The sequence below is a fragment of the Microbacterium aureliae genome (assembly GCF_054780155.1).
The window spans coordinates 543,294-599,240 of the sequence record NZ_BAAGWW010000002.1 but is presented as its reverse complement, the minus strand read 5'-3'; the positions used below and the strand labels follow the sequence as shown (position 1 = coordinate 599,240).

Genomic DNA, 55,947 nt, shown 5'->3' with positions numbered 1-55,947 from the left:
CGACGACCACGACTCGATCGTCGACATCGCGATCGCCGCATCGGGGGGCGGTGCGCCCGACACGAACCCGAACGACTACGACCTGCTCGTTCAGGCGGTCCTCTACGCCGGCCTCGACGGCGCCCTCGACGACCCGTCGGCATCCCTCACGGTCTTCGCTCCCACCGACGCGGCGTTCCTGCGCCTGGTCACCGATCTCACCGGCACCGCGCCCGCGAGCGAGGCAGACGCTCTCGCGACGATCGCCACCGCGTACACGCCCGCAGAGGTCGGGAACATCCTGCTGTACCACGCCGTCGCCGGCGAGGTCACGTTCCCCGGCGCCGTGCGCGCGGGCGCCGTGACGATGGCCAACGGCGGCACCGTCACCGTGCGGGGCGTCAATCTGCGGGACGAGACCCCCGCGCTCGCCGACCCGAAGATCGTGGTCAAGGCCTCGAACATCTTCGCCTCGAACGGCGTCATCCACACCATCGACCGGGTCCTCGTCCCCGGGAGCTGATCGGCCTCGCCGCGGCGCGGGCGGGTGCGTGCAAGGACCCGTCCGCCTCGCGGGGCCGTCTCAGACGCCTCTGTCAGACGTCTCGGGCGACGGTGCGGGCCAGCCGTTCCCCGGCCTCTCGCAGCCAACGCGCCGCGTCCGCGACCGCGGCGTCCGCGGATCCCGCGATCTCGGTGAGCGAGACGGATGCCGTGAACGCCGACGTGTCGGCATCCGCCGCGATACGACCCGCCACGAGGGCGACCGGCACGCCGGATCGGGCCGCGAGCGCCGCGACGTGGGCGGGGGCCTTGCCGGCTGCGGACTGACCGTCGAAGGATCCCTCGCCCGTCACCACCACCGCCGCGCCGGCGACGGCGCCGGCCAGCCCGACGAGGTCGGCGACGGCGTCCGCACCGGGGAGCAGCCGCGCGCCCCACGCGAGGAGCCCGAATCCTGCGCCGCCGGCCGCACCGGCGCCCGGGGCGGACGGGTCGGCCGGCATCAGCGCCGCGGCGCGTCCCAGTGCCGTGTCGACAGCGTCGATCTCGTCGGGCAGCAGGCCCTTCTGCGGCCCGAACACGGCCGCCGCCCCGCGCGGGCCGAGGAGCGGGTTCGTCACGTCGGTGAGGACGTCGACCCCGCCCGCGGGAAGGGGCGCCAGCCCGCCCAGGTCGACGGCGGCGACATCGGCGAGACCCCGCGCGCCCGAGGCCACGTCGTCCCCGGCGGCGTCGGTGACGCGGGCGCCGAGCGCGCGCAGCATCCCGATGCCGGCATCCGTCGAGGCGCTCGAACCGATGCCGACGACCAGCCGGTCCACGCCGTGCGCGAGCGCCGCGGCGATCGCCTGGCCGAATCCACGGGTGTCGGCGTCCCAGGGCCGCGGGAGCGGCGGCTCGCCGAGCAGCTCGATGCCGCTCGTGGAGGCCAGCTCGACCACGCCGGTGCCGCCCGGCGCACCGGGGGACGCCGGCAGCAGGAGCCAGGACGCCGCGACCGGCGTCCCCTCGGGGCCCGTCACCGTCACCGGCATCCGCCGCGCCGCCGGGATCGCCGCCGCGAAGGCGTCGAGGGTCCCCTCGCCGCCGTCTGCCATGGGGAGCAGGAGCAGGCGGGCGGCCGGGTCCACCGTGCGCCAGCCGTCGGCGAGGGCGCGCGCGGCGGCGGCCGCGCCGATCGTGCCCTTGAAGCTGTCGGGCGCGAGGACGACGGTGCGCGGCATCCCCTCATCTTGGTCGACATCCACCGCGCACCGGGGAACCGGCACAATGGATGCCGACCCCCACCCCCGAGGAGACCCATGTCCTGGCTCGTCACCGGAGGCGCCGGCTACATCGGCGCCCACGTCGTCCGCGCGCTCGCTGCCGCGGGCCTGCCGCCCGTCGTCCTCGACGACCTCTCGAGCGGCCACGACGGCTTCGTACCCGAGGGCGTCCCGCTCGTGCGGGGATCGATCCTCGACCGCGACCTCGTCGAGCGGACGCTGCGCGACCACGACGTCGTGGGAGTCATCCACGTCGCCGGCTACAAGTACGCGGGGGTCTCGGTGCAGCGGCCGCTGCACACCTACGCGCAGAACGTCGAGGGCACGCGCGTCGTGCTCGAGGCCATGGCCGCCGCCGGGGTGGCGAACATCGTGTTCTCGTCCAGCGCCGCGGTGTACGGCACGCCCGACGTGCCGCTGGTCACCGAGGACCTGCCCAAGCGTCCCGCCTCGCCGTACGGCGAGTCCAAGCTGATCGGCGAGTGGCTGATCCGCGACCAGGCGGTCGCCACCGCCGACTCGGACGCGCCGCTTCGCCACACGTCGCTGCGGTACTTCAACGTCGTCGGCTCGGGCGACCCGTCGGTGTACGACACCAGCCCCCACAACCTGTTCCCGCTCGTGTTCGAGGCGCTGCTGGCCGGCCGCACGCCGCGCATCAACGGCGACGACTACGACACCCCCGACGGCACGAACGTCCGCGACTACGTCCACGTCGCCGACATCGCCGCCGCCCACGTCGTCGCCGCGCAGCGCCTGACCGCCGGGCAGGGCGTCGAGGCCGCGTACAACCTGGGCTCGCAGAACGGGCTGTCCGTCCGCGAGATCATGGACGCGATGGCACGGGTCACCGGCATCGACTTCACCCCCGAGATCGGGCCGCGCCGGGCCGGAGACCCCGACCGGATCGTCGCCACCGGCGAGCTCGCCGCGCGGGACCTGGACTGGGCGAACCGCTACACCGTCGACGAGATGGTCGCCTCGGGCTGGGAGGCGCGGCGCGCCGCAGGCTGAGGCCGGGGGCGCGTCTACGGCGCGGGCGGGGCCGTGCTCGCACGCACGACCAGCGACGTCGGCACGGTGTCCACGCCCGGGGCGCCGGCCGGCGCCTCGGACTCGATGCCGCGCACCAGCGCGGCCACCGCGTGCTCCCCGAGCACATCGAAGTCCTGCCGCACCGTCGTCAGCGGCGGACGGAACTGGCCGGCATCGGCGATGTCGTCGAACCCGACGACGCTGACGTCCTCGGGGACGCGCCGGCCGGCATCCGCCAGCGCACGAAGCAGGCCCAGCGCCATCTGGTCGTTGGCCGCGAAGACCGCCGTCGCGTCGGCGGGCACACGGCGTCCGGCGTCGTAGCCCGACTCCGACGACCAGTCGCCGCGGAGCGGCTCGGATGCCGGCGCGCCGGCCGCGGCGAGCGCGGCGCGCCAGCCCCGCTCGCGCTCGGCGGCCGCGAACGACGACGACGGCCCGGCCAGGTGCACGACGCTGCGGTGCCCGAGTCCGAGCAGATGACGGGTGGCGATGGCGGCTCCGGCGGCGTGGTCGGCCTGCACGATGGCGAGGCGGCCGCGCGGTTCGGCGTCGACGACGACGAGGCGCAGCCCGGCGGGGGGCTCCGCATCGGCGGCGAGCGCGGAGGCCTCGTTCAGGACGATCGCCCCATCCGCCCCCTGCTCGCGCAGCCGCTCGAAGGCCTCGTCGAGGGATGCCGAGCCGCCGGCCGTGACGACCGTGACGGCGTAGCCGCGTGCGGTCGCGGCGTCGGCGACGGCCTGCAGCATACGGAAGTTGCCGACCGTGGCGAGGGTCGACACCACCAGCCCGATCGTCTGGGAGCGCCCGGTGCGCAAGGCGCGCGCCGCCCGGTGCGGGCGGTAGCCGAGCTCGGCCATGGCAGCCTCGACGCGGGCGCGGGTGGCGGGATCCACGCGCGGGCTGCCGTTCACCACGCGCGACACGGTCTGGCCCGAGACCCCCGCGCGCGCGGCCACGTCCGCCATCGCCACCCGCCGCTGCGTCATCCGCTCTCCCTCTCCGCAGCCCGGTGTCCGCCGCCGCCGCTCCTCGCCGTCGCGCCTCGTTCAGAACTCCACGCGAAATCTGATGTTGACGTTACCATGCCCCCCGCGCTACCGTGTTGACGTGAACATGCAGGAGTTCGAAACGGCCGGCCCCGCCGCCACCGCCCCGCAGACCGCCCCCCAGACCGCCGAGATCCTGACGGGCGGCGTCATCAAGCGCGCGACGCTGCTCGCCGACGGGCGCGAGCTGATCTACTACGACGACCCCGGCACGACGCTGCCCGCCCAGCGCCGCATCGACGCCCGCACCCTGGACGCCCGCCCCGCGACGGCGACCATGCGCCGCGACGTGCTCACCGGCGACTGGGTCTCGGTCGCCGCGGCCCGCCAGAACCGCGCGTTCCTGCCGCCGGCGCACCTGGACCCGCTGTCCCCGCAGACCGCGACGAACCCTTCCGAGATCCCCTCGGATTACGACGTCGCCGTGTTCGAGAACAAGTCCCCGTCCTTCGGCCCCGCCCTTCGCGAGGTCGTCGGAGACCGGCATCCGGCCGCTGATGACGCCCCGCGAGGCCTCGACGATCTGGACGCTCCCGGCCTCGGCCGCACGCGCACGAGCGTCGGGCGGTGCGAGGTCGTGTGCTTCAGCCCCGAGCACGCCGGGTCCTTCGGCACGCAGTCGCGCACCCGGGCCCGCACCGTCATCGAAGCGTGGGCCGACCGCACCGCCGCCCTCTCGGCGCTGCCGGGAGTCGAGCAGGTCTTCCCGTTCGAGAACCGCGGCGAGGCGATCGGGGTGACCCTCCCCCACCCCCACGGCCAGATCTACGCCTACCCGTTCATCACGCCGCGCACGCAGGGGCTGCTCCGCTCGATCGAGCGCGAGGGCGCCGACCTGTTCGCGCGCATCCTCGACTTCGAGCGGGCGTCCGAGCGGGTGATCCTCGCGGGCGAGCACTGGACCGCGTTCGTGCCCTTCGCCGCGCGCTGGCCGCTCGAGGTCCACGTGCTCCCGCACCGGCACGTGGCCGATCTCACCGAGACGACGGATGCCGAACGCGACGAGCTCGCGCCGCTGTATCTGCGTCTGCTGCGCGGGGTCGACGCCCTGTACGACAGCCCCACGCCGTACATCGCGGCGTGGCACCAGGCGCCGGTCCGGCGTGGACGGGACTCCGCCCGCCTGCACCTGCAGCTGACCAGCCCGCGCCGCGCCGCCGACAAGCTCAAGTTCCTCGCCGGATCCGAAGCCGCCATGGGCGCGTGGATCGGCGACATCCCGCCCGAGACGTCCGCCGCGCGCCTGCGCGAGGCCGTCGCGTCCATCCCCGAGGTGACCGAATGACGACCATCGCCGCCGCCCGCGCCCTGTTCGCCGACCTCACCGGCGCCGAGCCGCAGGGGACGTGGTCGGCTCCCGGCCGCGTCAACCTCATCGGCGAGCACACCGACTACAACGACGGCTTCGTGCTGCCCTTCGCGATCCAGCACCGCACGCACGTGGCCGCGGGCACCCGCTCCGACGGCGTGCTGCGGGTGGTGTCGACCTTCGACCCCGTGCCCGTCGAGGTGCCGATCGCCGACCTCGAGGTCGTCTTCCCCGCCCAGCGCGACGACGTGCCGGAGTGGGCGCGGTACCCCCTGGGTGTCGCGTGGGCGGCGCTCAGCCAGGCCGGGCGGGACGCGGCATCCGTCACCGGATTGGACCTGGCGTTCGCCTCCGACGTCCCCGTGGGCGCCGGCCTTTCGTCCTCGGCCGCGATCGAAGGGGCGACCGCGGCGGCGCTGGACGAGCTGTGGGGACTCGGGCTCGACGCCGTCGCGCGCGCCCGTGTGGGCCGCACCGCCGAGAACGACGCGGTCGGCGCCCCGACGGGGATCATGGACCAGATGGCGTCCAACCTCGGCCGGGCCGACGCGGCGATCTTCCTCGACTGCCGCTCGCTCGAGGCGCAGGTCGTCGACCTGGGCTTCGCCGCCGCCGGGCTGGAGTTGCTCGTCATCGACACCGGCGTCAAGCACTCCCACGCCACCGGCGGGTACGGCGAGCGCCGCGCGGCGTGCGAGCGCGGCGCCGCGGCCATGGGCGTGCCGTCGCTGCGAGACCTCGCCCCCGGCGATCTGGCGCGCGCGGAGCAGGTGCTCGACGACGTGACCTTCCGCCGCGTGCGCCACGTGGTGACCGAGAACCAGCGGGTGCTCGACACGGTGCGGGTGCTCGGGGAATCGGGCGCCGCCGCGATCGGCGGCCTGCTCGTGGCATCGCACGCGTCGATGCGCGACGACTTCGAGATCTCGGTCCCCGAGCTCGACACCGCGGTCGAGGCGGCCCTGGCGGCCGGCGCCGTCGGCGCGCGCATGACCGGCGGCGGCTTCGGCGGGGCGGCGATCGCGCTGGTCGCGGGCGACCGGGTCGCGCACGTGACGGATGCCGTCGCCTCGGCCTTCGCGGCCGCCGGCTTCGCCGCGCCCACCCAGTTCACCGTCCGCCCGTCCGCCGGCGCCGGTCGCGACTGACCCCTCTGGTTCGCTTGGGGGGCGGCGGCCCGATGGCAGACGGCGGCGGTCAGCGCAAGCCCTGGCCCGGCCCGCCCGCGCGGCCTAGCGTCGTAGCGGGACCGGGCAGCCGACGCCCGGCCGGAAGGAAGACGCCGTGGCCTACATCACCGTGGGGACCGAGAACTCCGCCGACATCGAGCTCTACTACACCGACCAGGGCGCGGGGCAGCCCGTGGTGCTGATCCACGGGTTCCCGCTGAACGGGGAGTCGTGGGGGCGTCAGCAGGCGGCCCTGCTGGATGCCGGGTTCCGGGTGATCGCGTACGACCGCCGGGGCTTCGGCGCGTCCAGCAAGGCCGGCAGCGGGTACGACTACGACACGTTCGCCGCGGACCTGCACGCCCTCATGGAGGACCTGGATCTGAAGGATGCCATCCTGGTGGGCTTCTCGATGGGCACCGGCGAGATCGCCCGCTACCTCAGCCGCTACGGCAGCAGCCGGGTGGCCAAGGCCGCCTTCCTCGGCTCGCTCGAGCCGTACCTGCTGATCACCGAGGACAACCCCGACGGCGCCGGCCCCCAGGACTTCTTCGACGGCATCGCCCAGCAGGTGCGTCAGGACCGCTACGGGTTCGTCGCCGAGTTCTTCGGGAACTTCTACAACCTGGACGACAATCTCGGATCGCGGATCTCGCAGCAGGCGCTGGATGCCAGCATCCAGACCGCGAATCACGCCGGGAACACCGCCATCGCCGCCGCGCCGCTGACCTGGCCGACCGACTTCCGCCAGGACATCCCGGCGATCGACGTGCCGGCCCTCATCGTCCACGGCACGGCCGACAACATCCTGCCGATCGAGGCGACCGCGCACCGGTTCAAGGAGCTGCTGCCCGACGCGACCTACGTCGAGATCGAAGGCGCGCCGCACGGCATGCTGCTCACGCACGCCGACGAGGTCAACGAGGCGCTGCTGGCCTTCCTGCGCGCCTGACCGGCAGGGCGGGCGCGCGCCGAGGTCAGGCGCCGGGCGTCCTCAGCGCGGGGATGACGTCCCGCTCGAACAGGTCGACCCCCGAGCGGTCGTAGGCGTGCTCGGGGAAGTAGGCGATGGCGTAGTCCATGCCGCGGGCGCGCATGGCGTCCAGCCGCTCGCACACCTGCTCGACGGTGCCGACGAGCGCCGCCCCCGAACGGTAGTCGTGCATGTACTGCTCGGTCTTGGCGCCGAGGAACGGCTCCACGCGGTCCTGGATCCGGTCCAGGCGCTCCTGCACCTCGCCGTCGGTCTCGCCGACGACCACGTTGAAGTTCGTGCTGCGCACCACCTCGCCCGGGTCGCGGCCGACGTCGGCGCAGTGCCCCTCGAAGATCTCGCGCTTGTGGGTGAAGGTCTCGGGGTCCGAGGACCAGTTGACGTAGTCGGCGTACTCCGCCGCGATGCGCAGCGTGACCTTCTCGCCGCCTCCGGCGATCCACAGCGGGATGCCGTCGTCCTGCAGCGGCCGCGGCTGCACGATCGCGCCGTCGACCTGGTAGTGCTCGCCGTCGAGGGTGGCACGCCCGGTGCGCCACGCCTGTCGCATGATGTCGACGCCTTCGCGCAGCATCCCGAGCCGCTCGCCGATGCGCGGGAAGCCGTAGCCGTACGCGCGCCACTCGTGCTCGTACCAGCCACCGCCGATGCCCATCTCGACCCGGCCGCCCGAGATGATGTCGCACGTCGCGGCGACCTTCGCCAGGTAGGCGGGGTTGCGGTAGCCCATGCACGTGCACATCTGGCCGAGGCGGACTCGGTCGGTCGCGGCCGCGAAGGCAGCCATGAGCGTCCAGGCCTCGTGCGTGGCCTCGTCGCTCGGGACCGGCACGGTGTGGAAGTGGTCGTACACCCACAGCGACTCCCACGGGCCGTGGTCGGCCTGCTGCGCGAGAGTGGCCATCACGCGCCAGTGGTCCGCGGGATCGATTCCGACGAGGTCGTGACGCCAGCCCTGGGGGATGAAGGTTCCGAAACGCATGGGCTTCAGCCTAGGAGAGGTGGGCGCCCGGAGGCACAGTCAATTCACGACGCGGGCATGGGGCATCCGTGTGGTCATGACGGCGATCGCGTCGGGATTGGAGTCCACGAGCACCGCGCGGCGCCCGAGCGCCGAGGCGACCGCGCCGGTCGTGCCACTGCCGGCGAAGAAGTCCAGCACGCGGTCGCCCGGGCGGCTCGACGCCTGCACGATGCGGCGCAGCACGCCCTCGGGCTTCTGCGTCGGGTACCCGGTCTTCTCGCGCCCCGTCGTCGGGACGATGGTGTGCCACCACACGTCGGTGGGGAGCTTGCCGCGCGCGGCTTTCTCGGGCGTGACCAGGCCCGGAGCCATGTAGGGCTCCCGGTCGACGGCGTCGGAATCGAAGAAATAGGATGCCGGATCCTTGACGTAGACCAGGATCGTGTCGTGCTTCGTCGGCCACCGCTTGCGGGTCTTGGCGCCGTAGTCGTAGGCCCAGATGAGCTCGTTGAGGAAGCGGTCGCGACCGAAGAGGGCGTCCATCAGGACTTTGGCGTAGTGGGCCTCTCGGTAGTCGAGGTGGACGTAGAGGGTGCCGTCGGCGGCGAGCAGCCGCCACGCCTCGACCAGCCGCGGCTCGAGGAAGCCCCAGTAGTCGTCGAACCGGTCGTCGTAGGCGCGCAGGTCGCCGCGCAGCCGCTCGTACTCCCGGCCGTGGAAGCCGCGGCGGACGACCCCGGCGCGGGTGTGGGGGGTGGGGGTGGCGGAGTCCGGGGCAGGGGTGGCGGGGTCCGGGGCAGGGGTGGCGGGGGCCGCCGGTTCAGAACTCCACGGATCCGGTGCGTCTGCGCCCGCGGCAGCGGCCGCAGCGCCCTCGGCGCCCCGATCCCGTGGAGTCCTGAACGGCGAGCGCGCCGTTTCGAGCGCCTTGCTCTGCGGGCGGCCGGTGTTGAACGGCGGGTCGAGGTAGATGAGGGTGAACGAGGCGTCGGCGAACCGCCGCACGACTTCGAGGTTGTCGCCGTAGTGGATCTCGACGTCGCCGTCCGCGACCCCGCCGACCCCGGAGTCCCCGCTCACGGGACGCGGTGCAGCCACGCCTCGGTCGCGAACTTGGACTCGACCAGCCGCTCCGCCTCGGCGTACTCGTCGGCGGTGATGGTGCCGGGGACGGCGCCGTACAGGTGCGCGAAGGTCTCGGTGAAGCGGGCGATGAGGTCCGCGCGCGAGAGCCCGGTCTGCCGCCGCAGCGGATCCACGCGCTTGGCAGCCGACACGGTGCCCTTGTCGCTCAGCTTCTCGCGGCCGATCCGCAGCACCTCGGTCATCGTCTGGCCGTCCATGTCGTAGCTCAGGGTCGCGTGGTGCAGCACTCCGCCGTTGGCGAGGCGCTTCTGCGCGGCACCGCCGATCTTGCCCTGCGGAGAGGCGATGTCGTTGAGCGGCTGGTACACCGCGTCCACCCCGACCGAGCGCAGCGCCTGCAGCACCCAGTCATCGAGGAAGGCGTACGAGTCGACGAACGTCATCCCCGACACGAGGGATGCCGGCACGTACAGCGAGTAGGTGACGATCGAGTTCGCGCCCATCATCATCGCGCCGCCGCCCGAGATGCGTCGCACGACGTCGAAGCCGTGCCGGGCCGCGCCTTCGGGGTCGACCTCGTTGCGGTACGACTGGAAGGAGCCGATGACGACGGCGGACTGGTCCCACTCCCACATGCGCAGCGTGGGGCGCCGGCGTCCGTCGCCGACGCGGCCGGTCAGCACCTCGTCGAGTGCGAGGTTCATGCGGGGCGACACCGGGGGCTCGTGCACGATCTCCCAGTCGAAGTCCCGCCAGCCCGGGGCCGTGATGAGAGCCCGCCGGACGGCCGTGCCGACCGCCTCGGGCGTGAAGCCCAGCAGCTGCGCGCCGTCGGGCAGCTCGGCGCGGATGGCGGCGGCGATCGCGGCGACGTCGGATTCGACGGCCAGGCCGTTGACGGCGCGGTCGATGTCCTCGAGGGCGCTGTCGGGCTCGAGGAAGAAGTCCCCCGCGAGCTGGAAGTCGGCGATGCGCCCGTCCCGCTCCTCGAGGTCGACGACGACCAGCTTCCCCCCGGGCACCTTGTACTCGCCGTGCATGGTTTCAGCCTATTCGGCGCGGGTGGGTTCGCCCTGCTCGCTCGCTTCGGGCGCCGCTCGCGGCACACGCTGGTCGAGCCACGCCAGCAGGTCGGCGCGGACGTCGGCCTGGTCCGGCTCGTTGAAGATCTCGTGACGGTCCTCGGGGTACACCAGCACCGTCACGTCGTTCAGGCCCGCCCGCGAGCGGTACGCCTCGGCGAGGCGGTGCACGCTGACGGGTCCGCCGACGGGGTCGTCGCGGCCGACCATGAGCAGTAGCGGCAGGTCGTCGGGCAGCTCGCGGCTGGGCAGCCCCAGCATCCGCAGCTGCTGCAGCAGGCCGAAGTTCCGGCCCATCGGCACGGTGGTGCACAGCGGGTCGTCGATGAAGTCGCGCACGACGCCGGGGTCGCGGCTGAGCCACTCCATCCCGGTGGCGCCGGGCCCGGCGAACCGGGCGTTCAGGTCGCCCAGGTTGCCCGACCCCAGCTGACGCAGCACCGTGCCGGACAGCACGACGGCGTCGTACCGGTGCGGATGCCGGTTGACCAGCATCTGCGCCATGAACGACCCCCATGAGTGCCCGATGAGGATGAAGGGCAGGTCGGGCTCGGCCGCGCGGACGATCTCGCCGAACTGGTCGAGGGCGTCGACGGCGGCCGTGACGCCGCCGGGGCCGAGGCGGCCGAGCTTGACAGGATCCTCGTGCTGGCGGATGCCGGTGCGGCCGTGCCCCCGGTGATCGTCGGCGTACACGGAGTAGCCGTGGGCGGTGAGCGCCTCGAACAGGGCGCCGTAGCGTCCGGCGTGCTCGCCGTAGCCGTGCGCGAACTGGACGACGCCGCGGCGCGGGCCGGTGGCAGGATGCACGTCGTAGACGATGGGGATGCCGTGCGCGTCGCTGAACTCGGGCATGCCCCGAGTCTAGGCGGGCGGGCGCGGCATCCGCCTTCTTTAGCATGACTAATGAGCTATGCTAAACAATCGCATGAACGACGACTCCCGCTCCCCCGCCGCCGTGGCGGACGACCACGCCCACCTCGCCCCCGACGCGTCCGCGCTGCGCATGGCCGTCTTCCGGTTCGCCCGGCGCCTGCGGGCCGAGCGCGCGGTCGACGGCATGAGCGACGGGCAGTTCGCGGTGCTCGCGGCGATCCGGCTCAACGGCCCCCACACCCTGGGCGAGCTCGCCGAGCGCGAGCGGGTGACCGCGCCGTCGATGAACCGCACCGTGAACTGCCTCGAGGAATCCGGCTACGTCTCGCGCACCCCCGACGAGAACGACCGGCGCAAGGTCAACATCGACCTGACGCCCGAGGGGCTCGGGGTCGTCGAAGAGACCGTGCGCCGCCGCGACGCGTGGGTGGAGGGACTGCTGGCCTCGCTCACCGAGGACGAGCGCGTGACGCTTTCCGCGGCCGCCGACATCCTGCAGCGGGCGGTGGCGAAATGAGCGCCATGTTCCGGTCGTTCTCGGCCTTCAACTACCGCGTGTGGTTCATCGGCGCGCTGGTGTCCAACATCGGCGCCTGGATGCAGGCGACGGCGATCAGCTGGGTGGTGCTGACCGAGCTCACCGACAACGACGCCGCCGCGATGGGCGTGACGATGGCGCTGCAGTTCGCGCCGCCGCTGCTGCTCGTGGGCGTCACCGGCTGGTTCGCGGACCGTTTCGACCGGCGCCGGATGCTGCTGGTCACCCAGGGCCTGCTGCTGCTGCTGGGCGTCGCCATCGGCGCGCTGATCTTCGCCGGCGTCATGACGCTGCCGATCATGTACGCCTTCGCGCTCGCCCTCGGCGTCGTCGCCGCGTTCGACAACCCCGCCCGGCAGGCGTTCGTGTCCGACCTGGTGGCGCGCGAGTTCGCCTCGAACGCGGTCGCGCTCAACGCGGCATCCTTCAACGGCGCCCGCATGATCGGTCCGGCCGTCGGCGGCATCGTCATCGTCGCCGTCGGCACCGGCTGGGTGTTCATGCTCAACGCGGTGACGTTCCTGGCGATGCTGGCCGCGCTCGTGCTGATCCGCCCCCACGAGCTCATCCCGCGCGTCAAGGCGCCGGGGTCCGCGCGCCTCGCCGACGGATTCCGCTACGTCGCGCGGCGGCCCGACCTGATCGTGATCTTCGCGATGGTGTTCCTGCTCGGCGCGTTCGGCATGAACTTCCCGATCTTCGCCTCGACCATGGCGCTGGAGTTCGGGCAGGAGGCCGACGGATTCGGGCTGCTGAGCTCGATCCTCGCGGTCGGGTCGCTCGCCGGCGCGCTGATGGCCGCGCGCCGCGACCGGGCACGGCTGCGCGTCGTGGTCGGCGGCACCCTGCTGTTCGCCGCCGCCGCTACGGTGTCGGCCTTCATGCCGTCGTACTGGGCATATGCCGCGACGCTGATGTTCACCGGCTTCGCGGTGGTGACGATGCTGACCACCGCGAACGGGTACGTCCAGACCACGACCGACCCGGCGCTGCGCGGCCGCGTCCTCGCGCTGTACATGGCGATCCTCATGGGCGGCACACCCATCGGCGCCCCCATCGTCGGATGGGTCGCCGACGCGTTCGGCCCGCGCGTGGCGATCCTGCTCGGCGCCGCGGCGGCGCTCGTGGCCTTCGCCGTGGGCGCGACGTGGCTCGTCCTCTCGGGCCGGCTCCACCGCCACGAGCGCAGGCGGTTCCGCCTGACCCTCGACGAGACGCGGCCACTCGCCGTCATCCCGCCCGAGGAGTTCAGCGACCAGCTCGCCCAGACCACGCCGCTGCGCCAGGCTCCGGCATCGGGGACCGCCCGCGCCTCGTGATCTCGGCGGCGCCGTCACGCCCCGGCGGCGGCGGTCAGTCCGCGGCTTCGGTGGCGAGACGGGCGGATGCCGTGGCCATATGCGCCGCCATGGCCGAGGCCGCGGCATCCGGGTCGCCTGCCTCGATGGCCTCGAAGACGGCTTCGTGCTCCGCGACGGCGACCCGCGCGGCGCCTTCGTCGTGGACGGCGCGATCGGCGTAGACCTGCAGCAGCGAGCGCACGACGTGCAGCAGGTCGACGAGGGTGTCGTTGCCGGCCGCCGCGGCGAGGGCGTTGTGGAAGTCCAGGTCGGCGCGCGCGAAGGCCCGCAGGTTGTCGATGCCGCTGCGCATCCTCGCCAGTGAGCCGCCGAGCGAGCGCCGGTCGGGGTCGCTCGCGCGCGCGGCGGCGAGGCGGGCGACGTAGATCTCGAGGCCCGAGCGCAGTTCGAGCAGCTCAGCGGTGCTCTTGCGGCCGATGAGCAGTCCCCACCGCAGGGTCTGGGGCAGCAGGTCGCTGGCCGTGCCGCGCAGGTAGGTGCCCGACCCCGGGCGGACGTCGACGATGCCGATGATCTCGAGGGCGGCGAGCGCCTCGCGGACCGCGGACCGGCCGACCCCGAGCGAGACGGCGAGCTGCCGCTCGGGGGGCAGGCGGGTGCCGGGGGCGATCGACCCGCCGGTGAACAGGTCCATGAGGCGCCGGGCGACCTCCGACACGGGCGTCCCCGCGGGGAGCGACCCCAGCGAGGCGGCGATCTTCGCCGCGTCGTCGGCGTAGGCGGGCATGCCCCCAACGCTACACGTGCCGCGGCTTGCCGACCGGACGGATCGCCCAACCGGTTCACTTGCAATTGGTCAACCGGTTTGTCATACTCGTGGTCGTGCGCACCTGCGCCCACCCCCGACCGACGATGCCCCGGAGCCCTGCATGCCCACGCCACCTCCCCTCGGACCCCTGGCCCGTCGATGATCGGGCTCGGGACGTACGCGTTCTTCTGGCAGCACGCCGGCCGGGGCACCGAGCCGCTGACGCTCGAGGACGCCTTCGCGGCGACCCGCGACCTGGACTTGGACCTCTTCCAGATCTGCGACTACGCCCCCCTCGACGAGATGACGGATGCCGAGCTGCGCCGCGCCGCGGACGCCGCGCGCGACCTGGGGCTGACGATCGAGCTGGGCACCAAGGGCGTCGAGCCCGCTCATCTCGAGCGCTGGCTGCGGCTCGCCGGGGTCTTCGACGCGGCGCTCGTGCGCAGCATGGTCCACGGGCCGCACTCGCGGCCCCCGCTCGACCAGGCCGAGGCGTGGCTGCGGGACGCCCTGCCCGCCTACGAGGCGGCCGGGGTGACGCTCGCCCTCGAGACCTACGAGCAGGTCGCCACCTCCGACCTCGTCGCGCTCGTCGACCGCGTCGGCAGCGACCGCCTCGGCGTCTGCCTCGACCCCGCCAACGTCGTGGCGCGGCTGGAGAACCCCCGCGAGTGCGTCGAGCGGGCGGCATCCGTCGTGACCGACGTGCACGTGAAGGACTTCGCCTTCGACCGCCAGCGCGGCTGGGTCGGGTTCACGTATTCCGGCGCACGCATGGGCGAGGGCCTGCACGACTACCGCCACCTGCTCCACACCGTCCGACCGCGCGAGCGCGGCATCAACGAGATCGTCGAGCACTGGCTGCCCTGGCAGGGCGACCCCGACACCACCGTCCGAACCGAGCGGGAGTGGACCCGCACCACCGTCGACTACCTGAGGAGCCTGACATGACCCCCACCACCGAGACCTACACGATCGCCGTCGTCGGCGCGGGCGGCAAGATGGGCATGCGCGTGTCCGACAACCTCGTCAAGACCGGTCACACCGTGCGCTACGTCGAGAACTCGCCCGCTGGACAGCAGCGCACGATCGACGCCGGTCGAGAGCTGACGGATGCCGCCACCGCCGTCGCCGAGGCGGACATCGTCGTCCTCGCCGTGCCCGACCTCGCTCTCGGTCCGGTCACCGCCGACCTCGTGCCGCAGCTGAAGGCGGGCGCGATCGTCCTGACGCTCGACCCCGCCGCGGCGTACGCGGGCCTGCTCACCACTCGCGAGGACGTCATCCAGGCCGTCGCCCACCCCTGCCACCCGTCGATCTTCCTGCAGCGGAAGACGCCCGAGGAATGGGCCGACACCTTCGGCGGGATCGCGGCACCGCAGGACGCCATCGCCGCGATCGAGAGCGACGACCCCGCCAAGCAGGCGATCGTCGAGGCCACCGTCCGCGCCATCTACGCGCCCGTCATCGACGTCCACTGGGTGACCATCAAGCAGCTCGCCCAGCTCGAGCCCACCCTCGTCGAGACCGTCGCCTGCATGATCGGGGCGCTCCTGAACGAGGCGCTGCACGAGGCCGTGCACACCATGGGCGTCCCCGAGGCGGCTGCGCGCAGCATCCTGTACGGCCACACTCAGGTCGCGCTCGCGAACGGCCTGCGCGGCGACAACCCCTTCAGCGACGCGTGCCTGATCGCGATGGACTATGGCCGCGAGGCGATCATCAAGGAAGACTGGAAGAAGATCTTCCGCGACGACGAGCTCGACAAGAACCTCGCCCGCATGTTGCACCTCGACCACATCGAGCGCTGAGAGGGACAATGACCAGGCTCGAAGGAAAGACCGCGCTCGTCACCGGCGCGGCCACGGGGATCGGCTTCGCGGTGGCCGAGCGCTTCGCCCGCGAGGGCGCCCGCGTCGTCATCGCCGATCGTGACGCGGATGCCGCCGCGCGCGCCGTCGCCGGGATCGGCGAGGCGGCGCGCGCCGCCGTCATGGACATCTCGGACGAGCAGTCGGTCGAGAGCGGCTTCGCCGATCTCGTCGCCGACGACTGGAGCCCCGACGTCGTCGTCGCCAACGCCGGCGTCCAGCTGTTCGGGCAGGACGCCCCGGCCGCCGACCTCGACCTCGACGTGTGGCGCCGCACGATCGACATCAACCTCACCGGCACGTTCCTCACCGTCAAGCACGCGGTGCGGGCGATGCTCGCGTCGGGCGGCGGGTCGATCATCCTCACCGGCTCGCCGACGGGCCTGAACGGCGAGGGCCGGGACTTCACCGCCTACAGCGCCTCGAAGGCCGGCATCCACGGCCTCGCCCGCACGGTCGCCGCCGCGTATGCCGATCGCGGCATCCGGGTGAACACGGTCGTGCCCGCGTACACCGAAACCTCGCTCGTGACGACGATCACCCGCGATCCGGATTCCCGCGCGGCGATCATCGGCCGCATCCCGCTGGGTCGCGCCGGCACGCCCCGGGACGTCGAGGGCGTCATGGTCTTCCTTGCCTCGGACGACGCCGACTTCGCCACCGGCGCGCTGTTCGCCGTCGACGGCGGGATGACGACGCTCTGACATGTCCTGGTACTCGGCGTCGCGCGCGTGGGTCAGCGGCCCCTGGTCGCTGCAGCTGCGCGACGACGAGTTCGCCGACCTGGCCTTCGACGGCACCCGCGTGCTGCGCAGCATCCGCGCGGTGGTGCGAGACCGGGACTGGAACACCGCGCCCCTCCTCGTCGACCGGGTGCGCGAGACCGACGTCACGCTGACCCTGCACGTGCGGTCCGAGGAGTACGGGTCGAGCTTCGCGGGCATCGTGCGTGTCGAGGTGCGCGCCGACGCCCTCGTGGTCCTCACCGACCTGGAATCCCGGCATCCGTTCGACACGAACCGCACCGGGCTCGTCGTGCTGCACCCGCCGCGGCTGGCCGGCGCTCCGCTGGCCGTCACCCACGCACACGGGCGCCGCGAGCGGACGGCGTTCCCGGACGCCATCAGCCCGCACCAGCCCGTGTTCGACATCGCGGGCCTGGCGTGGGAGCACGACGGCGTCGAGGTGGGCGTGAACTTCTCGGGCGACGTGTTCGAGATGGAGGACCAGCGCAACTGGACCGACGCCTCGTACAAGACGTACAACCGCCCTCTCGCGCGACCCTTCCCCTACACGATCGCCGCCGGCGAGCGGGTGCGCCAGGCGGTGACGGTGCGGGCCCGGCGCACCGGTCCGGCGGCCACGGATGCCGCACCCGACCGCATCGAGCTCGCGCCCGGCGGTCGCTTCCCGGCGATCGCACTCGGCGCGGCGACGGCGCCCGAGCCGGCTCCTGCTTTCGAGGCCGTTCGGGCCCCGGGGTCCGAGGTCCTGGTGGAGCTGGATCCCGCGACGCCCAACTGGCGGGCTGCACTGGACCGGGCCGGCGCAGCCGGGCTGCCGCTGGACGTGCGGTTCGTCGTGGACACTGCGGGCGAGGGCGCCGGCGGGGACGCCGGGGGCGCGCTGGCGGCTGCCGTCGCGGCGCTGCGGGGCCGGGACATCGTGCGGGTCGGGGTGTATCAGGCGGCCGGCGACGCGGCGCACGTCACGGACGAGGCGGCCGCCGGGGCCCTGCGCGCGGCCCTCGCCGCGGCCGGGCTCGCTCACCTGCCGGTCGTCGGCGGATCCCGCTCGCACTTCACCGAGCTCAATCGCGAGCGTCACCGGCTGCCACCGGATCTGGACGGGCTGACGACCACGGTCACCCCGCTCTTCCACGCGCTGGGCACGGAGCAGCTGGTGGAGTCGGTGGCGATGCAACGACTGGTGGCCCGGCAGACCGTGGAGTACGCCGGCGGACTTCCCGTACACGTGGGGCCGGTGTCCCTGCGCCCGCGCTTCAACAATGTGGCCACCGCCGTCCAGCCCGCTCCGACCCGGACCGACCTCGCCGAGGGATACGGGGCGGAGTTCACCGGCGCCGCCGATCCCCGGCAGGCGTCGCCCGAGCTCGCGGCGTGGACGATCGCGAGCGCCGCCGCGTTCGCCGTCTCCGGGGTCGCGTCCCTGGCGTACTTCGAGGAGTGGGGCCCTCGCGGCATCCGGACGACCGACGGCGAGCCGCTGCCGGTCGCCGCCGCGATAGAAGCGCTCGCCGCGATCGGTGACGGCGAGCTGCTCAGCGGCGAGAGCCCTGACGGGCTGGTGTGGGCGGTGGGCGCCCGCAACGTCGGCGCCGACTGCGTCCTGGTGGCCAACCTCGACGGTCGGACGAGGCGCGTCACTGTGGCGACGCCCTCGCGCGAGGCGGTGGCGGAGGTGCCGGCCGGCGGCTGGATCGCACTCTGAGCATCCTGCGACGCGGCCGCCTCGACGGCGCCGGGGTGCGGCATCCTGGATCGATGACGGATTCCGAGCTGTGGGACCTGACGGACGCGTCGGGACGCCGGATCGGCCGTGTCCACCGACGGGGCTCGCCGGACTTCCCGGTCGGCCGCTTCCACGTCGTGGTGGGGACGTGCGCGGTCCGCGCCGACGGTCTCGTCCTGATGTCCCGCCGGGCGGCCACGAAGGACTATCCGCTCACGTGGGAGTTCGCCGCCGGCAGCGTGCTGGCGGGAGAGGAGAGCGCGGCCGGCGCCGTGCGCGAGCTGCGCGAAGAGACCGGCATCCTCGTCCGTCCGTCGGCCCTGACGCTCGTGGGGCGCGTCACGGAGCCGTCCGCCCTGTTCGACCTGTACGTGGCCCGCGACCTGGAGTCGGCGGAGGTGCGCATCGACCCGGACGAGGTGGCTGAGGCGGAGTGGGTCACCCTTGATGAGGCCGAGCGTCGCTGGCGCGCCGGCCTCATGGCCGCACCGTGGGACGCCCGTCTCACCCAGCTGTGGCCGCGGCTGGCGCGGCTCGCGCGGCTCGCGCGGCTCGCGCGGGCGTAGCCTGCGCCGGGGCTCAGCTCATCCACGAGGAGCGGCCGAACCGCTCCCAGCGCTCGACGATCCGAGGCGGACCGCCGTCGCCGGGCTCGACGACCTCGCGGCCACCGATGAACACCTGCTCGACCCGGGACTCCACAGCCAGAGGGTCACCCGACCACAGCACGATGTCGGCATCCCGGCCCTTCTCGAGCGCACCGACGCGCGAGTCCAGCCGCAGGATGGACGCCGGGTTGACCGTGAGCGCCTCTAGCGCGATCTTGGCGGGCAGCCCCTCGCGCACGGCGAGGATCGCCTGCAGCCGCAGCTGGTCGATCGGCACGACGGGGTGGTCGGTGGTGATCGCCACCGTGACGCCCGCTTGGGCGATGAGCGCGAGGTTGCCGATGGAGCGGTCGCGCAGCTCGACCTTGGAGCGCGAGGTCAGCAGCGGCCCGAAGATCACCGGAATGCCCTTCTCTGCCAGCACGTCGGCGATCTTGTGGCCCTCGGTGCCGTGGTTGACCACGAGCCGGTAGCCGAACTCCTCGGCGAGGCGGATCGCCGTGGCGATGTCGTCGTGCCGGTGGCAGTGCTGGTCCCACGCCAGGTCGCCGTCGAGCACCGCGACCAGGGTCTCGTGGCCGAGGTGCCGGTCGAACGGCTCGCCCTTCGTCGTGGCCGCCGCCCGCTTCTCGGCGTAGTTGCGCGCCTCGACGAACGCCTCGCGCAGCACGGCGGCGACGCCCAGGCGGGTCGAGGGCGTCTGCTTCTTGTCGCCGTAGACGCGCTTGGGGTTCTCACCGAGCGCCGACTTCACCGAGACGTCGTGCGCGAGTACCTGCTCGTCGACGGTGCGTCCACCCCACGTCTTGATCGCCACGGTCCGCCCGCCGATCGGATTGCCCGAGCCGGGCTTGATCACCGCCGTCGTCACGCCCCCGCGCAGCGCATCCCGGAACCCGACCTCTTCGATGTCGATGCCGTCGAGCGCCCGGAACCGCGCACCGTTGGGGTCGGTCATCTCGTTCGTGTCGTCGCCGGACCAGCCCTCGCCGTCTTCGTGGACTCCGAGGTGCCCGTGCGCCTCGACGAAGCCGGGCAGGACCCATCGCCCCGCCGCGTCCACCACGCGAGCGCCGTCGGGGACGACGGTGTCGGGTCCGCCGACACCACGGATGACACCCTCCTCGACGATCACCGTCCCGTCCTCGATCGGGTCCGCGCTCGCGGGAACGACGTAGCCACCGGTGATCGCCAGGATGTCAGCCATCCCTCCACCCTAGGTCGGCCCACGGGTGGGCCGCACGGTCCCGACGCGTGCAGAATGTGATCGCGACGGATGACGACATCGCCGTCGAGATCGCCCGCTCAACAGCCACCCCACCGTGTACGACCTCTGCCCGCCGTCCGCGGCGGCGCACTGACCCCCCGGAGCCCCATGTCCGCCTCATCCTTCTCCGCCGCCTTCGACTGGGCCCGCCGCGCGGTCGACGACGGGCGCCTGCCCACCGCGGTCGTCGGGATCGCGACGGCCGACGGCACCGTTGCCCTCGACGCGTTCGGCGCGACCGGCGAGCGCAGGGCACGCGTCGACGACCACTACCGGCTGTTCTCGATCACGAAGACCCTCGTGGGCCTGGTCGCCGCCCGCGCCGTCGAGCGGGGCCTGCTCACCCCCGACACGCCGCTGACCCACGCCCTGCCCGACTTCGGAGCCGGACGCGAGGACACGGTGCGGCTGCGCCATCTGGTGAGCCACACCTCCGGCATCCCCGAGCCCGCGCTCGACGCACCGCAGGGGCTGCGGGCCGCGCTGCTGGCGAGCGGACGCGACTTCGCGGCGGGCGCGTTCTCGCGGTACTCGTCCGTCGCGTTCGAGGGGATCGCGGCGATGACCGCCCGCGCGACCGCACGGACCTGGGAGGACGACCTCGCCGAATGGGCGGCCGAGATCGGCGCAGACGGGCTGACCCTCGACGAAGCCGCCGATCCCCATAAGATCCCGGATGCCGCGGCCGCCGGCCTCGACATGGCGAGGTTCGCCGCGCTCCGGCATCCCGGCGCCGGCGTCCTCGGTCGCGCCGCCGACCTGCTCGCCCTCGGTTCGGCGCTCCTTCGGACCGGCACCCGCGGGGAGCGCACGGTCGTCACCCCCGCGACGCTGCGGATGATGCGGCGGCCGCTGACCGGCGGCATCCCGCGTCTGGATCCCCTCGCCGCCGAGCAGGGGCAGGACTGGGGCTTCACGTTCAACCTGCGCACGAACGCCCCGGGCCTCATCGACCAGGACTGCTACGGCCACTCCGGTTGGCCGGGGACCGAGTTCTGGGTGCACCCGTCGGCGGGCATCGCGTGGGTGCTGCTGACCAACCGGGTTCAGCGCGTGGACGTCGACGTCGACGAGCTCGACAACGCGGTCGTCAGCGGCGTGTGAGCCGGGGGTTCCGGCCGCGGTCCCCGACGCATAGCGTTGGCGCATGAGTAAACGCCGCGCCGAGGACCAGCCCATGCCCGAGGACGCCCCGGTGGGCGGAGACGAGACGACCGAAGACCAGCTCGAGGCGGACAACGCGGTCGAAGAGGACACGCTGAAGACCCTCGACCCCGAGGCCCCTCCCGCCTGAAGCCCCCGCGCCGCGCACCTGCGCGCGGCCCCCCCGCGCCCAGCGCCCCCGCAGCTCGCGCCCCGCGCGCCGCGCACGCTCGCGCCCCCGCACCCCCGGCATCCGCACAGATCACGTGATACGTACGAGATCACCCGATAGGTACCGGAAACAACGGGTGTGTTCGTGCGTATCACGTGATCCGTGACAGCAGAGGGGCGGGCGCGACGGGGAACGGCGGGACCCGCCGGGGCGGGTCAGGCCTCGCGGGTGATCGTCACCTTCACGTGCAGGTGGGACTTGTGGGGTCCGGCGTACACGCCGCGCAGCGGCGGCACGTCGTTGTAGTCGCGGCCGCGGCCGACGAGCACGTGCCGGTCGCCGATCTCGATGTTGTTCGTCGGATCGAAGCCCTGCCACTCCCCCGCGAACCATTCGACCCACGCGTGCGACTCGCCGGTGACGGGCTCGCCGACCTCGGCCTCGGGCTTCGGGTGCAGGTAGCCCGAGACGTAGCGCGCGGGGATCCCCACCTCGCGCAGCGCGCCGAGGGTGATGTGGGCGATGTCCTGGCAGACGCCCTTGCGTTCCTGCCACGCCTCGGCGGCGGTCGAGTGCACACCGGTGATCCCGTGCATGTACTCCACCGCGTCGCCGACGGCCTCGGCGATCGCGTGGGCGGCACGGCCCGGATGCCGGTGCTCGGCCGCGATGCGACGGGCGAGGTCGGCGACCTCGGGGTGGGGACGCGTCCGGACGGTCTGGCTCAGCTGCTCGACGATGTCGATCGCGAGGATCGCGTCGCGCTCGAGGTCGGCCCACGAGTACTCGACGTGCTCGATCGGGCGCGGACGCACCTCGACCAGCGAGCGCGCGGTGATCATGAGCGAGGAGTGCCCCGACAGCACGTCGAACGCGGCGACCCGCGTCCCGAAGTAGTCGACGTACTGGTTGACCGACGTCGACGGCTCGATGTCGAGCGAGGAGTTCAGCACGAACTGGTTCTCGGTCGAACCGGGGAGCATCCGCGCCTCGTTGTACGACGCGGTGACGTCGCCCTGGTACGAGAAGCCGGTCTGGTGCTCGATCCGCAGTCGCTTCATGAGATCTCTCCGATCCAGCTCGGCTCGGCCTGCGTCGGGAAGAACCGGCCGCGGATGGCCTCGGAAGCCTCCCGAGTCACCTTCTGCACGCGGTACATGTGCTCGGGGAGCTCGTCGAGGATCTCGCTGAGCGAGCTGTACTCCAGGTCGTTGCGGATCTGGCCGAGCGCCCGCAACACGGTGTTGGAGTGGCCGACGCGATCCGCGCGCGGATCGATCGCGCTCATGCACTGCTCGGCGCTCTGGATCGAGTAGATGATCGAGCGCGGGAACAGCCGGTCCAGCAGCAGGAACTCCGCGGCGTTCCGCGCGCTCGGCATCCCCCGGTAGGTCCGCAGGTACGCCTCGTACGCCCCGCAGGAGCGCAGGATGGTGGTCCACGACGGGCCCGACACCTCGGTGAGCGATCGGGTCGCCAGCATCCGTGCCGTCATGTCGGTGCGCTCGATCGAGCGACCCAGCGTGAAGAACTGCCACGCCTCGTCGCGGCTCGTCGAGGAATCCACGACGCCTACCGACAGCGCGGTGCGCTCGCGCACCCACTGGAAGAAGTTGTGCACCTTGTCGACCTGCAGGCGCCGTGGCATGCGGGCGTTGGTGGTGTTGAGGGTCTCCCACAGCTCGGTGGAGACGATCTCGCGCGCCCGCCGGGCGTTCTCACGCGCAGCACCGAGCGAATACGCGATGCTCGACGGGTTGCCGCGGTCCACCGCCAGGCGCTGGAGGACATCCTCACGGCCCACCGCCTCGGCGTCCGCCGAGGGGATCGACCCCATGACGGTCAGCAGGGACCGGCACGCGGTGTCCTCGTCGATCCACGGGTCTTCGAGGAGCAGCTGCAGGTGGACGTCGAGGATGCGGGCGGTGCCGTCCGCGCGCTCCAGGTAGCGCCCGATCCAGAACAGGCTCTCTGCAATGCGGCTCAGCATGAGCCGTCCTTTCGGGTCGGCGCTTCGTCTCGTCGCTTCGCTCCTCGCTCAGCGTCCGGGTGGTGCGGCGTTGCGGAGCGGGTCTGCTGCTGCTGCTCCTGCTGCTCGGCGGACGAGCGCGGCTCGTCCTGCGGCGAGTGCGTCGGCTGGGTCTGCGCGTCGTAGATGATCGGGATCGCCGAGGTCACCGCCGCCTGCTCGGCGACGAGACCGCCCATCCCCTGCCCCTGGCCGTACTCGACGGTCGTCGGCGCGGAGCCCCCGACGATCCAGGTGTCCTTCGACCCGCCGCCCTGGCTGGAGTTCACCACGAGCTGACCCTCGGGCAGCGCCACGCGGGTGAGGCCACCCGGCAGCACCCACACGTCGTCGCCGTCGTTGACCGCGAAGGGCCGCAGGTCGGCGTGCCGGGGACGCATGCCGTCCTCGACGAGCGTCGGGATGGTCGAGAGCATCACGACCGGCTGCGCGATCCAGCCGCGCGGGTCGGCGAGCAGGCGGGTCCGCAGCTGGTCGAGCTCCGCGCGGGACGCGTCCGGACCCACGACGAGGCCCTTGCCGCCCGAGCCGTCGACGGGCTTGACCACGAGCTCGTCGAGGCGGTCCAGCACCTCCTCGAGGGCGGTCGGGTCCTCGAGCCGCCACGTGTCGACGTTCTTGAGGATGGGCTCCTCGGCGAGGTAGTAGCGGATGAGGTCGGGGACGTACGTGTACAGGAGCTTGTCGTCGGCGACGCCGTTGCCCACGGCGTTGGCGATCGTGACGTTGCCGAGCCGCGCGGCCAGCATGAGCCCCGGGGCGCCGAGCATCGAGTCCGCGCGGAACTGCAGCGGATCCAGGAAGTCGTCGTCGACGCGCCGGTAGATGACGTCGACGCGCTTGGGTCCGCGGGTCGTGCGCATGAACACCTTGCCGCCGATGCACAGCAGGTCTCGCCCCTCGACGAGCTCCACGCCCATCAGGCGCGCCAGCAGCGTGTGCTCGAAGTACGCGGAATTATAGACGCCGGGCGTGAGGACGACGACGTTGGGGTCTTCGATGCCGGCCGGCGCCGACGCGCGCAGGGCCGCGAGCAGCTTGTTCGGGTAGTCGCCGACGGGGCGCACGCGCATGGACACGAACAGCTCGGGCAGCGTCTGGGCCATCACGCGCCGGTTCGAGATGACGTAGCTGACCCCCGAGGGCACCCGCACGTTGTCCTCGAGGACGCGCATCTCGCCGTGCTCGTCGCGGATGAGGTCGATCCCGGACACCTGGATCCGCACGCCGTTGGCCGAATGGATGCCGGCGGCCTGGCGGTAGTAGTACTGCGAGCTCGCGATCAGCCGGGCGGGCAGCACCCCGTCGCGCACGCAGTACTGGTGGCCGTACGCGTCGTCGAGGAACGCCTCGAGCGCCTTCACGCGCTGCTTGACCCCCGCCTCGATACGGGACCACTCGTCGTACCGAATGATGCGGGGCACCGCATCCAGCGGGAACGGGCGCTCCTCACCCGCGAAATCGAACGTCACTCCCTGCGCGAGATACGAGCTCGCGAGCGAGTCGGTGCGGCCGCGCAACTCCTCCTGCGTCATCTGCGCGAGAGCCTGGTACAGCTCGCGGTACGCCTCACGCGAAGGCGGTGCACCACCGGCATCCGCCCCGCCGCCGAACATCTCGTCGAACGCCGGGACACCCGACGGGGTCTTGCGCGGCGCGAGGGTGGAGCCGTAGCCGTCGAAGAGATCACCCATGCGAACGAGACTAGTCGCGCACGTGTTGCCGAGGTGTTTCCATTGTCGGCCCGGCAGTCGTCGACGACGGATGCCGCCTGCCCGGCGGCCGGATCGACCACCGGTGACGGAGCCGGGCGTGTCGCCCGGTCGTACCCTCGAAGGGTGGCAGGGCACCGCACGGGCGCGCGGGATGGGGCGCCGGCACGGCTGGCGCCCGCGGCTCTCGCGGGCGCGTCGGCCGCTGTGCTCGCGGCCGGAGCCGGCGAGCTGGCCGCCGCGCTCGTTCCCGCGTCGGCGAGCCCGTTCGCCGCGATCGGCGGAGCCGCTGTCGACGCCGCGCCCGCGTGGGCCAAGGACCTCGCGATCGAGCTGTTCGGCACCGCGGACAAGGTGGCGCTGTTCGTCGGCATCGCCCTCGTGATGCTCGCCGTCGCCGCGGGCGCGGGGGTGGCGCAGCACCGGCGTCCGCCGTGGGGCGCCGTCGTCATCGGGACCTTCGGTCTCGTCGGCGCCGTCGTCGCGACGCTGCGCCCCGGGGCCGAGGTCCTCGCGTGGCTGCCGTCCGTGCTCGCCGGAGTGGTGGGTGCCGTCGCGGTCTGGTGGCTGGCCAGCCGGCTGGGGCCGGCGCCCCGGCCCTCCGGAACTCCACGGATCCGCGCCGGGGAGGGCCCGGAACCCCCGGCCGGGGCCCGAACAGACACGGATCCGTGGAGTTCTGCACACGGCGGCGCCGCGGCCGGCGGACCGCGCGGCGGCACCGCGGCCGGCGGACCGCGCGGGGGCCTCGACCGCCGCGGCTTCTTCGCCTGGTCGGGGGCCGCTGTGGTCGCCGGTGTCCTCATGACGATCGTGGCCACCGCCCGCCGGACGGGCGCAGCGGCCGTCGAGGCGGTCCGAAGCGCCCTGCGGCTGCCGCCGCCGGCGACACCCGCACCGCCGATTCCGCAGGGGGCGGAGCTCGGCATCCCGGACCTTGCTCCGCTCGTGACCCCGAACGGGTCGTTCTATCGCATCGACACCGCCCTCATCGTGCCCGAGGTGGACCCGGCCGACTGGAGTCTGCGGATCCACGGCATGGTCGCCCGCGAGATCACCCTCACGTGGGACGAACTGCTGGCGCTGCCGCTCCGCGAGAGCCACACGACCCTCGCGTGCGTGTCGAACACGGTCGGCGGCCTGCTGATCGGCAACGCCCGCTGGCTCGGCCACCCCATCCGGGAACTCCTCGCCCGTGCCGAGCCGTCGACGGATGCCGACATGGTGCTGTCGCGGTCCATCGACGGGTTCACGGCCTCCACCCCGCTCGAGGCGCTCACCGACGACCGCGAGGCGATCCTCGCCGTCGGCATGAACGGCGAGCCGCTGCCGCTGGAGCATGGATTCCCGGTGCGGATGGTGGTGCCGGGCCTGTACGGCTACGTCTCGGCGACGAAGTGGGTCGTCGACCTGGAGGTGACGCGGTTCGACCGGGCGAAGGCGTACTGGTCGACCCGCGGCTGGTCCGAGCGCGCCCCCATCAAGCTGCAGTCCCGCATCGACGTGCCCCAGCGGGGGCGCCGGCTCGACCCCGGCGACACCGTGATCGCCGGAGTCGCGTGGCACCCGCACGTCGGCGTGGCGGCTGTCGAGGTGCAGATCGACGACGGGCCGTGGCAGGCGGCGACCCTCGCGCCGGCCATCTCGGACGACACGTGGGTGCAGTGGAGCCTGCCCTGGACGGCCGAGTCCGGCACGCACGAGGTGCGCTGCCGCGCCGTCAGCGCCCGCGGCGAGGTGCAGACGGCCGACCCCGCACCACCCGCACCGGACGGTGCGCAGGGCCTGCACCGCATCCGCGTCGACGTGCGCTGAGCCGGCCCGAAGCCCGTACGCCCTCGCGCCGACGTGGTCCGCCCTCAGCCCGCGAGCACGACCTTCAGCTGCTCGAGCGCCCAGTCCAGCTCCGTCGCGCGGATGACGAGCGGCGGGGCGATGCGGATGGTCTGGCCGTGCGTGTCCTTGACGAGCACGCCCCGCGCGAGCAGCCGCTCGGCGACCTGGCGCCCCGTTCCGACGGCGGGGTCGATGTCGATCCCGGCCCACAGTCCCGCGGAGCGCACGCCGGTCACACCGTGGCCGACGAGCTCGGCCAGTCGCGCCTCGAGGTGCTCGCCGAGCGCGGCGGCGCGCGCCTGGATCTCGCCGCCGGCCAGCAGCTCGACGACCTTCAGCCCGACGGCGGACGCCAGCGGATTGCCGCCGAAGGTCGAGCCGTGCTCGCCGGGGCGGATGACCCCCAGCACGTCCCGATCGGCGACGACGGCCGACAGCGGCAGGATGCCGCCGCCCAGGGCCTTGCCGAGCAGGTAGACGTCGGGCACCACGTCCTCGCGATCGCACGCGAAGGTCGTGCCGACCCGGCCGAGCCCGGACTGGATCTCGTCGGCGATCATGAGCACGCGGTTCGCGGTGCAGATCTCGCGCACCGCGCGCAGGTAGCCCGCCGGCGGCATGACGACGCCGGCTTCGCCCTGGATCGGCTCGATCAGGACGGCGGCGGTGTGCTCGTCGATCGCCGCCTCGAGCGCGGCCGCGTCGCCGTACGCCACCGAGACGAACCCGGGCGCGTACGGCCCGAAGTCGTCGCGCGCCGACGGGTCGTCGCTGAAGCCGACGATCGTGGTGGTGCGGCCGTGGAAGTTGCCGCCCGCGACGATGATCGTGGCGGTGTCGGGCGCGATGCCCTTCACGCGGTAGCCCCACGCGCGGGCGACCTTGATGCCGGTCTCGACCGCCTCGGCGCCGGTGTTCATGGGCAGCACGAGGTCCTTGCCGCACAGCGCGGCCAGCGCGGTGGCGAAGGGACCCAGGCGGTCGTTGTGGAACGCCCGGCTGGTCAGGGTGACCCGGCCCAGCTGCTCGCGTGCGGCTGCGAGCAGCGCCGGATGCCCGTGGCCGAAGTTCAGCGCGGAGTAGGCCGACAGCAGGTCGAGGTAGCGCTTGCCCTCGACATCGGTGACCCACGACCCCTCGGCAGAGGCGACGACGATCGGCAGCGGATGGTAGTTGTGCGCGACGTGGGACTCTTCGGCGGCGATGATGCGCACCGTGCCGGTGTCGAGCGCGGGAGTGTGCGACAGCGTCATCGGGCGTCCCTTCAGCGGCGCAGCTCCAGGGTGCAGCACTTGATGCCGCCGCCACCCAGGAGGAGTTCGGACAGGTCGACCAGGACCGGGTTGTAGCCGCGCTCGCGCAGCTGCGCCTCGAAGCCGGTGGCCCGCGGCGAGATGATGACGTTCAAGCCGTCGCTGGCGGAGTTGAGGCCGAAGACGGCGCCGTCGGCGTCCGCGACGCGGATGGCGTCGGGGTAGCGCTCGGCGAGGATCGCCTGGCTGCGCTCGTCGAAGGCGTGCTCGAGGTAGGCGATGTTTGCCCGCTCGACGCCGCCGGGGCCCTCGACCGGGTCGAGGACCGAGATCGCGGTGTCGAGGTGGTAGAACCGCGGGTCGACGAGCGTGAGGGACACGACCTCCTTGCCGAACACGTCGCGCAGCTCGCGGTGGCTGTCGTCCGTGGAGCGGAAGCCGGTGCCGGCGAGGATCGTGTCGCCGACGAGCAGGAAGTCGCCCTCGCCCTCGTTGGTCTCGACCGGCTCGGCGACGGTGAAGCCCGCCTCGCGGAACCAGTCCATGAACGCCGGGCCCTCGGGCATCCGCTCCGCGTAGCGGAACTTCGCGCCGTAGGCCGTCCCATCGATCACGAAGCCGCCGTTGGCGGTGTAGACCATGTCGGGAAGGCCCGGGATCGGGTCGATGAGGTGGACGTCGTGACCGAGCTCGATGTAGGTGTCGTACAGCGTCTGCCACTGCGCGACGGCCTTGGCGGTGTCGGTCGGGTTGGCCGGCTCCATCCACGGGTTGATGGTGTAGCTGACCGTGAAGTGCTCGGGACGGCACATCAGGTACGAGCGGTGCTGCTGCACGCGGCCGGATGCCGCCGCCTGCAGCTGGTGCTCGCCGGTGATGTGGCGATCCGCCGTGGTGTTCTGCGTGGACATTTCGCTCCTGAAGGGCAACGGTGGCGGACGCTGTCCTCTGGGCCCGCCGGCCCCTCTGCTCACCGCCCGCGTGGGGGCTGCGGCGCCGAGGGGAAGCGACACGGGCACGCCGGTCCCATTGTCGCACGACCCGCCGACGGGTCGCTGTCCGGCACGGCTCAGCCGGCGGTTACGACGACCTTGCCGACAGTGCGGCCCGCCTCGACGTGGGCGAGCGCGGCGCCGGCCTCGGCGAGCGGGAACGTCCGCTCGATGACGGGGGCAAGAGCCCCGGCGGCGGCGAGGTCGAGCAGCCGCGCGGTGACGTCGGTCTTCGTCACGGCCGTGAGCGGGCGGAACCGGCGGCCCCGCCGCCCGGCGAGCACCGAGCGGGCGATGCGCGGCAGCGGCCCCAGGATCCGTCCGCCGTCGCCGCCGACGAGCGCGACGGACCCGCCGGCGCGCAGCCGGTCCCGCAGGACCGCCAGCGGTGGCTCGCCGGCGATGTCGACCACCGCGTCGAAGTGGCCGGCCGGCAGGCTCGCCAGCGGCGTCGTGCGGTAGTCGGCCGTGCGGGACGCGCCCAGGCCCCGCAGGGTCTGCTCGGCGCGGGCGCCGCACGTGGCCCACACCTCCGCGCCGCGCTCCGCCGCGAGCCGGACGGTCAGCGTCCCGACGCCGCCGCCCGCCCCCACCACGAGCACGCGGGATCCCGCCGCGACGCGGCAGGCCTCGAGGATCGTCCACGCGGTGTTGCCTGCGATGGGCAGGCAGGCGGCGGTGGCGGAATCGACGGCCTCCGGGATGACCGACAGACGGGATGCCGGCACGGCGACGTACTCGGCGAGCGTCTCTCGCCACGCGCCCACGACGCGGTCGCCCACGGCGAGACCGGCATCCGACCCGACCGCGACGACGGTGCCGGCGAGGTCCATCCCCCGGCCGGCGACGCGCGGCCGGCGGAGCCCGAAGAACAGCCGCACGAGACGGGGTTCGCCGCGCATGAGGTGGACGTCGCCGGAGTTGATCGAGGCGGCCTCGAACCGGACGAGCACCTCCCCCCGGCGCGGCGCGGGGACCGGCACGGTCTGGGCCGTGACCTGGTCCGCTCCGCCGTAGCGGCGCTGGCGCCAGGACGTCATCGTGGCGGGAATGATCGACGGCAGGTCGGACGTGGTCATGATGCGGTCTCCGGGTAGTGGAAGAGGTCGTCGAGGCCCACGCCGAAGACGCGGGACAGCTGGAAGGCGAGTTCGAGGGTCGGCGAGTAGCGGCCCTGCTCGATGGCGATGAGGGTCTGCCGGGTGACGCCGACGCGGCGGGCGAGCTCGGCCTGGGTCATGCCGTGCGCCTCGCGCACGGTGCGGAGGGTGTTGGTGACGCGCGTGGGCTTGACCATCAGCCGAGCCCCCGCCGGTAGGCGATGACCCCGGCGATCCCCCCGACGAGCGCCGACAGCGCGAAGCCGTAGTACATCGTGTGGGCGATCCAGAACCAGTCCGCCCGGACCGCGCACAGCACGATGACGCCCAGGCCCGCGAGGACCAGGAACGACTGGCCGACCCGGCCGGACATGTGCGCGATGTCACGGTCGCGCTGATCCTGGCCGCCCATGGCGTCCGGGTCGCGCCGCCGGGCAGCGAGCCCCCACACGACGTTCAGGGCGATCACCGCGACGATGCTGATCCCGATGGTCCAGAGCATCAGCGGCACCCAGTCCAGGCGGGTGACGTCGCCGCCGAGCGCCTGCGGCAGCACGATCGACGTGTACACCGCCAGGGCGATCACCGAGACGATCAGCCCCGCCCAGACGTTCCGCTCCTCGTAGGCCACGGCATCCTCCCGATGTCTAGAAAACTTGACATCGCGAGCGTACGCCCCCGGCTCCGTGGTGTCAACAATTATTGACACACCCGGTCCGGCGACCGCGAGGCGCAGCCCGGCGCGCGAGACTCCGCCGAGTGTCGCGCGCCGGCGCGCTTCTCGACGACGGATGCCGTCGCCCGCGGCTCAGATGACGGGCTCGCTCCAGGGGTCGGGCACGCCGAAGCGGTGGGCAGTGAGGGTGATCGACTGCTCGCGCAGGAACGGCAGCAGCTCGAGGCGGCCGGCGGTGGTGACCTCGTCGGCGTAGACGGCGACACCGGGGTCGCCGCCCAGGCCCTCGGCGAGCGCGGTGCGCAGTGCACGGACGGATGCCGCGGCCCCGACCAGCCGCGCGCGCGGCGGGCGCACCTCGGCGGACTGCATCCGCTGGATCCACTGCCCGTCGGACTCGACGAACACCCCGATGCCGTTGTCGTCGAGGACCCGGCGGACCGGCGCGGGCAGCCCCACCGGCGCGCTCACGCTCACCGGGGCGCCGGCCCGGATGGCCGCGACGACGACGCGCAGGAGCGCCTGCCACGTCGCGTCGCCGGTGGCCCGGACCGCGACGGCCTCGGCGGGGCGGTAGCGCAGCAGGTTCCGCTCGATCCCGAGGTGCGACACGTCGCGGACCTGGCCGAACTCGCGGTTCCACGCCAGGGCGTCCGACAGCGCGCCGCGGCGCAGCCAGTCGAACGCCTCGTAGCCGAGCGAGGGCTGCGCCGCCTCGATGACCGCCGTGATGCGCGAGTCCAGGCCGCGCAGGTGCAGCGTCGCCGACGTGGCGCCGCCCGACGTCGCCCGCCACGAGCCGAGGCCGACGAGGTGGTTCGGGCCGCCCGACTTCGCGCCGGGCCCCACCGCGGAGCGCTTCCACCCGCCGACCGGCTGGCGCTGGACGACGGAGCCGGTGAGGTCGCGGTTGACGAAGAGGCTGCCCGCCTGCACCTCGTCGAGCCACACCGCCAGGTCCTGGGGATCCCGCGTGTGCAGGCCCGCGGCGAGGCCGTACGCCGTGGCGTTCTGCAGCTCGATCGCGTGGCGGAGCGACGGAGCGTGCATGATCCCGAGCACCGGCACCGGGAACTCCTCGAGGTGGGCGCGCGACCCCGGGCGGACGCCCGTGCGGATCCCGGGCGACCACAGCCGCCCCTGCCAGCGCGCCGCCGTGTCGATCTGCCGCGGCCGGATGAGCCACTGCTCGCCCTCGCCGAGCGTCGTCAGGGCCCACCGCAGCGCCTCGTCGGGCTGCTCGACGAGCGGCCCCACGTCGGCGAGCGGATCGTCGGGGAGTCCCACTCGCAGCGAGCGCACGGCATCCACGAGCTGCCGGGCGAAGCGCCGGGAGCGTCCGACAGGTCCGACGAGGATCGCCAGCGACGCCGCCGCGGGCTGCTGGCCGGCGTAGCCGAACGCGCTTCTGACGAGATCGGATGCCGCGAGGTCGAGGTCCGCGGACGGAGCGACGACGACGGCGTTCGTGCCCCCGGTCGACGCGTGCAGCGGCAGGTCGGCCCGCCACGATCGGAACAGCTCGGCGGACTGCCACGTCCCGGTGAGCACGACCCGGTCGACGTCGGGATGCGAGACCAGGCGCCGTCCGAGCTTCTCGTCGAGGTCGGCCAGCACGAGCAGGTCGCGCGGGACGCCCGCGCGCCACAGCGCCTCGGCCAGCGCGGCGGCGCACCGCCGGGCGGCCGGCGCGGGGGTGACGACGACGCCCGATCCGGCGGCGAGCGCCGCCAGGACGCCGGCGGCGGCGGACGCGAGGGCGCGGACCGGCGGCGGGGTGACGACGGTGACGGATGCCGGCACGAAGACCGCGCCGCTGACGGCGTCGAGCTCGCGCGCGGTCGAGGCGCAGTACCTCGCCGCGTCCACGGCATCGCTGACCTCTCGGTCGGCGTCGGCGAGAAGGGTCCCGGTCTCGGCCGCGGCGACCTGGATGAGGGTGCCCCGGCGCGACTCGAGCAGCTGCGCGGCCTGCAGGAGCACCTCGGCCCGCTCGGCGGCGGGAGCGGCGCCCCAGCGGGCACCGGCATCCCTCACCCTGGCGATGAGCCCCGCGAGCGCCGCGCCGTCGCGCACGCGCCCTGTGGCGACCGGTTCGTCCTCAGCGGTGACGTCGACTTTCTCGAGGAGCCCCCGCGCCCACGCACGGGTGGCGGGCACGGTGGGGTCGGAGGGTGGCGTGTTCACGAAGCCGGGCGCGCCCTGAGCCCGGCTCACGGACTCGCGCGGCGCGAACACCGCGGTCTCGACGTAGGGCTGGCCGCCGAACAGCTGCTCGTCGGCCGCCGGGGCGAGGGGGATGGTGTCGTCGGGGTCCAGCGCCGCGTGCCGGGCGATCCCGAGCACGGCCCGCGTGAGGTTGTCGTCGTCCACTGAGGGCGCGTCCGCGGTGGATTCCGGTGCCGCTGAGCGGCGCGAGGTGCGACGGGGGCCGGCGGCGAGGCCGGGCTCGGCCGACCGGCGCAGCGCCGAGAGGAACCGCGCCCGTCGCGCGAGGCTCTCGGGGTCGGCGTCGGGCGCTCCTTCGCCTCCGGCGCCGTCCCCGAGTCCGCGGACGGCTTCGGCGATCGCGGCGTCGAGGTCCTGGGGCTGCGCCACCGGCACGTGCCGTCGCACGCGTCCGACGGCGTCCCGCACCGCCCCCGCCCGCGCGTCGTCCGCGTCGAAGGGCAACTCGATCTCGAGCCGATCCTGCACGCCGCGCTCGCCCGCGAGGAGCCAGGCGTACGCGATGCCGAACAGGTCGCCTCCGGCCGCCGTGACGCGCACGGCGTCCGACCGCTCCGGGTCCAGCGCTTCCCGCAGGCAGCGCAGGTGGTTCGCGGCGGCGTCCAGCGCCGTGTCGTACTGCGCGTGCTGCCAGCCCTGCAGCGCTGCGTCCGCCCGTTCCGCGCCGAAGTCGGATCCGGCGGCGAGCCGGACGATGATCGGGGCGCCGCCGGCGTCGACCCGATCTTTCGCCCAGGCGGTCAGGTCTTCGAGGGCGGGCAGGGCGTCGGGCAGCGACGTCGGCAGCGCGATGCCCGCGTCGAGCTGCGACAGCCGCGGATCGTCGAGGATCCGCCGGAGGACGGCGAGCGTCAGCTCCAGGTGGCGGTGGCCCTCGGGATCCAGGACGAGGGCGGTGCCGTCCGAGGCGGCGGACAGACAGAGAGGCAGCAGGCGCTCGGCCACGCGGTGGGCCGACTCGTCCAGCGCCCAGGGCGCGAGGGGGCCCGCGATCGCGGGCATCGGCACCGTGACCCGGTCGACGTCCGCGCGCCGGACGAGCTCATGGATGCCGTCGAGGCGGCGGGCGGCCTCGTGCTCGCCGAGCACGGCCCCGCCCCGCAGGTCGAGGTCGAGGTCCTCGCCGGTCGCGCGGAGCGACTCGAGGGCGGGGCCGAGAGCGTCGGGACGGGCGTCCAGGACGACCTGGCCGAGCAGTCCGCGCAGCACCCGCCGCGCGACGAGCACGACCGGCACGGGCGCGATCGGGGCCACGGCCGCACCCGCCTGGACGCCGCGGCGGACGTACCAGGGCAGGGATTCGGGCACGAGCGGGACCATGCGATGAAGGACGGATGCCGCCGTCGACAGACCCTCGGTGACCAGCACGTGGTCGACGAGACCCCGTGCGAAGTCGAGCCCGGCAGCGTCGCGCCGTCGGTCCCCCACTCCTGCGGACGACGCGGGCGGCGGGGCGGCGGCCCGCATCCATTCGGCCGCGAGGTCCACCGCGCGGGCACCGAGGGCGGCCTCCGCGCCGGTGATGGCGGGACGTGGGGGTGCGGCTTCGCGGCTCACCCCTCCAGAGTGCACCCTGGTCCCCGCAGACCCGGGGGACACGGCGCACGACACGCGACACGTCGATGATTACGATCGTTCCAGGGCCGATTCTTCCGCCCCACCGAAGGATGGAGGGCGCCGTGCTCGAGCTCCGCCGCTTGCGCCTGCTGCACGAACTCGCCCTCCGCGGCACCCTCACGGCGGTCGCCGAGGCCCTCTCGTTCAGTCCTTCCACCATCTCGCAGCAGCTGTCGCAGCTCGAGAAGGATGCCGGGGTGCGGCTGCTCGTGCCCGACGGGCGCCGCGTCCGGCTCACCGAGCACGGCGAGCTGCTCGCCGCGCACGCCGCCGACGCCCTCGACCGGGACGAGGCGATCCGGGGCGCGCTGGAGTCCCTGCAGCCCGGTGCCGCGCCGGTGCGGGTCGCGATGATGCAGACCGCCGTGCAGGGGCTGCTGCCCGGCGCGCTCTCGCGCCTGTCCGCCCACGAGCCCTCGCTTCGCGTGGAGGTGACCGAGGCCCCGCCCGAGGAGGGCCTGTTCGAGCTGGCCGCCCGCCGCTACGACCTCGCCGTCGCCGAGCAGTACCCGGGGCAGACCCGCGCGCACCTGCCGGGCCTCGACCGCGACGTCCTGGGCAGCGACCCCATCCGCCTCGCCGTCGGCCCCGGGGACGGCGCCGCGGGCCTGCGCGATCTGCGGGACCGCCCGTGGGTGCTCGAGCCCGAGGGCACCGCCGCGCGGCAGTGGGCGGTGCAGCAGTGCCGCGCCGCCGGGTACGAGCCGGATGTGCGGTTCGAGGTGGCAGACCTGACAGCACACGTGGGGCTGATCGCAGCCGGCCACGCCGTGGGCCTGCTGCCGGACCTGGTGTGGAGCAGCGGGCGGCGCCCCGTGCGGCTGCTCGACCTGCCCGACGAGCCGTCCCGCGAGGTCTTCACCGCCCAGCGGCGGGCGTCTGCCGGGCGCCCGGGCATCCGTGCGGTGCGCGCCGCGCTGGCGGAATCGTTCGACTCCGCACGTTCGCAGTGAGGCGAGATCCCCGTGGTCTCGGGGTTTCTCATCGAACCGGTATTTCACTTCACGGCGCTGCGTGCTTACGATGGACCCTCCACGGACGCGTCGTCGTCCATTTCGAGCCACCTCGTGAGGAGGTGCCGTGCCCGATCTTCCCACCGTCTCCTACGAAGAAGGCCGAATCCGCGATGCCGCGGAATTGCGCCGACTGCAGGAATGCGCGGCCGAACCCCTTCGGACGGTGGGCCGGATCCAGTCGCACGGCACGCTGTTCGCCGTGGACCCGGTCAGCGGGCTGGTCGTGGCCGCCAGCGAGGACGCCGAGGAATGGCTCGGCCGCGATCTGCGCGAGGCCGGCAGCGACATGATGACGTGGGCGCTCACGCACGGCATCGCCGTGGATCCCGTCCGCGCCGAGTTCGAAGGCGGCGAATACGACGTCATCGTGCACCGCGAGACGACCCCGATGATCATCGAGCTCGAGCCTGTCCTCCCCGACCTCGACTACGTGCGCACCGGCGTGGTGTCCGCGATCCAGCGCCTGGCGGCGATCACCGACCCCGATCAGCTGCGGCGTCGCGCGGCCTGGGAGATCAAGCAGATCACCGGCTTCGACCGCGTCATGTGCTACCACTTCCACGACGACGGTCACGGACAGATCGTCGCCGACGAGCGCGAAGAGGACATGGAGCCCTACTTCGGGCTGCACTTCCCGTCCTCCGACATTCCGCCGCAGGCGCGGGCGCTCTACCTCGAGAAGCGCTCCCGCGTGATCTTCGACACCGAGGACGCCGGTCTGCCGATCCGGACGCTGCTGCCCGAAGACGCCCCTCTCGACCTCGGCGGCACCGAGCTGCGCGCGGTCTCGCCCCACCATCTGCAGTTCATGCGCAACATGGGGCAGGCCTCCACAGTGTCGTTCGCGATCGTCGCCGGGGATCAGCTCGTCGGCATGTTCACGTGCGCGCATCGCACGCTGCGGCGCCTCCCTGTGCTGCTGCGCCGTGCGCTCGAAGTACTCGCCGCGCAGGTCGCGATGCAGCTGGTGTCGGCCAACCAGATCCACGACCTGCGCCGCCAGCTCGAGGCGCGCGAGCGCCGCGCGGCCGTCGTCGCGCCGCTGTACGGACGCGCCGAGATCGCCGACGTCCTCATCGGCGGCCGCCGCACCGTGCTCGACGCGATCCCCGCGGACGGCGTCTACCTGCGCGTCGACGGCGCGGTGAGCACCCTGGGAGTGGTGCCGCCGCCCGAGCGCCTCGGCGCGGTCGTCGATGATCTCGGTCCCGGCAGCTATGCCTCCGACGCACTGCCCATCGAGCGTCCCGAGCTCGCCGTCGAGATCGCCGGCGTCGCCGGCCTCATCGTCGTGCCACTGTCGGACACCGGCGACCGCCTGGTCTTCGTACGCGGCGAAGTGGCTCACGAGGTGGAGTGGCTGGGCGACCAGACGGGCGACAACCGCGACACCCCGCTCTCGCCGCGCCGCTCGTTCTCGGCCTGGCGCGAGAGCGTCACGGGCCGGAGCATGCCGTGGGGCCCGTACGCGCAGGACGCGTTCGATCTCGGCTCGGACATCCGGGCGGCCCTCGTCGCGCGCGCGCAGGCGGAGCTGGCCGACCTGGCGCTGCACGACGCCCTCACGGGTCTGCACAACCGCCGCTACCTGGACGAGCGGCTGGACCAGGTCCTCGCCAAGGCGCCGCAGCGCGTGTCGGCCATCTTCCTCGACCTGGACAACTTCAAGCAGGTCAACGACACCCACGGCCACGAGCTCGGGGACGCCGTGCTCACCACCGTCGCCCAGCGCCTCGCCGGCAGCGCCCGCGCGAGCGACATCGTCGTGCGGCTGGGGGGCGACGAGTTCGTGATCGTGTGCCTCGACATCAGCTACGCCGAGGCGACGACGATCGCCGAGCGCGCCCTCGGCGCTCTCGCGCAGCCGATCGCCGTCGACCACCGCACGGTGGAGGTCAGCGCTTCGGCCGGCGTCGTCACCGAGACCGAGCGCACGACGGCATCCCGCCTCATCGACGCGGCGGACGCGGCGATGTACCGCGCCAAGCGCAGCGGTCGCGGACGCGTATCAGGCTGACGCGGCAGAGGACGCGGCGGGTCGGTGGGCCGGGTCGGGCTCGGGCAGGATCCGCAGGCCGCCCGGGGAGTTCGCCGCGTCGACGAGCTCCTGCAGCCACAGGCGGTTGATCTCGGGCATCGGCGCGTCGTAGGCGAAGCGCACGGTGGTCGACGGGGACAGCCAGAACGCCTGCCGGCGACCGGTCTCGTCGTCGGTGATCGCGAGCGACAGGCTCTCCTGCCGGCGGAGCTTGGCGATGATGACGAGCTCGAGGTGCGCGAGCGTCCGATCGTCGATCGGCAGGTCGACCGACGGTGAGCCGTAGTGAAGAGTACCCATCGGTTGCATCCTATGCCGATCCGCTCGACGAAGCCGGGTCTAGGCTGTACCAATGGCAATGGTGAACCGGCTGACCGTCGACGGTCGCGACTACTTCCTGCCCGACCCCGTCTCGAAGCTCAAGAACGAGATCCTCGAGGCGATCAAGGCGGGCGGCGGCTACGTCACGATCCCGCCGCTGCGCGGCGGGCCGGGCATCGACATCCTCTTCTCGCCCGGCATGCCGGTGACGTGGTCGTCGTTCGAGGTCGGCAACGACCCGACCGCGCCGGTTCATGACGACGGCATGCCCACCGTCGACGACTACCCCGACATCTGATCCGGATGCCGGGACCACCGGCATTCTCAGCGGCGCTGAGCGCCGTGCCTCAGCGCGCGGCGCTCAGCAGCTCTTCGATACGGGCCGCCGACATCGGCGCGCCGAGCAGGAATCCCTGGCCGCGGTCGCAGCCGAACTCCCGTGCGCGGTCGAGGTCCTGCTGGGTCTCGATCCCCTCGGCCACGACCCGCCAGCCGTAGCGGCGGGCGAACGTCACGACGCCCGCCATGGCCTCGTCGGACGCCGCGGCCCGGCCCTGCGTGAGCGAGCGGTCGATCTTGATCTCGTCGATCGGCAGCTTGTCCAGCATCGCCATCGTGGTGTCGCCGCCGCCGAAGTCGTCCAGCGAGACGCCCACGCCCGCCTGGCGGAGCTGGGGCAGCACCTCGACCACCGTCGGCAGCAGCTGCGGGGACGGCGTCTCGGTCACCTCGACGACGAGACTGCCGGGACGCAGTCCCGTTTCGCTGACGCGCTCGGCGATGACGCTGGCGAAGGTCGGCGACACGTGGGTGGGAGAGACATTCACCGACAGCGAGATATCGTGCCCCTCGCGCTGCCACGCCGCCACCTGCCGGGCGGCGGTGGCGAGCACGATGTCGTCGATGTCGCCGACGATGTTCTCGCTCTCGGCGAGGGGGATGAACAGGTCCGGTCCGATGGGGCCGTGTTCCTCGTGCTCCCAGCGGCACAGTGCCTCGACGGCGACGGGGAGGACAGGCCGCGCATCGCCCGCGAGATCGAACAGGGGCTGATAGGCGACGGTCAGCAGACCGGACGACACCGCTTTGCGCAGGTCGTCGGCGAGCGTGGGGAGGCCAGTCATGCCCTCCAGGGTCGGCGCCTTATCATCGAGCCGCAACACCCGACAGATCATACAGAAATGTGTATACTGCGCCCGCCGCGTCGCTTCCGGTTCGGCGCGCGGCGACTAGTCTGGGGACGATGGGCACGCTCACTTACGACTCGAAGGTCACCGTCTCGTTCGACGACCGGATCCTCGCACACCTGCAGGTCGTCATCTGGTCCAAGCTGCGACGCGGCGAGCAGTTCTCGTTCACGTGGACGGATCCTATGCGCAGCGGCCTCGGTCGGACGTCCGTCTGGCTGAGCCCGAACATCTCGGTCGTCTTCGAGTACTTCGGCGGCCGCCAGCCGCGGCTGAACCCGGCGTGGCTCGAGGCGCTGACCAAGGCGGCCAACTCCCCCAACGGCCTCACCCTCGTGCCCGAGCCCGAGGAGCCGGTCACACCACCGCGCTGACCGGCGTTCAGGCCCAGACGCTCGGCGCGGCATCCCGCGTCGACGGCAGCGCCGAGGCGACCGCCCAGTCGTGGACCCACGGCTCGACGTCCGGCAGGTCGTCCGGTCGGCCCAGCGCCGCGAACAGCTCATCGTGCGGGAGCGTGCCGCCGCTGCGCTTGAGCATGCGCGCCCGCACGATCGCTCGGGCGTAGACCTCGCCGTCCACGACCGCACGGTGCTCGACGTACAGCGCCTTGTCGTCGTGGCCGAGGAACCGGGACTCCACCTCGAAGCGCTGCCACAGCTCCAGCGACTTGCGGAAGGTGACCGTCTCGCTCGAGACGACGGCGTACCAGCCGTGATCGCGCATGGTGGCGAGGAAGCCGGTTCGCGTAAGCAGATCCCAGCGGCCGAGGTCGAACAGCGACAGATACCGGCCGTTGTTCATGTGGCGCAGCATGTCGATGTCGGTGGGCAGCGTCGTCAGGCGCACCCGGCCCACGACGGCGGGGGCGGCGGCCCCGTCGCGCCGCAGCGCACGTCGCGCGCGCAGGATCACCAGCATCGTTCGCCAGAACACGTTCACGAGCCGTGATCGTAGTCATCGGCGATCGATCACCCCATTCGATTGTGGACAACCTCCAACGGGTCCGAGGCCCCCTCACCGGCCGTACATCCCTCGGCCGCTCGATTTCTCGTGGCGGCGGGGCGCGCGTAGAGTCTGGCCCATGGAAGCCGAGACCCAGACCGACATCGTCGTCCGTCCGGTGCGCGACGTGGATGCCGAGGCCCTCGGCCGCGTGCACGCCACCGCGTGGCACGAGACCTACGACCACCTGATCAGCAAGGCAGCCCTCGAGAAGATCTCGCCCAAGCGGCTGGCCGAGCTGTGGACCCACTGGGCGGTGCAGGGCCCGGACTTCAAGATGTTCGCCGCGCTGGTCGACGGCGACATCGTCGGCTTCGCCGGTTCCGGACCCGCGCGCGACAAGGACGCGCCCCGCAACCGCGAGCTCTACTTCATCTACCTGCTGGACGCGCACCACGGCACCGGCATCGGCCAGCGGCTGTTCGACGCGGTCGTCGGGCCCGACGAGCCGCTGTACCTGTGGGTCGCGGATGACAACCCGCGCGCGCACCGGTTCTACACGCGCAACGGCTTCGCGCTCGACGGCGCCTCGCACACCGAGCCCTTCCTCGGCGAGACGCTGACCGAGGTGCGGTTCGTCCGCTGAGCCCGCCGAGCGTGCTGCAGGTCTGGGCCCTGCCGGGGATCGGCGAGATCCGGGCCGGTGACGATCTGACGGCGGTGGTCGGCGACGCCGTCGACCGCGCGGGCCTCCCCCTCGAGGACGGCGACATCCTCGTCGTGACCTCGAAGATCGTCTCGAAGGCCGAAGGCCGGTCGCTCGCCGCGACCGACCGAGAGCACGCCATCACCGCCGAGACCGTGCGTCTCGTCGCGGCGCGCACGGGTCCCTCGGGCCACACCACGCGGATCGTGCAGAACCGGCTGGGGGTCGTCTCGGCCGCGGCCGGCGTCGACGCCTCGAACACCCCCGAGGGCACCGTGCTGCTGCTGCCCGAGGACCCCGACGCGTCCGCCCGCGCCCTCGCCGCCGGCCTGCGTGCCCGCTCGGGCCGCACGGTGGGCGTCGTCGTCACCGACACTCTCGGCCGCGCGTGGCGCGAAGGTCAGACCGATCACGCGATCGGTGCCGCCGGCATCCATGTCTTCGAAGATCTTCGCGGGCAGACGGATGCCGAGGGCCGCCCTCTCATGGTGACCATGCCCTGCGTGGCGGACGAGATCGCGGGGGCGGCCGACCTCGTCAAGGGCAAGGCCGCGCGCCTGCCCGTCGCCGTGGTGCGCGGGCGCGGGGACCTCGTGGGCGCCCTCGACCTGCCGGGCGCGCGCTCGATCGTCCGGCCGCTGGAGCGCGACATGTTTCGGCAGGGGACCGACGAGGCCTACGCCGACGGCTACGCGGACGGGGCGGCAGCCCGGCCCGAAGACCCGACCACCGCCCCGCGCCGACGCGACTGACAGGCTCAGTCGGCCCGCAGCACCACCTGGCCGGCGGACACATCCACTTCGATCGTGCTGGCGGCGCCCGCCGTCGAGCGGATGCGGTCCTCGAAGGAGCCGGCCGACACGTCCGAGGTGATGTCGTACTCGCCGTCGGGGACGGTCAGGCGCAGGCCCCCGGCGCTCACGTCGATGCCGACGGCATCGGGCTGCGACCCGGTGAACGCGCCCTCGACCGACCCGGCGCTGACGGTGAGCGTCGCCTGCTCGACGTCGGCGAGGTCGAAGCGTCCGGAGCCGGCCGACACGTCCATCGCGAACTGCTCGGCGTCGCCGGTGACCCGCACCTGCCCCGCGCCCAGGCGCACGGCGAGGTCCGTGAACGACCCGTCGACGATCGCGTCGCCGGCGGCGAGGTCGAGCTCGGCATCCATGCCGGCCAGCGACGACGGCAGACGCAGGATCGCCTCGTCGCGCTGCATCCAGCCCATCCCCCACATCCAGCGCGGCGACGACACGGCGAGCGTGCCGCCGTCCTTCTCGAACGTCCAGCGGCCGGCGGCGAAGGACGACGTCACCGTCAGCTCCGCCTCGTCGATGTCGGCGAACTCGACGCGGATGGAGCCGGCATCCAGGTCGACGTCCAGCTCGTCCACGCCGGTGACGCTCAGGGTGCGCACGTCCGTGCCGACCGAGGCGGCGCCGACGGCGGAGTAGATCGAGGTGCCGACCGTGCCGATGATCACGACGGCGCCGAGCACCATCGCGAGGATCGCCACGACCCGCGACGCCATCGACGGGCCGCCCGACGGGGCCGGCTCCGGACCGGGGGCGGCGGGAGCGGGCGGGGGTGTGAGGACGGTGCTCATGAGGGGTCTCCTGTCGGGGTGGTCCCGCCGTGCGAGATGTGGGCGAGGGCCGCGAGGACGCGGCGGTTGCCGGATTCGTCCGGCTCGAGGTCGAGCTTCTGGAACACGGCGGTGATGTGCTTCTCGACGCTGCCCTCGCTGACGTGCAGGGCACGGGCGATGGCCTGATTGGACTTGCCCTCGGCGATGAGCGCGAGGACGGTGGCCTCCCGGTCGGTCAGCCGCTGCATCCGCTCGTCTCTCGTGCGACGGCCGAGCAGCTGCGCCACGACCTCGGGATCGAAGACGGTGGCGCCGCCGGCGATGTCGGCGACCGTCGCGACGAAGTCGGCGACGTCGGCGACGCGGTCCTTCAGCAGGTAGCCGAGGCCGCCCCCGCCGCCGGCGATGAGCTCACCTGCGTACCGCTCCTCGACGTACTGCGACAGCACGAGCAGCGGCAGCTCGGGACGCGAGGCGCGCAGCCGCACGGCGGCGCGGATCCCCTCGTCGGTGCGGGTCGGAGGGAGGCGGACGTCCAGGATGCAGAGCTCGGGCGAGGTCGCGTCGACGGCCTCGTCGAGACCCGTCGCGTCCGGGAGTGCGCTGACGACGGTGTGGCCGGCGTCCTCGAGCAGGCGCACGAGGCCCTCGCGGAGCAGCACGGAGTCCTCGCAGATCAGAACGCGCACGGGACGCTCACCTCCACCGTGGTCGGACCGCCCGCAGGGCTGTCGAGGCGGAAGGTGCCGCCGGCGCCCAGCACGCGGTTGGACAGCCCGTCCAGGCCGCCGCCGGGCACGATCGTCGCGCCGCCGATGCCGTTGTCCTCGACGCGCGCCCACAGCAGGCCGCCCTCGCGCTCGCGGACGAGCACGCGGCACTCCACGGCACGCGAGTGCTTCGCGGCGTTGGTGAGGGACTCGGCGATGACGAAGTACACCGCCGCCTCGGCCTCGGGGCTGCAGCGGGTGGTCAGGCGCACGTCCAGCGCGACCGGGATGTGGGAGCGGGACGCCAGCGCCGAGAGGGCGGCATCCAGCCCTCGATCATCCAGCACCGAGGTGTGGATGCCGCGGGCGAGCTGGCGGAGCTCGGTGATGGCGGCCTTGGTCGAGGTGTGGGCCTCGGTGATGAGCTCCTTCGCGGCGGCGGGGTCGGTGTCGATCTTCTGCTGCGCGAGGCCGAGGGTCATGCCCACCGAGACAAGGCGCGGCTGGACGCCGTCGTGCAGGTCGCGCTCGATGCGGGTGCGCTCGAGGTCCGCGGCGCGGACGGCGCCGGCGCGCTGCTGGTGGGACGTGCGCGCCTGCTCGGCCAGCTGCGCCTCGCGCGAGGGGACGAGCACGGCGCGCACGAGCACACCGTGCAGCAGGGCGAGCCCGATGACGGCCGCCGCGGCCAGCAGCCCGGCCAGCAGCCCGAGCGGGATGGCGAGGCCGGCGGGGATGTCGAACCACGTGCCGTCCAGGCGGATGCTGTCGTCGGCGCCGGCGTAGAGCGGCGAGAACGCGACCGCGATGCCCGAGACCAGCACGCCGACGGCGAGGAGGACGAGCCAGCCGAGGACGGTGCTGATGGCCGAGCTCGCCACCCCGCGCCACATCGACGGGTCGATGAACTGCACCCACAGGGTCCGCAGGAACCCGCCGAATCCCGGCCGGCCGCTCGTGCGGGGACGACGCGGGGGCAGCCCGAAGCGGTACAGCCCGTCGACGCGCGCCGACTCCAGCCAGCTGAGGCCGAACAGCGCATACACCAGCCCCACCAGCAGGATCAGGCCGATGCCGAACACCGGCAGCAGCCCCAGTCCGGCGCTGAGCAGCACGCCGAGGACGGCGAAGATCCCCGGGCCGACGACGCCGAGGGCGGCCAGCTGCAGGATCGCGCCGCCGACGACGAGCGGCCGGTTCGTCGCGACCGGCGCGGGGACGGCGGATGCCGCCGGCGGCGGTGTCGCGGGGGCGGGTGCGGCAGGCGGCGCGGGGACGGCCGGGGCTGCGGGGGCTACTGCGGCCGCGGAGGGAGCCGGACCGGCGGCGGACGGAGGCGAGGAATCGGGCGTCGGGGTGGTCATACCCTCACGGTACGGCGGGGCGCGCGCCGGCGCCCCCGAGCCATCCGGACACTTCTGTTCGGGTTATCCCCCGGTCCTCACGGAACCTTCACGCGCCGGCGAGCACCGCCGTCGCACCGTCGACGGCCACGATGTCGTTGCGAGGGCCCGAGACGTGCACGACCCGCGGGCTGTAGTCCGCGAGGTCGGCCCGGTCGTACTCCGCGTACGAGATCACGATGACGGTGTCGCCGACATGGACCAGGCGCGCGGCCGCGCCGTTGATCTGCAGCTCGCCGCTGCCCCGCCGGCCCTCGATCGTGTACGTCACGAACCGCGCACCGTTGTCGACGTCGACGACGTGGACCTGCTCGTGGGGCAGGATGTCGGCCGCCTCGAGCAGGTCGGGGTCCACAGTGACGGACCCGACGTAGTGCAGATCGCTCGCCGTGACCGTCGCGCGATGGATCTTGGACTTCAGCATGACGCGGCGCATCGGGGTCTCCGGGGTGGACGTGCTCAGCGGCTCGCGACGCTGCCGAAGAGGCGCGCGATCGGAGCGATGACGAGAGGACGGTAGGCGACCCAGCCGGCGACGACGACCAGCATCGAGGCGGCGAAGATCCAGAAGCCGGTCCAGTCGCCGGCGTACGCGTCCGGATCCGTGGACCCCCGGGCGGCGTACATGTGGTTGAGGTTGCGCAGCGCCCCGGTGGCGAACACCAGCGTCACGTGGACGATGATGAACAGCACGAAGTACAGCATCACGGGGAAGTGCACCTTGCGCGCCCACTCGACCGGGTACAGCCGGCTCAGCGTGGGCGCGTTCTTGGGCCACCACATGCTCATCCGGATGCCGGTGAGGATGGCCAGCGGAGCGGCGACGAACACGGTGGTGAAGTAGGCCAGCTGCTGCAGCGAGTTGTAGTTCACCCAGCCGTTCTCGGTCGGCCAGTCCAGCGACACGTACTGCATCGCCGCGCTGAGGGCGTGGGGGAAGACCTCCCACGACGTCGGCACGATCCGCATCCAGTGGCCCGTGACGACGAGCAGCACGATGAAGGCCAGGCCGTTCACCACCCACAGCACGTCCAGCGCCTGGTGGAACCACATCGTGAGGCTCATCTTGCGGCGGCCGTTGCGGCGCGGCGACCAGAAGGCGCTCGGCCGCTTCTCGGTGCGGATGCGCCATCCCGAGCGGATGATCAGCACCATCAGGAACACGTTGAAGAAGTGCTGCCACCCGAGCCACGCCGGAATGCCCACCGGCGCAGCCTCGGGCAGGTGGTACTCCCCCGGGTAGGTCTGGACGAAGTCCGCCAGCGGCGGGACGCTCAGCAGCCACCGCATCGCGAGCACCGCCATCGCCGCGGCGACCAGCAGTCCGCCGCCGCCGACGACCGCGGCACCCAGCCACTGCAGCTTCGTGAACGGTCCGATGCGCGCCGGCTCCGGCCGCGGCGCGGGACGCGTGAACGCCGCCTCGCCCGGCCACACCGTCCGGGTGAACGGCAGCGGCACCGACACGTCGCGCTGTGGGCGGGATGCCGCCGGCACGGTGGTCGCCTCGACGGGGACGACGCTCGCCGCGGCCGCCGCTTCGGGCCGACCGGCCGGGACGGGGGTGAAGTCCGCGGGAGGCCACGGCTCGCCGCCCGGGACGCGCGGCAGACCCCGACGGATGCCGGGGGTGCGGGTGGGTGCGGGCGCTTCGTCTCGTCGCCGCGCGGTCCCTGAGCCTGACGAAGGGCGCTCAGCGGCCGGGGCGGGGGTGGCGACCGGGTGGGCGGGCGCGGCGGGGGTAGGGGCGGGCGCTTCGTCTCGTCGCCGCGCGGTCCCTGAGCCTGACGAAGGGCGCTCAGCGGCCGGGGCGGGGGTGGCGACCGGGTGGGCGGGCGCGGCGGGGGTAGGGGCGGGCGCTTCGTCTCGTCGCTGCGCTCCTCGCTCAGCGACCGGGTGCGGGGCGGGGGGCCAGGGGTCGCCGCCGGGCACGCGCGGCAGACCCCGCCGGACCGTGCTCGAGAAGGTCGCCATCGTGCCGGGGCCTACTTCTTCTTCGCCTCGAGCGCGGCGATCAGCTGCGGCACCACCTGGAACAGGTCCCCGACGACGCCGAAGTCGGCGATCTCGAAGATCGGTGCGTCGCCGTCCTTGTTGATCGCGACGATCGTCTTCGCCGTCTGCATGCCCGCCTTGTGCTGGATCGCACCCGAGATCCCCAGCGCGACGTACAGCTGCGGCGACACCGAGACGCCCGTCTGCCCGACCTGGTAGCTCTGCGGCACGTAGCCGGCGTCGACGGCCGCGCGGGAAGCACCGACCGCGGCGCCGAGCGCATCGGCGAGCTGGTCGACGAGCGCGAACTTCTCGGCCGAGCCAAGGCCGCGACCGCCGGCGACCACGCGGGCGGCGCCGCGCAGCTCGGGACGACTCGACGACACGACAGCGGCGTCCACGGCGCCGGCGGTGGCCGCCTTGCGACCGGATGCCGTGACCTCCAGCGCCTGCACGACCGGCGAGGCGACCGCCTCGGCGCGCGCGTCGATCGATCCCTGGCGCACGGTGATCACGGGGGCCCCGAACGTCACGGCGGCGTCCACGTTGTACGCGCCGCCGTAGACCGAATGACGGGCACCGACTCCCTCGTCGTCGCGGAACACCCCGACGGCGTCGACGCACAGGCCCGAGCGCGAGCGCGCGGCGTAGCGCGCCGCAGCCTCACGGCCTTCGATCGAGTGCGAGGCGAGGACGGCATCGGGCTGCACCCGCGCGGCGGCCGCGGCGAGGGCGTCGGCCGACGGCACCCCCACGCCGTCGCCGGGGGCGGCGACCAGCACGGTGCCGGCGCCGAGGGCCGCGGCATCCGTCGCCAGCTTCTCGTCGCCGACGATGAGGGCGACGGGAGTGCCGACCGAGGCGGCGGCGCCCAGCAGACCGGCCGCCGAAGCGGCGAGGCCGCCGGCGGGGGTCACGTCGAGCAGGACCAGGATCGCGTCGTCCGCGAACGTCATGTCAGCCACCTCACACCAGCCGGTTCTGGATCAGGAAGTCGGCGAGCTGCTCGCCGGCATCGCCCGAGTCGACGATCTTGACCCCCGCCTCACGCGGCGGCTTCTCGGCCACCGCGAGCATGATCGAACGGGCGGCGGCCGGATCGTCCGCGTCGACGCCCAGGTCGGCGAGCGTCAGGGTCTCGTACGGCTTCTTCTTCGCGGCCATGATGCCCTTGAAATTGGGGAAGCGCGCGTCGGGCAGCGCCTCGGTGATCGAGATCACCGCGGGCAGCGTCGCCTCGACGGCGACCGTGCCGCCGTCGGTGGCCCGCACGCCCGACACCGCGCCCTCGCCGATCTCGACCGACGTGAGCATCGTCGCCGCGGGCACGTCCAGCAGCTCGGCCACCATGGCGGGGATGACCCCGCCGGAGCCGTCGGTGGAGAGGTTCCCGGCGATCGCGAGGTCGAAGCCCACGCGGGTGAGGGCGGCGGCGAGCACCTCGGCGGTGAGCCCCAGGTCCGCGCCGCGCAGGCCGTCGTCCACGACGTGCACGGCCGAGGCGGCCCCCATCGCGAGCGACTTGCGGATGCTGGCGGTCGCCGCCTCGGGACCCATCGACAGCACGACGACCTCGGTGCCCTCGTGCGCGTCCGCGTACGACAGCGCGACCTCGAGCGACCGCTCGCCGATCTCGTCGATCACCCGCTCACCGGCGTCGCGCTCGGCGAGGCCCGTCTCGAGGTTCAGCTTCCGCTCGCCCCAGGTGTCCGGGACCTCCTTGACCAGGACGACGATCTTCATGTCCGCATCCGCTCCTTCAAACGCATCGAGTCTAGGGGCACGCGCTAGCGTGGTTTCGCGAGAGGGGAGGCGCCACGTGCCCAGGAACACGCCTCTGCCGGTGGATCCGATCGCCGAGGCCAAGCGCCAGTGGTCGGCCCACGGATGGGACGATGCCGCCGGCGGCATGACTCTGGTGACCTCGGTCATGCGCGCGCACCAGCTGCTGCTGGCGCGCATCGACGCGACGCTCAAGCCCTTCGGGCTGTCCTTCGCGCGTTACGAGATGTTGCGGCTGCTCGCCTTCACGCGCGCCGGACGGATGCCGATGGCCAGCGCCATCGCCCGCCTGCAGGTGCATCCGACCAGCGTCACCAACACCGTCGACCGCCTGGTGAAGGCCGGCCTGGTCGCGCGCGAGCCCCACCCCGAGGACGGCCGGGCCGCGATGCTGGTGCTGACGGCATCCGGTCGTGATCTGGTCGAGCGGGCGACCGCCGCGCTCAACACGAACGTGTTCGAGAGCCCGGGGCTGTCGCCCGAGGACACGTCGGACCTCGTGCGCATCATCGCGCGGCTGCGCAAGGGCGCGGGCGACTTCACCGATCCGCGGCCGGCTCCCGACCCGCTCTGACCGGCTCACCGGTTCTCGAAGGCGGGCGGGCGCTTCTCGCGGAACGCCGCCATGCCCTCTTTCTGATCGGCCGTGTCGAACAGCGACGCGAACACGTGCTTCTCGAGGCGCAGCCCCTCGGCCAGCGGCGTCTCCATCGCGGCGTCGAGCGCCGCCTTGGCCGCGTAGAGCGCGGGCAGGGACTTCGCCGCGATCGCCTCGGCGGTCTTCGCCGCCTCGGCGAGCAGGTCCGCGGCGGGCACGACGCGCGAGACGAGGCCGGCGCGCTCGGCCTCGTCGGCGCCCATGAGGCGGCCGGTCAGGATGAGCTCGGCGGCCTTGTAGTAGCCGACGGCGCGCAGCAGTCGCTGGGATCCGCCCATCCCGGGAATGACGCCCAGGGTGATCTCGGGCTGGCCGAACTTCGCGGTGTCGGCGGCGAGGATGATGTCGCACATCATCGCCAGCTCGCACCCGCCGCCGAGGGCGTAGCCGGACACCGCGGCGATCACCGGGGTGCGCAGCTCGGCGAACCGGCCCCACGCGCCGAAGTGGTCGCCCATCAGCATGTCCAGACCCGACTTCGACTCCATCTCTTTGATGTCGGCGCCGGCGGCGAAGGCTTTCTCGGACCCCGTGACCACGATCGCCCCGATCGCCTCGTCGGCGTCGAACGCGGATGCCGCGGCCACCACCTCGTGCGCGAGCCGGGTGTTCAGGGCGTTGAGTGCCTCGGGGCGGTTCAGGGTGATCCAGCCGACCCGGCCGCGGGTCTCGACGAGGATGGTGGCGTACTCGGTCATGTTCTCCCTCACGGTGCGGAGCGGATCGTGGTGATGATCCCCGAGAAATCCTGCCCGGCCCCGGGCCCGGATGCGAACGCGTGGTACAGCTCGCGGGCGAGCATGCCCATCCGGGCGTCGGTTCCGGTGGCGGCGATGGCGTGCTCGGCGAGCCCGAGGTCCTTATCCATGAGCGCACCCGCGAACCCGGGCGCGTAGTCGCGGTTGGCGGGGCTGGTGGGCACCGGGCCGGGGACCGGGCAGTTGGTGGTGAGCGCCCAGCACTGGCCCGAGGCGTTCGAGGCGACGTCGAACAGGGCCTGATGACTGAGTCCGAGCCGCTCGCCGAGGACGAACGCCTCGGCGACGGCGATCTGCGACACGGCGAGGATCATGTTGTTACAGACCTTCGCGGCCTGCCCCAGTCCCGCCTCGCCGCAGTGCACGATGCGCTTGCCCATCGCCTGCAGCACCGGCTCGGCCGCGGCGAAGTCCTCGGGCGTGCCACCGACCATGAACGCCAGCGTGGCGTTCTCGGCCCCGACGACCCCACCCGAGACCGGCGCGTCCAGACAGCGATGACCCGCCTGCTCCGCGAGGCGGTGAGCCTCGCGGGCCTGGTCGACGGCGATCGTCGAGCACTCCAGGAAGAGCGTGCCCGCGGGCGCGGCCTCGAGGAGCCCCCGCTCGCCGGCGCCGGTGTACGCGTCGAGCACCTGCTGACCGGTCTGGAACATCGTCACGACGACCTCGGCGTCGGCGACGGCGGTCAGCGCGGAGTCTGCGACCGTGATGCCGCGGCCGCGGGCCGCCTCGCGCGCCGGTTCGAAGACGTCGTAGCCGGCGACGGCGTGCCCGGCGGCGGCGAGGTTGGCCGCCATGGGAAGCCCCATGTGCCCGAGTCCGAGGAATGCGATCCGCATGTCAGCCTCCCAGCAGCTCGCGGCCGATGATGACCCGCATGATCTCGTTCGTCCCCTCGAGGATCTGATGGACGCGCAGGTCCCGCACGACCTTCTCGATGCCGTAGTCCTGCAGGTAGCCGTAGCCGCCATGCAGCTGCAGGGCCTCGTTGGCGACGCGGAACCCGGCGTCGGTGGCGAACCGCTTCGCCATCGCGCAGCGGAGCACCGCGTCGGGGGCCTTCTCGTCGAGGGCGGCCGCCGCATCCCGGACCAGCGCCCGCGCCGCGCGCAGCTCGGTGGCCATGTCGGCCAGGGTGAAGACCACGGACTGCTTCTCGGCGAGCGGCTCGCCGAACGTGAAGCGCTCGCGCACGTAGCGCGTGGCCTGATCGAGAGCCCACTGCGCGCCGCCGAGCGAGCATGCGGCGATGTTGACGCGTCCGCCGTTGAGGGCCGACATCGCGATCTTGAAGCCCTGCCCCTCGCCGCCGAGCATGCCGGCGGCGGGAACGCGCACCTCGTCGAGGATCACCTGCCGCGTGGGCTGGGCGTTCCACCCCATCTTTCGCTCGAGCGACCCGAACGACAGTCCGGGGGTGCCCGCGGGCACGAGGAAGGCGCTGATGCCGCGCGCACCCGGCTCGCCGGTCCGGGCCATCACGATGTAGACCGAGGACGAACCGGCGCCCGAGATGAACTGCTTCACGCCGGTGAGCACGAACTCGTCGCCGTCGCGGATCGCCGTGGTGGTGATCGCCGCGGCGTCGGACCCGGCGCCCGGCTCGGTCAGGCAGTAGCTGCCGAGCTCCTGCATGGTCACCAGTCGCGGCAGCCACTCCTGACGCTGCAGGTCGGAGCCGTAGGTGTCGATCATCCACGCCACCATGTTGTGGATCGTGATGTAGGCGGCGATCGTCGGGTCCCCCTCGGCGAGGACCTCGAAGATGGCGGCGGCATCCGAGCGCGACAGGGCGGTCCCGCCCACGTCCTCACGGACGTACACCCCGCCGAGGCCCAGCTCGCCCGCGCGGGCGAGGGTGTCCACGGGGAAGATCTTGCCGGCATCCCACTCGAGTGCATGCGGCGCGAGCTCGGTCTGGGCGAAGTCCCGGACGGCCTCGAGGATGGCGGCGCGCTCCTCGTCGCCGATGGACGCGGGCGGCGGGGTGGTGATCGTCGTCGACACCGGTGCTCCTTTCACTGCCGGGCGCGCCTTCGTGGGGCGGCCGGCCGGGCGGCGGTGCCGGCTCTGGCACCGCCGCCATTTTACCTGGACGTCCTACTATTCCGCATGGCGTCCGATGAAAATCGGTGTGCGATGACGGAAGACCCCCTCACCCGGCACACGGGGTGAGGGGGTCTTCGTCATGCCCCGGCGGTCGATGCGCCGGAGATGTCGGTCAGCGCACGCGCGCGGGGAGCTTGGCCTGCACGTCCACGAGCACCGCGGCGGTCCGCGCCGGGATCGTGATGGTGCCGGTCGCGGTGTCCCACGACGTCTGCTTCACGATGGTGTCCGAGCCGCGCGCCTGCGCCGGCGTCAGCGCGAACGAGCGTCCGGCCAGCTCCGACAGGACCACGGTGACCGGCTCAGGCGAGGCGTTGAAGGCCACGAGAGCCGCCTTGCGCGTGGGGTCCACGTCGGCGCCCTTGGTGTCGTCGATCAGCATGGTCACGACGCCGGGCACGGCATCCGGACCGCTGCCGGGGAACGACACCTTCTGCTGGATCAGGTCAGCCGAGCCCAGGCGCAGGAGCGAGACCTCGTTGCGGGTGCGCAGCAGATCCAGCGCGGCGGCCTCGGCCGAGGCGATGTCGTCGGCGCCCGGCTTGAGGTCCGGGTTCGCCAGCAGCGGCGCCATGACGGGCCACTTGGCCTCGTTGTCGGCCGCGCGCGGCAGGCCCGAGCCGAACGTCGACTCCTGCCCGGTCCAGTCGATGCGGTTGAACCAGTCGCCGGAGTTGTAGCTGTTGCGGTCGAGGGACTTCGAACGCAGCAGCTCGGTGCCGGCGTGCCAGAACGACGGGGTCTGCGAGAACGTCGTGGTGGCCAGCATGAGCGTGTTCATGCGCACGCGATCGGCCATCGAGGTGTCCACGGGCAGCTTCATCACGCCGAGGTCGTACAGCGTCTCGTTGTCGTGCGCGTCGACGTAGGTGATGATCTCGTCCGGCTGGTCGGCGTAGCCGGCGGGCGAGCCGTTGTAGTCGAACTCGTCACCGGCCTTCGTCGAGCCGTCGGCCGCAGTCATCTCGAAGTCCCGCAGGTTGCCGGCCAGGCCCAGCTTGACCAGGTCGGTCTTGCGCGCCAGGTCGGCGAACGGGTCGCCGGGGGCGGAGCCGTCACGGCCGTTCGGGTCGGTCGCCAGGCCCGTGCCGAAGCCCTGGTAGAACGTCGACGACGAGTCCACCGGGCTGCCGCCGTGGACGGCATCCCGAAGACGATCGCTGAAGGTGCCGATGCCGGTGCCGCCGAGCTGACCCTGCGTGGCCTGCTCGAAGAGGGCGTTGTTCGCGACCTCGCCGAAGTTCCAGCCCTCGCCGTAGAGGTAGATGGCGGAACCGTCGACGCCGTCCTTCTTCATCGTCAGCGCGTCCAGTGCCTCGCGGATCGCGAGCATGTTCGCCTTGGAGTGGTGACCCATCAGGTCGAAGCGGAAGCCGTCGACCTTGTAGTCCCGCGCCCACGTGACCACGGAGTCGACCATGAGCTTCTGGGCGACCTCGTGCTCGGTGGCGACGTTCTGGCAGCAGGTCGAGGTCTCGACCGCGCCGGCGGCGTTCAGGCGGTGGTAGTAGCCGGGCACGACCTGGTCGAGCACGCTCTTGTCCCCCTGCCCCGACTGCGCGGTGTGGTTGTACACCTCGTCCAGGACGACCTGAAGGCCCATGCCGTGCAGCGCGCCGACCATCTCGCGGAACTCCGCGACGCGGGCCCCGCCGTTCGCGTCCACCGCGTACGAGCCCTCGGGCACCGTGTAGTGGTAAGGGTCGTAGCCCCAGTTGAAGCCGTCCGCGTCGGCGACGGCCTCGATGCACGCCTGCTGCTCAGTGGAGTCCGGCGCGAAGGAGGACAGATCGCAGTCGGGCTCGGCCTGCGCGGCGCGGTCCTCCTCGATCGTGGCGATGTCGAACGACGGGAGCAGGTGCACGGTGTTGATGCCCGCTCCGGCGAGCTGGCGCAGCTGCGCCGTGCCCGCGCTGTCCCGCGTGAAGGCGCGGTAGGTGCCGCGCTCCTCGGCCGGGACCGACTCGTCGGTGATCGAGAAGTCGCGGATGTGCAGCTCGTAGATCGCCCGGTCGACGTCACGCGCGATCTTCGGCGCGGGGGTCTTGTCCCACGCCTTCGGCCGCAGCTTCTTGTCGTCGAGGTCGACGGCGACCGAACGCTCGGAGTTGAGCGTCAGCGCGACCGAGTAGGGGTCGGTGACCTGGTTGGTCTCGACGGCGCCCGTGGCGGGGGCGTACACGACGACCTCCCACAGGTACTCCGCGCCCTTGAGCTGCGGCTTGCCCTTGACCGTCCACACTCCGGATGCTGCGTCCCACGTCGCCTCGTGACGCTGCGGCTCGCCGTCGGCACCGGGCGGCCAGGTCAGCAGTGTCGCCTGCTGCGCCGTCGGCGCCCACAGGCGGAAGGTCGGCTTCGCACCCTGGAAGGTCACCCCCAGCTCGACGTCGGCGACGGCATCCGCGTACAGGTCGTCGAGGACGCCCGGGATCTGCACCCCGGTCGCACCGGTGAGCGCGCCGGAATCGTCGCGCTGGGCGACCATCAGCTGGCCCTTCACGAGCGCCGCGACCTCGTCGCGGGTCTGCCCGTCCAGGCTCAGGGCGACGTATTCGGCGAGCGCGGGGAAGCGCGCCGCCTGCGCGTCGGTGAGGCCTCCCTCGATGCGCTCGAGGGTGATCGGCTCGGCACCGACGACGTCGCCGTCGGCGATCTCGAGGCCCGCGTCGGCCGAGGCGTACAGCTGCCACGCGGACGCGTCCGCGTCGCCGCCGAGGTTCGCCGGCCAGGCCAGGGTCTCGGCGTCGATGAAGTGCGCGCGCTCCTCGCCGATGCCCGCGAGCGGCGGGTTCTCGACCTCGATCGTGAGCACGTGCGTCTCGATGTCGTAGCGGAAGACGATCAGCTCGCCGTCGGCGACGGTGAACGACAGGTTCGCGCCGCCGGGCGCTCCGCCCTCGCCGTAGTTCTCGCTCCAGCTGCGGTTGTGGGCGACCTTCACCTCGTACGAACCCGCGGGGATCGCGTCGGTAGAGAAGGTGTACACGCCGTCGCGGTCGCCGTCTGCCATGAGGCTCGCGAGGCACTCGGGCTGCCAGTCACCGGGGCACCCCAGTTCGCTCTGGAACGAGCCGGGCAGGGTCACGATGGGTCCGTCGGCGGTGGTCTGGACGACGTTCGACCGCGGGTCGAAGTAGAACGTCACCGGCCCGCCGTCGTGGGTGAGCGCGACGTTCGAGCCGTTCTGCTCGCCGTTCGCGCCGTAGTTGAGGTCCCACGATCCGTTGATCGCGACCTTGTACTCCCACGAGCCGGCGGGCAGGTCGAAGGTGCCCTCCCAGATCCCGTCGGCGCGGAGCGTCAGCTTCGCCGCCTCGCAGGCGGGGGCCCAGTCGCCGGCGCAGCCCATCTCGGAGTTGAAGCTGCCGGGGACCGTCACCATGTCGATCGACGATTCCGGCTCCTCTTCGACCGTCAGCGCGACGGCGTTCCCCACCGAGGCGTAGGTGGATGCCGCGGCGCGCTGCCCTGCGGCGTCCGTCGTCACCGCGCGGTACTCCACGAGGGTCCCCGCAGCGAGTCCGCGGATGTCGTGGAAGACGCGGGGCTCGGTGTCCTCGGCCGTACCGAGCGCGGTCCACTCGTCGGAGCCGACCACGCGCCACGCGAAGCTCGTCTCGGCCCAGGTCGCGTCGTCCACATCCGCCGACACGGCGACCTGACCGGAGAGCGCCGCACCGGCGGCGGGGGCCGCCACGGTCAGCGGGTTCGCGGCAGCGGGAGCCGTCACGGACCGGTCGGCACGGAACACCGTCGCCGACAGAGCGGGCACGGTGACGGATGCTG

53 protein-coding genes (2 of these 53 running past the window's edge) are annotated in these 55,947 nt (G+C 72.8%); 22 read left to right on the top strand and 31 right to left on the bottom strand.

Annotated elements, in window-relative coordinates; genetic code table 11:
• Positions 1-502, top strand: partial view of a fasciclin domain-containing protein gene (locus ACYVF4_RS08960; protein WP_460721859.1) — the 3' portion only. The gene continues 80 nt to the left of window position 1, outside the view; 502 of the gene's 582 nt are visible here — the last part of the coding sequence; its start codon lies beyond the left edge, outside the window; its stop codon occupies positions 500-502.
• Positions 503-575: 73 nt separating this feature from the next.
• On the opposite strand, the gene ACYVF4_RS08955 is transcribed toward ACYVF4_RS08960, so the two are convergent.
• Positions 576-1,706, bottom strand: a complete 1,131-nt coding sequence (locus tag ACYVF4_RS08955) for a glycerate kinase (RefSeq protein ID WP_460721857.1) — start codon at positions 1,704-1,706, stop codon at positions 576-578.
• Between the two features lie 78 nt (positions 1,707-1,784).
• Between ACYVF4_RS08955 and galE the strand changes: the two genes are divergently transcribed.
• Positions 1,785-2,762, top strand: coding sequence for a UDP-glucose 4-epimerase GalE (gene galE / locus ACYVF4_RS08950; RefSeq protein WP_460721855.1), 978 nt, complete (start codon positions 1,785-1,787; stop codon positions 2,760-2,762).
• A 14-nt stretch (positions 2,763-2,776) separates the two neighbouring features.
• Here the strand turns inward: galE and ACYVF4_RS08945 are convergent, their stop codons facing one another.
• Complete coding sequence (locus ACYVF4_RS08945; protein ID WP_460721853.1) at positions 2,777-3,775, bottom strand: LacI family DNA-binding transcriptional regulator; 999 nt, start codon at positions 3,773-3,775, stop codon at positions 2,777-2,779.
• A gap of 127 nt (positions 3,776-3,902) precedes the next feature.
• Between ACYVF4_RS08945 and galT the strand changes: the two genes are divergently transcribed.
• The 3 genes from galT to ACYVF4_RS08930 all read left to right on the top strand — a co-directional run bounded on the left by galT (position 3,903) and on the right by ACYVF4_RS08930 (position 7,265).
• Entirely contained in the window at positions 3,903-5,120 is a 1,218-nt protein-coding gene (galT, locus tag ACYVF4_RS08940) for a galactose-1-phosphate uridylyltransferase (protein ID WP_460723096.1), read from the top strand.
• Positions 5,117-6,292, top strand: a complete 1,176-nt coding sequence (galK, locus tag ACYVF4_RS08935; protein WP_460721851.1) for a galactokinase — start codon at positions 5,117-5,119, stop codon at positions 6,290-6,292. The genes galT and galK overlap by 4 nt, the downstream gene beginning before the upstream one ends.
• A gap of 136 nt (positions 6,293-6,428) precedes the next feature.
• Positions 6,429-7,265, top strand: coding sequence for an alpha/beta fold hydrolase (locus tag ACYVF4_RS08930; RefSeq protein ID WP_460721849.1), 837 nt, complete (start codon positions 6,429-6,431; stop codon positions 7,263-7,265).
• Positions 7,266-7,290: 25 nt separating this feature from the next.
• On the opposite strand, the gene ACYVF4_RS08925 is transcribed toward ACYVF4_RS08930, so the two are convergent.
• From ACYVF4_RS08925 to ACYVF4_RS08910, 4 genes are read right to left on the bottom strand one after another with little or no spacing between them, the layout of a single operon-like run.
• A complete protein-coding gene (locus ACYVF4_RS08925; protein ID WP_460721847.1) occupies positions 7,291-8,289 on the bottom strand; it encodes an LLM class F420-dependent oxidoreductase in 999 nt (332 codons plus the stop codon).
• 39 nt (positions 8,290-8,328) lie between these two features.
• A complete protein-coding gene (locus ACYVF4_RS08920) occupies positions 8,329-9,369 on the bottom strand; it encodes a DNA-methyltransferase (RefSeq protein WP_460721845.1) in 1,041 nt (346 codons plus the stop codon).
• A complete protein-coding gene (locus ACYVF4_RS08915; RefSeq protein ID WP_460721843.1) occupies positions 9,348-10,397 on the bottom strand; it encodes a lipoate--protein ligase family protein in 1,050 nt (349 codons plus the stop codon). The genes ACYVF4_RS08920 and ACYVF4_RS08915 overlap by 22 nt, the downstream gene beginning before the upstream one ends.
• Before the next feature lie 9 nt (positions 10,398-10,406).
• Positions 10,407-11,294 (bottom strand): alpha/beta fold hydrolase, encoded by an 888-nt coding sequence (locus ACYVF4_RS08910; RefSeq protein WP_460721841.1) that lies wholly within the window; start codon positions 11,292-11,294, stop codon positions 10,407-10,409.
• A 73-nt stretch (positions 11,295-11,367) separates the two neighbouring features.
• Between ACYVF4_RS08910 and ACYVF4_RS08905 the strand changes: the two genes are divergently transcribed.
• Both ACYVF4_RS08905 and ACYVF4_RS08900 read left to right on the top strand, forming a co-directional pair.
• The gene (locus tag ACYVF4_RS08905; RefSeq protein WP_460721839.1) at positions 11,368-11,832 is read left to right on the top strand and encodes a MarR family winged helix-turn-helix transcriptional regulator; all 465 of its coding nucleotides are present in this window, start codon (positions 11,368-11,370) and stop codon (positions 11,830-11,832) included.
• Positions 11,829-13,172, top strand: a complete 1,344-nt coding sequence (locus tag ACYVF4_RS08900; protein ID WP_460721837.1) for an MFS transporter — start codon at positions 11,829-11,831, stop codon at positions 13,170-13,172. Before ACYVF4_RS08905 ends, ACYVF4_RS08900 begins: the two co-directional genes overlap by 4 nt.
• Positions 13,173-13,206: 34 nt before the next feature.
• On the opposite strand, the gene ACYVF4_RS08895 is transcribed toward ACYVF4_RS08900, so the two are convergent.
• The gene (locus tag ACYVF4_RS08895) at positions 13,207-13,941 is read right to left on the bottom strand and encodes a FadR/GntR family transcriptional regulator (RefSeq protein WP_460721835.1); all 735 of its coding nucleotides are present in this window, start codon (positions 13,939-13,941) and stop codon (positions 13,207-13,209) included.
• A gap of 180 nt (positions 13,942-14,121) precedes the next feature.
• Here ACYVF4_RS08895 and ACYVF4_RS08890 point away from each other — a divergent pair, with 180 nt between their 5' ends.
• From ACYVF4_RS08890 to ACYVF4_RS08870, 5 genes are read left to right on the top strand one after another with little or no spacing between them, the layout of a single operon-like run.
• Positions 14,122-14,916 (top strand): sugar phosphate isomerase/epimerase family protein, encoded by a 795-nt coding sequence (locus ACYVF4_RS08890; RefSeq protein ID WP_460721833.1) that lies wholly within the window; start codon positions 14,122-14,124, stop codon positions 14,914-14,916.
• Positions 14,913-15,776 (top strand): phosphogluconate dehydrogenase C-terminal domain-containing protein, encoded by an 864-nt coding sequence (locus ACYVF4_RS08885; protein ID WP_460721831.1) that lies wholly within the window; start codon positions 14,913-14,915, stop codon positions 15,774-15,776. The genes ACYVF4_RS08890 and ACYVF4_RS08885 overlap by 4 nt, the downstream gene beginning before the upstream one ends.
• 8 nt (positions 15,777-15,784) lie before the next feature.
• On the top strand, positions 15,785-16,540 hold the full coding sequence (locus ACYVF4_RS08880; RefSeq protein WP_460721829.1) for an SDR family NAD(P)-dependent oxidoreductase: 756 nt from the start codon (positions 15,785-15,787) through the stop codon (positions 16,538-16,540).
• A 1-nt stretch (position 16,541) separates the two neighbouring features.
• Entirely contained in the window at positions 16,542-18,287 is a 1,746-nt protein-coding gene (locus ACYVF4_RS08875) for a hypothetical protein (protein WP_460721827.1), read from the top strand.
• 53 nt (positions 18,288-18,340) lie between these two features.
• Positions 18,341-18,874, top strand: a complete 534-nt coding sequence (locus ACYVF4_RS08870) for an NUDIX hydrolase (RefSeq protein WP_460721825.1) — start codon at positions 18,341-18,343, stop codon at positions 18,872-18,874.
• A 13-nt stretch (positions 18,875-18,887) separates the two neighbouring features.
• On the opposite strand, the gene ACYVF4_RS08865 is transcribed toward ACYVF4_RS08870, so the two are convergent.
• Positions 18,888-20,123 carry an amidohydrolase gene (locus ACYVF4_RS08865; RefSeq protein WP_460721823.1) on the bottom strand — a complete coding sequence of 412 codons (1,236 nt, stop codon included), beginning with the start codon at positions 20,121-20,123 and terminating at the stop codon, positions 18,888-18,890.
• 168 nt (positions 20,124-20,291) lie between these two features.
• Here ACYVF4_RS08865 and ACYVF4_RS08860 point away from each other — a divergent pair, with 168 nt between their 5' ends.
• The gene (locus ACYVF4_RS08860; protein ID WP_460721821.1) at positions 20,292-21,287 is read left to right on the top strand and encodes a serine hydrolase domain-containing protein; all 996 of its coding nucleotides are present in this window, start codon (positions 20,292-20,294) and stop codon (positions 21,285-21,287) included.
• A 43-nt stretch (positions 21,288-21,330) separates the two neighbouring features.
• A complete protein-coding gene (locus tag ACYVF4_RS08855; protein WP_460721819.1) occupies positions 21,331-21,477 on the top strand; it encodes a hypothetical protein in 147 nt (48 codons plus the stop codon).
• 236 nt (positions 21,478-21,713) lie between these two features.
• Here the strand turns inward: ACYVF4_RS08855 and ACYVF4_RS08850 are convergent, their stop codons facing one another.
• From ACYVF4_RS08850 to ACYVF4_RS08840, 3 genes are read right to left on the bottom strand one after another with little or no spacing between them, the layout of a single operon-like run.
• Positions 21,714-22,559, bottom strand: a complete 846-nt coding sequence (locus ACYVF4_RS08850; protein WP_460721817.1) for a transglutaminase family protein — start codon at positions 22,557-22,559, stop codon at positions 21,714-21,716.
• The gene (locus ACYVF4_RS08845; RefSeq protein WP_460721815.1) at positions 22,556-23,488 is read right to left on the bottom strand and encodes an alpha-E domain-containing protein; all 933 of its coding nucleotides are present in this window, start codon (positions 23,486-23,488) and stop codon (positions 22,556-22,558) included. The genes ACYVF4_RS08850 and ACYVF4_RS08845 overlap by 4 nt, the downstream gene beginning before the upstream one ends.
• Positions 23,482-25,221: a circularly permuted type 2 ATP-grasp protein gene (locus ACYVF4_RS08840; RefSeq protein WP_460721813.1), complete on the bottom strand. Its 1,740-nt coding sequence runs from the start codon at positions 25,219-25,221 to the stop codon at positions 23,482-23,484. The genes ACYVF4_RS08845 and ACYVF4_RS08840 overlap by 7 nt, the downstream gene beginning before the upstream one ends.
• A gap of 144 nt (positions 25,222-25,365) precedes the next feature.
• On the opposite strand from ACYVF4_RS08840, the gene ACYVF4_RS08835 reads away from it, so the two are divergent.
• Positions 25,366-27,054 (top strand): molybdopterin-dependent oxidoreductase, encoded by a 1,689-nt coding sequence (locus ACYVF4_RS08835; RefSeq protein WP_460721811.1) that lies wholly within the window; start codon positions 25,366-25,368, stop codon positions 27,052-27,054.
• A 44-nt stretch (positions 27,055-27,098) separates the two neighbouring features.
• Here the strand turns inward: ACYVF4_RS08835 and rocD are convergent, their stop codons facing one another.
• From rocD to ACYVF4_RS08805, 6 genes are all read right to left on the bottom strand, one after another.
• Complete coding sequence (gene rocD, locus ACYVF4_RS08830) at positions 27,099-28,328, bottom strand: ornithine--oxo-acid transaminase (RefSeq protein WP_460721809.1); 1,230 nt, start codon at positions 28,326-28,328, stop codon at positions 27,099-27,101.
• An 11-nt stretch (positions 28,329-28,339) separates the two neighbouring features.
• Complete coding sequence (gene ddaH, locus ACYVF4_RS08825; RefSeq protein ID WP_460721807.1) at positions 28,340-29,239, bottom strand: dimethylargininase; 900 nt, start codon at positions 29,237-29,239, stop codon at positions 28,340-28,342.
• Positions 29,240-29,397: 158 nt separating this feature from the next.
• Positions 29,398-30,399 (bottom strand): NAD(P)-dependent alcohol dehydrogenase, encoded by a 1,002-nt coding sequence (locus ACYVF4_RS08820; RefSeq protein ID WP_460721805.1) that lies wholly within the window; start codon positions 30,397-30,399, stop codon positions 29,398-29,400.
• Entirely contained in the window at positions 30,396-30,617 is a 222-nt protein-coding gene (locus ACYVF4_RS08815; protein WP_460721803.1) for a helix-turn-helix transcriptional regulator, read from the bottom strand. Before ACYVF4_RS08815 ends, ACYVF4_RS08820 begins: the two co-directional genes overlap by 4 nt.
• Complete coding sequence (locus tag ACYVF4_RS08810) at positions 30,617-31,051, bottom strand: hypothetical protein (RefSeq protein WP_460721801.1); 435 nt, start codon at positions 31,049-31,051, stop codon at positions 30,617-30,619. Before ACYVF4_RS08810 ends, ACYVF4_RS08815 begins: the two co-directional genes overlap by 1 nt.
• A gap of 177 nt (positions 31,052-31,228) precedes the next feature.
• Positions 31,229-34,882 (bottom strand): proline dehydrogenase family protein, encoded by a 3,654-nt coding sequence (locus ACYVF4_RS08805; protein ID WP_460721799.1) that lies wholly within the window; start codon positions 34,880-34,882, stop codon positions 31,229-31,231.
• Between the two features lie 122 nt (positions 34,883-35,004).
• Here ACYVF4_RS08805 and ACYVF4_RS08800 point away from each other — a divergent pair, with 122 nt between their 5' ends.
• Together ACYVF4_RS08800 and ACYVF4_RS08795 are read left to right on the top strand one after the other, a co-directional pair.
• On the top strand, positions 35,005-35,895 hold the full coding sequence (locus ACYVF4_RS08800; RefSeq protein WP_460721797.1) for a LysR family transcriptional regulator: 891 nt from the start codon (positions 35,005-35,007) through the stop codon (positions 35,893-35,895).
• Between the two features lie 127 nt (positions 35,896-36,022).
• Positions 36,023-37,975, top strand: a complete 1,953-nt coding sequence (locus ACYVF4_RS08795; protein ID WP_460721795.1) for a diguanylate cyclase domain-containing protein — start codon at positions 36,023-36,025, stop codon at positions 37,973-37,975.
• On the opposite strand, the gene ACYVF4_RS08790 is transcribed toward ACYVF4_RS08795, so the two are convergent.
• A complete protein-coding gene (locus tag ACYVF4_RS08790) occupies positions 37,967-38,296 on the bottom strand; it encodes a DUF7882 family protein (protein ID WP_460721793.1) in 330 nt (109 codons plus the stop codon). The two genes, ACYVF4_RS08795 and ACYVF4_RS08790, sit on opposite strands and share 9 nt — an antisense overlap.
• A gap of 52 nt (positions 38,297-38,348) precedes the next feature.
• On the opposite strand from ACYVF4_RS08790, the gene ACYVF4_RS08785 reads away from it, so the two are divergent.
• Positions 38,349-38,615, top strand: coding sequence for a hypothetical protein (locus tag ACYVF4_RS08785; protein ID WP_460721791.1), 267 nt, complete (start codon positions 38,349-38,351; stop codon positions 38,613-38,615).
• A 49-nt stretch (positions 38,616-38,664) separates the two neighbouring features.
• On the opposite strand, the gene ACYVF4_RS08780 is transcribed toward ACYVF4_RS08785, so the two are convergent.
• On the bottom strand, positions 38,665-39,441 hold the full coding sequence (locus ACYVF4_RS08780; RefSeq protein ID WP_460721789.1) for an EAL domain-containing protein: 777 nt from the start codon (positions 39,439-39,441) through the stop codon (positions 38,665-38,667).
• A gap of 119 nt (positions 39,442-39,560) precedes the next feature.
• Between ACYVF4_RS08780 and ACYVF4_RS08775 the strand changes: the two genes are divergently transcribed.
• Positions 39,561-39,878 (top strand): DUF7882 family protein, encoded by a 318-nt coding sequence (locus ACYVF4_RS08775; RefSeq protein ID WP_460721787.1) that lies wholly within the window; start codon positions 39,561-39,563, stop codon positions 39,876-39,878.
• Between the two features lie 7 nt (positions 39,879-39,885).
• On the opposite strand, the gene ACYVF4_RS08770 is transcribed toward ACYVF4_RS08775, so the two are convergent.
• Positions 39,886-40,446, bottom strand: coding sequence for an acyl-CoA thioesterase (locus ACYVF4_RS08770; RefSeq protein ID WP_460721785.1), 561 nt, complete (start codon positions 40,444-40,446; stop codon positions 39,886-39,888).
• Between the two features lie 142 nt (positions 40,447-40,588).
• Here ACYVF4_RS08770 and ACYVF4_RS08765 point away from each other — a divergent pair, with 142 nt between their 5' ends.
• Positions 40,589-41,095 carry a GNAT family N-acetyltransferase gene (locus ACYVF4_RS08765; protein ID WP_460721783.1) on the top strand — a complete coding sequence of 169 codons (507 nt, stop codon included), beginning with the start codon at positions 40,589-40,591 and terminating at the stop codon, positions 41,093-41,095.
• Between the two features lie 11 nt (positions 41,096-41,106).
• A complete protein-coding gene (gene cofE / locus ACYVF4_RS08760) occupies positions 41,107-41,907 on the top strand; it encodes a coenzyme F420-0:L-glutamate ligase (RefSeq protein ID WP_460721781.1) in 801 nt (266 codons plus the stop codon).
• 5 nt (positions 41,908-41,912) lie between these two features.
• Here cofE and ACYVF4_RS08755 read toward each other — a convergent pair whose 3' ends face one another.
• The 7 genes from ACYVF4_RS08755 to ACYVF4_RS08725 all read right to left on the bottom strand — a co-directional run bounded on the left by ACYVF4_RS08755 (position 41,913) and on the right by ACYVF4_RS08725 (position 48,591).
• Positions 41,913-42,758, bottom strand: coding sequence for a DUF4097 family beta strand repeat-containing protein (locus ACYVF4_RS08755; protein ID WP_460721779.1), 846 nt, complete (start codon positions 42,756-42,758; stop codon positions 41,913-41,915).
• On the bottom strand, positions 42,755-43,429 hold the full coding sequence (locus ACYVF4_RS08750) for a LuxR C-terminal-related transcriptional regulator (protein WP_460721777.1): 675 nt from the start codon (positions 43,427-43,429) through the stop codon (positions 42,755-42,757). Before ACYVF4_RS08750 ends, ACYVF4_RS08755 begins: the two co-directional genes overlap by 4 nt.
• A complete protein-coding gene (locus ACYVF4_RS08745) occupies positions 43,417-44,814 on the bottom strand; it encodes a sensor histidine kinase (protein WP_460721775.1) in 1,398 nt (465 codons plus the stop codon). Before ACYVF4_RS08745 ends, ACYVF4_RS08750 begins: the two co-directional genes overlap by 13 nt.
• Positions 44,815-44,902: 88 nt before the next feature.
• Positions 44,903-45,289 (bottom strand): aspartate 1-decarboxylase, encoded by a 387-nt coding sequence (gene panD, locus ACYVF4_RS08740; RefSeq protein ID WP_460721773.1) that lies wholly within the window; start codon positions 45,287-45,289, stop codon positions 44,903-44,905.
• A gap of 23 nt (positions 45,290-45,312) precedes the next feature.
• On the bottom strand, positions 45,313-46,350 hold the full coding sequence (locus ACYVF4_RS08735) for a cytochrome b/b6 domain-containing protein (protein WP_460721771.1): 1,038 nt from the start codon (positions 46,348-46,350) through the stop codon (positions 45,313-45,315).
• Positions 46,351-46,838: 488 nt separating this feature from the next.
• Positions 46,839-47,804 carry an electron transfer flavoprotein subunit alpha/FixB family protein gene (locus ACYVF4_RS08730; protein WP_460721769.1) on the bottom strand — a complete coding sequence of 322 codons (966 nt, stop codon included), beginning with the start codon at positions 47,802-47,804 and terminating at the stop codon, positions 46,839-46,841.
• A 10-nt stretch (positions 47,805-47,814) separates the two neighbouring features.
• Positions 47,815-48,591: an electron transfer flavoprotein subunit beta/FixA family protein gene (locus ACYVF4_RS08725; RefSeq protein ID WP_460721767.1), complete on the bottom strand. Its 777-nt coding sequence runs from the start codon at positions 48,589-48,591 to the stop codon at positions 47,815-47,817.
• Between the two features lie 76 nt (positions 48,592-48,667).
• On the opposite strand from ACYVF4_RS08725, the gene ACYVF4_RS08720 reads away from it, so the two are divergent.
• On the top strand, positions 48,668-49,204 hold the full coding sequence (locus ACYVF4_RS08720) for a MarR family winged helix-turn-helix transcriptional regulator (RefSeq protein ID WP_460721765.1): 537 nt from the start codon (positions 48,668-48,670) through the stop codon (positions 49,202-49,204).
• Positions 49,205-49,209: 5 nt separating this feature from the next.
• Here the strand turns inward: ACYVF4_RS08720 and ACYVF4_RS08715 are convergent, their stop codons facing one another.
• The 4 genes from ACYVF4_RS08715 to pulA all read right to left on the bottom strand — a co-directional run.
• Positions 49,210-49,986 (bottom strand): enoyl-CoA hydratase-related protein, encoded by a 777-nt coding sequence (locus ACYVF4_RS08715; protein ID WP_460721763.1) that lies wholly within the window; start codon positions 49,984-49,986, stop codon positions 49,210-49,212.
• Between the two features lie 8 nt (positions 49,987-49,994).
• Positions 49,995-50,888, bottom strand: a complete 894-nt coding sequence (gene mmsB / locus ACYVF4_RS08710) for a 3-hydroxyisobutyrate dehydrogenase (protein WP_460721761.1) — start codon at positions 50,886-50,888, stop codon at positions 49,995-49,997.
• Position 50,889: 1 nt separating this feature from the next.
• Positions 50,890-52,056, bottom strand: coding sequence for an acyl-CoA dehydrogenase family protein (locus ACYVF4_RS08705; RefSeq protein ID WP_460721759.1), 1,167 nt, complete (start codon positions 52,054-52,056; stop codon positions 50,890-50,892).
• Between the two features lie 214 nt (positions 52,057-52,270).
• Positions 52,271-55,947, bottom strand: partial view of a pullulanase-type alpha-1,6-glucosidase gene (pulA, locus tag ACYVF4_RS08700; protein ID WP_460721757.1) — the 3' portion only. The gene runs 2,080 nt beyond the window's last position; only the last 3,677 of its 5,757 coding nucleotides appear in the window; its start codon lies off the right edge, out of view; it ends in the stop codon at positions 52,271-52,273.

Bases quoted from the DNA above. Each gene is read 5' to 3' on its own strand.
- ACYVF4_RS08955 (WP_460721857.1), bottom strand. From the start codon at position 1,706: ATGCCGCGCACCGTCGTCCTCGCGCCCGACAGCTTCAAGGGCACGATC.
- galE (WP_460721855.1), top strand. From the start codon at position 1,785: ATGTCCTGGCTCGTCACCGGAGGCGCCGGCTACATCGGCGCCCACGTC.
- ACYVF4_RS08945 (WP_460721853.1), bottom strand. From the start codon at position 3,775: ATGACGCAGCGGCGGGTGGCGATGGCGGACGTGGCCGCGCGCGCGGGG.
- galT (WP_460723096.1), top strand. From the start codon at position 3,903: ATGCAGGAGTTCGAAACGGCCGGCCCCGCCGCCACCGCCCCGCAGACC.
- galK (WP_460721851.1), top strand. From the start codon at position 5,117: ATGACGACCATCGCCGCCGCCCGCGCCCTGTTCGCCGACCTCACCGGC.
- ACYVF4_RS08925 (WP_460721847.1), bottom strand. From the start codon at position 8,289: ATGCGTTTCGGAACCTTCATCCCCCAGGGCTGGCGTCACGACCTCGTC.
- ACYVF4_RS08915 (WP_460721843.1), bottom strand. From the start codon at position 10,397: ATGCACGGCGAGTACAAGGTGCCCGGGGGGAAGCTGGTCGTCGTCGAC.
- ACYVF4_RS08910 (WP_460721841.1), bottom strand. From the start codon at position 11,294: ATGCCCGAGTTCAGCGACGCGCACGGCATCCCCATCGTCTACGACGTG.
- ACYVF4_RS08905 (WP_460721839.1), top strand. From the start codon at position 11,368: ATGAACGACGACTCCCGCTCCCCCGCCGCCGTGGCGGACGACCACGCC.
- ACYVF4_RS08900 (WP_460721837.1), top strand. From the start codon at position 11,829: ATGAGCGCCATGTTCCGGTCGTTCTCGGCCTTCAACTACCGCGTGTGG.
- ACYVF4_RS08895 (WP_460721835.1), bottom strand. From the start codon at position 13,941: ATGCCCGCCTACGCCGACGACGCGGCGAAGATCGCCGCCTCGCTGGGG.
- ACYVF4_RS08890 (WP_460721833.1), top strand. From the start codon at position 14,122: ATGATCGGGCTCGGGACGTACGCGTTCTTCTGGCAGCACGCCGGCCGG.
- ACYVF4_RS08885 (WP_460721831.1), top strand. From the start codon at position 14,913: ATGACCCCCACCACCGAGACCTACACGATCGCCGTCGTCGGCGCGGGC.
- ACYVF4_RS08880 (WP_460721829.1), top strand. From the start codon at position 15,785: ATGACCAGGCTCGAAGGAAAGACCGCGCTCGTCACCGGCGCGGCCACG.
- ACYVF4_RS08875 (WP_460721827.1), top strand. From the start codon at position 16,542: ATGTCCTGGTACTCGGCGTCGCGCGCGTGGGTCAGCGGCCCCTGGTCG.
- ACYVF4_RS08870 (WP_460721825.1), top strand. From the start codon at position 18,341: ATGACGGATTCCGAGCTGTGGGACCTGACGGACGCGTCGGGACGCCGG.
- ACYVF4_RS08865 (WP_460721823.1), bottom strand. From the start codon at position 20,123: ATGGCTGACATCCTGGCGATCACCGGTGGCTACGTCGTTCCCGCGAGC.
- ACYVF4_RS08860 (WP_460721821.1), top strand. From the start codon at position 20,292: ATGTCCGCCTCATCCTTCTCCGCCGCCTTCGACTGGGCCCGCCGCGCG.
- ACYVF4_RS08855 (WP_460721819.1), top strand. From the start codon at position 21,331: ATGAGTAAACGCCGCGCCGAGGACCAGCCCATGCCCGAGGACGCCCCG.
- ACYVF4_RS08850 (WP_460721817.1), bottom strand. From the start codon at position 22,559: ATGAAGCGACTGCGGATCGAGCACCAGACCGGCTTCTCGTACCAGGGC.
- ACYVF4_RS08845 (WP_460721815.1), bottom strand. From the start codon at position 23,488: ATGCTGAGCCGCATTGCAGAGAGCCTGTTCTGGATCGGGCGCTACCTG.
- ACYVF4_RS08840 (WP_460721813.1), bottom strand. From the start codon at position 25,221: ATGGGTGATCTCTTCGACGGCTACGGCTCCACCCTCGCGCCGCGCAAG.
- rocD (WP_460721809.1), bottom strand. From the start codon at position 28,328: ATGACGCTGTCGCACACTCCCGCGCTCGACACCGGCACGGTGCGCATC.
- ddaH (WP_460721807.1), bottom strand. From the start codon at position 29,239: ATGTCCACGCAGAACACCACGGCGGATCGCCACATCACCGGCGAGCAC.
- ACYVF4_RS08820 (WP_460721805.1), bottom strand. From the start codon at position 30,399: ATGACCACGTCCGACCTGCCGTCGATCATTCCCGCCACGATGACGTCC.
- ACYVF4_RS08815 (WP_460721803.1), bottom strand. From the start codon at position 30,617: ATGGTCAAGCCCACGCGCGTCACCAACACCCTCCGCACCGTGCGCGAG.
- ACYVF4_RS08790 (WP_460721793.1), bottom strand. From the start codon at position 38,296: ATGGGTACTCTTCACTACGGCTCACCGTCGGTCGACCTGCCGATCGAC.
- ACYVF4_RS08785 (WP_460721791.1), top strand. From the start codon at position 38,349: ATGGCAATGGTGAACCGGCTGACCGTCGACGGTCGCGACTACTTCCTG.
- ACYVF4_RS08780 (WP_460721789.1), bottom strand. From the start codon at position 39,441: ATGACTGGCCTCCCCACGCTCGCCGACGACCTGCGCAAAGCGGTGTCG.
- ACYVF4_RS08775 (WP_460721787.1), top strand. From the start codon at position 39,561: ATGGGCACGCTCACTTACGACTCGAAGGTCACCGTCTCGTTCGACGAC.
- ACYVF4_RS08765 (WP_460721783.1), top strand. From the start codon at position 40,589: ATGGAAGCCGAGACCCAGACCGACATCGTCGTCCGTCCGGTGCGCGAC.
- ACYVF4_RS08755 (WP_460721779.1), bottom strand. From the start codon at position 42,758: ATGAGCACCGTCCTCACACCCCCGCCCGCTCCCGCCGCCCCCGGTCCG.
- ACYVF4_RS08745 (WP_460721775.1), bottom strand. From the start codon at position 44,814: ATGACCACCCCGACGCCCGATTCCTCGCCTCCGTCCGCCGCCGGTCCG.
- panD (WP_460721773.1), bottom strand. From the start codon at position 45,289: ATGCGCCGCGTCATGCTGAAGTCCAAGATCCATCGCGCGACGGTCACG.
- ACYVF4_RS08730 (WP_460721769.1), bottom strand. From the start codon at position 47,804: ATGACGTTCGCGGACGACGCGATCCTGGTCCTGCTCGACGTGACCCCC.
- ACYVF4_RS08725 (WP_460721767.1), bottom strand. From the start codon at position 48,591: ATGAAGATCGTCGTCCTGGTCAAGGAGGTCCCGGACACCTGGGGCGAG.
- ACYVF4_RS08715 (WP_460721763.1), bottom strand. From the start codon at position 49,986: ATGACCGAGTACGCCACCATCCTCGTCGAGACCCGCGGCCGGGTCGGC.
- mmsB (WP_460721761.1), bottom strand. From the start codon at position 50,888: ATGCGGATCGCATTCCTCGGACTCGGGCACATGGGGCTTCCCATGGCG.